Raw genomic sequence first — 46,396 nt, 5'->3', positions numbered from 1 at the left:
CCTTCAGCCGTCATCGCATGGTCGCTTTGGCGACGGGCACACCAAGCCGCAGCAAGGCAAGCGCATCTCAGGTCAAAAATGCAACTGTAATGCTAGCCAGTAATCGCCGAGCAACCCGCCGAGAACCGGCCCGACGATGAACCCCATGCCGAACATGGCGCTAAGCAGACCGAAGCGGCGGGCGCGCTCGTTCTCGGACGAAATGTCGGTGATGTAGGCGGTTGCCACGGATGCGTTGGCGCTGGTCAGGCCGGCAATGGCGCGGCCGAGCAGCAGCATCCAAAGCTGCGGTGCGAAGGCCATGATGAGGTAATTGACCGCTGCCCCCGCGAGCGAGATCAGCAACACAGGGCGCCTGCCGAGACTGTCGCTCAGCGCGCCGAGCACCGGCGCAAAGACGAACTGCATGGCGGCGTAAAGCGCAGTCATGATCCCGATGTAGGACGCGATGTCCTGGGAGTGGGTCACGTCCTCGAGAAGCCGCGGGAGAATGGGGAAGATGAGGCTTATTCCGACCGCGTCGAGGCAGATCGCGGCGAAGATAACGACAAGTGGCTTGTTCATAATGGCTTCAATCCATGGAAATTGCGGGCTTGCCCATGACGCGGCACTGGGCGGTGACTTCCTGCGCCTTCGCTGTTTGTTCGAGTGAAAAGGTCTGCATTTCTTTAGTGTCAGGGCCTCGATATTCGCTGAACCGAGCTGCTTTCACGATTTTCTCCTTCGGTTCGCCACCGGTGCGAAAACACTCGTTTATTCGTATCAAGTACAAAAGTGTATTAAGTACATATTTTAATTACGGACCGAGAAGGCATGCGTCAACGACAAATATGTACTCAGTATAAAATTCCTGCTATCGATGGCGTCATGACAACGCCACCCGACCGCCGAACCCGCAAACGCCTCGCCACGCGGCAAAACATTTCCAACATCGCCACGCAGCTCTTCTTCGAACGCGGTTTCGACCATGTGACCGTGGACGAGATCGCGGCCGCCGCCGACGTTGGGCGAATGACGGTTTTCAACCACTTCCCGCGCAAGGAGGACATGTTTTTCGACCGTGACGAGGAGGCTAGGGAGATGCTGCGCGACGCTTTGCGGCAACGCGGCGCCGGCATCGCTCCGATCGAGGCATATCGTCTGCTCGCGCATCGGCTCGTTGCGGAACAGCACCCCGCCGTCGATTTTTCAGCTCGCAGCGAAGGCTTCATAGAGACGATCGAGGGCAGCGAAACGTTGAAGGCGAGGGTGAGGGCGATACGCGACGAGATCGCGCAACTCGTCGCGGTGGCGCTATCCGAATGCGTAGAGCGGGAGCCTACCGATCCCGATGCCAGACTGGCGGCGGGTCTCCTTCTGGCAACATGGACAATCGCCTTCATCCAGGCACATCAAACCTTTCGGCAAGAGCGGGACACGAAGCAAGCGAGAGACGCGTTTCTCGCGATCATCGACAAAGGGGCTATCGGCCAGAAAGCCGCACTGAGCGGCACGCCTTACGCCTGATCAGGCAACGCACGCGCAATGCGTGCCCGCATGAAGCATTATTGACAAAAAATAAGCTCGACTTATTGTTAGCGTGCTTCAGTCAGCTTTGACCCCTGACCTGGCAAATGTGGCCTGGCCGTCTCCAGCGGTTGGGCCACTCCATTTTTAGGCCTCGAACCCGCATCAGCCGTCACAGGCGAATCATCGGGGCGACCAAACGCTAGTCCCGACGTTGCAGATGACCGATCAGGGCTCGCAGCTTGGGAGCCATGTGGCGACGGCTCGGGTAGTAGAGGTAGAAGCCAGCAAAACGCGGGCAGAACCTTTCAAGAATGGCGACAAGCTCGCCCCGCTCGATGTAAGGGCGAAAACTCTCCTCCATGCCGAAGGTGATTCCGGCGCCGGCTACGGCAAGCTTGGTCATCAAGGCCATGTCGTTCGTGGTGATCTCCGGCGCGACGGCGACGCTGAACTCCTTGCCATCTTCAGCGAATTCCCAGCGATAGGGTGCAACCTTGGGCGCCGGGCGCCAGCCGATGCAGCGGTGGGTGGCGAGTTCGCTCGGATGGGACGGCGCGCCGAAGCGTTGCAGATATCGCGGCGAACAGACAGCGAGCTGCCTTTCATCGCCAGCCACAGGCACCGCAATCATGTCCTGTTCGATCACCTCGCCAAGCCGGACGCCCGCATCATATCCCTCGGCAACGATATCGAATTCTTCGTCCGTCACTGTGATATCGATCTGAACCTCCGGATTGGCCTCAGCGAAGCTTGCCAGGAGAGGCCCGGACAGAAATCGCTCGGCGATCGATGAGACGGCTAGCCGCAATTGTCCGCGCGGCGGCCCGCGCAAGTTTCCGGCGGCTTCTGTTGCGGCGCGCATATCGGCAATCGCGGGGGTGACTTGGCCATAAAGTCTCTCACCCGCCTCGGTGAGGCTTACGCTGCGGGTCGTGCGCAGTACCAGCGCGATGCCGAGTGTCTCCTCCAACCGCCTGATCGTCTGGCTGACCGCTGATCTTGTAATGCCCATGCGATCTGCAGCCGCGCGAAAACTTCTTTCTTCGGCGACCAAAGCAAAGACGGCGAGCGCATTGAGATCCGGCTCCATTGGTTAGTACTACTTTCCATTGTGGCAAGAAATAGTCGTCTTATCACAACAATGAGACGGATCTACCTTTCTGGCAACTGCCACAGGGCAGTTCGAAGAACAATCAGGAAGGAAATGAACATGTCCCTCAACAAAGTCGTCCTCATAACAGGGGCTTCGAGCGGCATCGGCGCCGGGATTGCCCGAGAACTCGGTATGGCCGGAGCAAAGCTCATGCTCGGCGCGCGGCGCACAGATCGCCTCGAGGCGCTGGCGAACGAAATCAGGGAAAACGGCGGAGAGGCAGCCACACTGCGTCTTGATGTGACCGACCGCTCGGATGTTGCCGCCTTTGCCGAGACGGCGCGACGGAACTTCGGCCGCATCGACGTGATCGTCAACAATGCCGGCGTCATGCCTCTGTCGCTGATGGCCTCATTGAAAGTCGATGAGTGGGATCGGATGGTCGATGTCAACATCAAGGGGGTGCTCTATGGCATCGCCGCTGTATTGCCCGAGATGACGGCCCGTGGTTCCGGCCATATCATCAACATCGCCTCCATAGGCGCGCTGTCCGTGTCGCCCACGGCCGCCGTCTACTGCGCCACCAAATATGCGGTGCGGGCGATTTCCGACGGCCTGCGACAGGAAAATGAAAAGATCCGAGTCACCTGCATTCATCCCGGCGTCGTGGAAAGCGAGCTTGCCCACACGATCACCGATCCTGTAGCCGTGGAGGCGATGGAGACCTATCGCGCCACGGCTCTGCAGCCGGATGCGATCGGACGAGCGGTACGCTACGCGATCGAGCAACCAGACGATGTCGACGTCAACGAGATCGTTATCCGGCCGACGCGCAACCAGTGAGGTGGCGGCAGCCAACCTTGTTTCGCTTTTTTGTCGCTGCCGGGATTCTTGCAGGCGCGGCTATCTTACCCACGCAGAAAGGTCTCGCGGAGATGAATGTCGAACGAAATTCGGTTACGCAAACGCCGGAAAACCATCCCTATGTCGGAATGTGGGTCACGGCCGATGGCCAGATCCGCCACAATCTGCTTGCGAACAGTCGCTACGACGAGGCGCGCGGAAAGCGAGAGAGCGCATATCAGGGGCGTTACGCAGTCCGAGGCGATCACATCGATTATTGGGACGACACCGGCTTTACCGCCGACGGAACATTCATTGACGGCGTGCTGCATCACGCCGGCATGATCCTCTATCGGCAAGAATAACGGCGAGGCAGCCAACTGGCAAAGCTAGCATCATAACCAAGTCGGCTGCCGCCCCGATGTCGAAAAGAGAAAAGTGGGCAGGGCATGTCACAGATGGACTTCCTGCCTTGTCTTATCCTTCGCAATGCCATTTTCGAAGGAGGTGACATGAAAGAGGCGGCCTCCACGGATAGAACGGATCACTGAGATGCAGATGATGATCGAGGGACAGTCACACCTCCAGCCTTTCGGCTTACCTTATTGGGGTTTTGAAGATCTCAACAAGGGAGTTGGAAGCATGACTGCCTCTTATGATTACCATATCGGTGTCGACTACCACAAATCCTACAGCCATCTGGTGGTGCAGGACAGTGGCGGCAAGACGTTGCGCTCTGGCCGGGTAATGAACGATCGCCAGTCGCTCGGCGGGTTTCTCGAACGCTACCGCGAGAACAGCCACGCGGTTGTCGAGGCCACGCGCAACTGGATGGTGATGTATGACTGGCTCGACGACATTTGTGACGATGTCGTTCTCGCCCATCCTTTGAAGGTGAAGGCGATTGCCGACGCCAAGATCAAGACCGACAAGATCGATGCGACGGTGCTGGCGCATCTGCTGCGAGCCGACCTGGTGCCGGAGGCCTGGGCACCCAGCGACAAGGCCCGCGAGCTGCGTGTCGCGCTGCGCGAGCGGATGTTTTACGTGCGGCTGCGCACGATGACGAAAAACCGGATCGTCACGGTGTTTGATCGCTATCCGGAGCAGACGGCACAGTTGAAGAAGCTCAGTGATCTGTTCGGAAAGGCCGGCCGCGTCCAATTGGCTCAGGTGAAGGTCTCAGAGATCGACCGTGGCCTCGACTTCATCGCCGACATCGACGTGCGCATCAAGCAGTCGGAAGCAACGATCCGGGCGATGACTAAAACCAATGGCAATGTGAAGCTGTTGAAGACGATCCCCGGCATCGGCGAGTTCTTCGCCCGGCTGATCGACGCGGAAATCGATGACATATCGCGGTTTCGCAATGCCAAGAAGCTCGCCGCCTATACCGGGCTTGTGCCCTCGACCTATTCGAGTGGCGGTAAGACCTATCACGGCAAGATCATCAAGCAGGGCAACAAGTGGCTGCGCTGGGCCTTCGTGGAAGCGGTCGCCCCGGCTATCGCCAGCGATGCGCAGCTGCGCACCCAATACGAACACCTGAAGATCAGAGGAGTAAACAAGGCGCGCGTGGCCATTGCACGCAAACTTTTGACGATCGCCTTCCAGATCCTGCGTGACCAGCGCGCCTATGAGCCGCGCGACACCAGCACCATGGAAGGCGCGTCGACGATATCCCGGCTGTCCTGACTGTCGTCTAGCGAGCCCGGCAGGACTGGGCTGCGCTCCTCAAGGAGAATGGGAAGCCGGGAGCCGAACGTCACTCTGTGACCGAAGCTAACGCATTAGGTCACGTATTGGAGATTGGTTCGAGAACCGCAGGACGGCAACACGCTGTCCAGCGGAAGGAAGAGAGTTAGCCGATCGGCGCCAATGCCGATCAAACCATAACCGAACCCAAGGAAAAGCCGCCACTTGAAGGTGTTTTACCCCTTGTGTTCTTTCATTGGAGACAACAATGATCCGCCAACGCATCGCAATCGTCTATCATACGGGTTATGGACACACCGGTCGCCAGGCCGAAGCCGTCAGGGCAGGGGTCGAGCAGGTCGAGAGCGTCGAGGCCATGCTGCTATCCATCGATAAAGTCGAGCGGCATTGGGACGATCTTCATGCAGCCGAGGCGATCATCTTTGGCTCGCCGACCTATATGGGCGCGGTCTCAGCGTCCTTCAAAGCATTCCAGGAGATGACGTCGAGCGCCGTCCTCGCCAAGGGCTTTCTCTGGAAGGACAAGATCGCCGCCGGCTTCACCACGTCGGGGTCTCGATCCGGTGACAAGCTTTCTACCCTTATCCAACTGGCGATCTTCGCTGCACAGCACGGAATGCACTGGGTCGGCCTCGATCTGCCGCCGGCGAACTGCTCGTCAACGGGCTCGGAAGAAGATATGAACCGGCTTGGCTTCTGGCTTGGCGCCGGCGCCCAGGCGAATACCGATGAAGGCCCGGAGACCGCGCCGCCCGAATCCGATCTTGCCACGGCGCGTTATCTGGGGCGACGCGTCGCGCTGACGACGCTACAATTCGTTCGCGGCCGCGAAGCCATCGCCGCTCCTTCTCAATTTGCTCTTGCAACCCCATGACCGAAGAAACTGCCGATCCGATCTTCTCAGACATGCGCCCGCGTCTTGTCCGGCTTGCCTACCGGATGCTCGGATCGGTGGCGGATGCGGAAGATATCGTGCAGGAGGCATGGCTGCGTTGGCTTGCGACCGATTATACGTCGGTTCGCGAACCAGCCGCGTTCCTGCGAACCATCGTCACGAGGCTTTGCCTGAACGAGCTGAAATCGGCACGACGCCGGCGCGAAACCTATGTAGGCCCCTGGCTGCCCGAGCCGATTTTCGATCCGCAAGACGATGACGCTGTCGACGACGTAACGCTGCCGCTGATGATGGCGCTGGAGCGCCTGTCGCCGCTGGAGCGCGCGGCTTTCCTGCTGCACGACGTCTTCGGCATGGATTTCGAGGACGTAGCGCTGGCGATCGATCGCGAGGCAGCTGCCTGCCGCAAGCTGGCGAGCCGGGCGAGAGCGCATATCGCCGATGCCCGCCCTCGCTTTGCGATCGGACGGGAGCAGGGGCTCAAATTCGCCGCCGCCTTCTTCACCGCCTCAAGGACCGGCGATATGGCCGCGCTGCGCGCCATGCTCTCGGAAGAGGTCGTCGCCTATGCCGATGGCGGCGGCAAGGTACCGGCTTCGCGGAGGCCGCTTATCGGGCTTGAAGCCGTCATGCGACGTCATGAGCAGATGGCGCGCGATTTCCAGGTGCAGCCCTCGCAACTGATCCGCTATGCCCTCATCGATGGTTTGCCGGGTTTTCTCACGATGGAGGGCGGCAATGTCGTGCAGACCACCGCGCTGCATATCGAGCAGGAAAAGGTGGTTGCCATCTATTGCACGCGCAACCCGGACAAACTCCGGCACGTAGCAAGTGCCCTGGCTCACTGATCGTCGACCAGGCAAAGCGCTGGGATGTCTATCAGATGAAATACTGATGCGCCTTGAAACAAGGGGCTGACCGCTTGTTCGATTCCCGTCCGTCCGCATACCGGCAACGACAAGAGTTCGTTCTTATCTGTCCCGACATGAGACCCGTGATGACGATCGAAAGATGGCAGCTAGTGCTATTCTAGGCAACGCGGGAGATGGTTGGCACATTACTATTCATTAACCACGATCTTCAGAATTTCTGCTGTGCGCTCAATTTGCATCGCAAAATCGCCAAACTACAATCATGATTAAAGTACCGTTAGGTGGTTGAGGCGTAGCAGGATACCGGAAAGAGGGATGTACCGGTTACAGCAGACCTCCGTCAGAGTAGTGAGTAGCGGCGTGGGACAGATGAAATTCGAAAATCGTGCGATGACATACGCAACGGGTATGCGTTGGTTTGCTCTCTCGCTGATGTGCGCAACCATCACGGCCTGCGGAACAACTCAGAAAGCGCCCACCAAGCGTCAGCACGGCAAGGAATATTTCTCCGAAAAAGAATATGGCGTGAAGGCCAGCCCGCGCGTCGTTGCCAACGGCCCGGTGCCGAAGGGCGGCGGTCGCTTCATGGTGGGCAATCCCTACCAGGTGAAGGGCAAGTGGTATTATCCCAAGGAAGATTTCGGCTATAGCAAGGTCGGTATCGCTTCCTGGTACGGATCCGCCTTTCACGGCCGTTTGACCGCCAATGGTGAAGTGTACGATCAGCAGTCGCTGACTGCCGCGCATCCGACGTTCCCGCTCCCGAGCTATGCTCGCGTCACGAATGTCGAAACCGGCTCCTCCATCATCGTGCGCGTCAACGATCGCGGCCCATACCATCCCGGCCGCATCATCGACCTTTCCAACAAGACGGCGCAGATGCTCGATCTGCAGCACAGCGGCACGGGTGACGTGCGCGTGCAATATGTCGGCCGCGCCCGCATGGACGGCCATGACGATCCTTATCTGATGGCCTCCTACATTCCGAAGGGCTCGCGCCTGCCCAGCATCAATCCGGGCGGCCAGATCGCTAGCGGCGTGATGGTTGCTTCGGCTGGCCGCATCACTGCGGATCAATTGCCCGACTCCAGCACGCCCTTACGGGCAAGCCGTCAGCAGCGCAGCTTCGAAGCCACGCCCGCGATTGCGCCCATTCCGCGCCAGTCTCCCTATTCTGCCACGGCTTTCTCCGGTTCGACGCCGGATGCCGGCTATAGCCGCGGCAAAAGCAACAACCCGCCTCCGATGATGTGGAATGGCGGCGCTATGCCGGCTGTCGAGTCGGCTGCGCCTGGAATGATTGTTCTGCCGCAGATCGGACCGATCCCCTATGAGCGGCCGGATTTCACGCATCGCCTGGCAAGCCATGGCGATCAATCGCTAGGCTCTGCCGCCGCCGCCTATCAGAATACTCCGGTCAAGACCGTCTATGTCGATCTGGCTTTCGATGCCGTCATGGTTCGTAACGATGGCCTGACGCAGGAGTCGATCCTCTCGGCATATCGTCGCCAACACCAGGGCATGACGCAGACTGACTGATCAGCGTCATTGCCTGAATCTTAACCCGTCACTAAAATAATCGTGCCGGTGTTCGGATTGAGAGGACGATATGCCAAAGCGCTTGATTCTTTTGCTCCTCTTTCTCCTCGGGATCGGCAACGTGGCCGCCGAAGCGCAGCCGGCCACGCCGGGCACTTTCGAGACGAAAGCCGCGCAGGCATTCATGATCGAGGCCTCCACAGGAACCATCCTCCTGGCGAAAAGCGAGGATCAACCGATCTCGCCCGCTTCGCTTGCCAAGCTCATGACGCTGGACGTCGTCTTCAATGCCGTTGGGCGAGGGGAGATTTCGCTCGATACGGAATATCCCGTCTCTGAAAACGCATGGCGCACCGGCGGCGCACCATCGCGCGCGTCGACGATGTTTGCCGCGCTGAAGTCGCGCGTGCGAGTCGGCGATCTGATCCAAGGGGTCGCCGTGCAGCAGGCCAATGACGGCTGCATTGTGCTGGCTGAGGGCATGTCGGTCAGCGAGCGTGAATTTGCCCGACGCATGACGGCGCGAGCGCGCGAGATCGGTATGGCGCGGGCTACTTTTACCAATTCCACGGGCCTGCCTGATGCCGAGAATCCCACCGGCGGCGGGAAGGTTTCGATGCGGGAGCTGGTGACCCTGGCGCAAGACCTGCAGCAGAAGCATCAGGATCTTTACAAATATTTCGGCCAGGCGGATTTCACCTGGAACAAGATTTATCAGCGCAACAAGAACCCCTTGCTCCTCCTCAATATCGGCATTGATGGCCTTGGGCTGGGCTTTGCCGACGGCGAGGGGTTTTCGATCGTCGCTTCCGTGGAGCGCGACGGACGCCGGCTGTTTCTGGCACTCGGCGGCCTGAAGAGCGACAAGGACCGGACCGAGGAAACGCGGCGCGTGCTTGAATGGGGTCTCAGCAACTTCAAGAGCCAGCGAATTTTCGCTGCAGGCGAGGTGATCGGCGATGCCAGCGTCTATGGCGGCGCGCGATCCACGGTGGGATTGCTGGCCAAGACCCCGGTCGATGTCTATGTTCCCGCCGATACTCCCGACCGACTGTCGGCACGAATCGTCTATCGCTGGCCGCTGACGGCGCCCGTGGCCGAAGGTTATGCGGCCGGCACGCTTCGCGTATTCCTGGGTGCTCGTCTGGTTCGCGAGCTGCCACTTTATACAAAGGAATCGGTCGCTCAAGGCACGCTCGGCCGTCGCGCCCTCGACGCCTTCATGGAATTGACCGAATCCCTCTTGTTCTCCTGGCTCTGGGACAAACCCTTGCCGAGCTGAGAGAACGCGCGGCTCGCGAAATCCCTGTTTACACCCCATATAGAATATGATGCGCCGATATATGCACGGTTCCACGCCGGCATATCTTGGGTTAAACAGGATAGGTATCGCTTGCCAAACCGCAGGCAGGCGACAAGTGCAGGACATGATCATTGGCTGATGCAAACGGATTATTCGTAAGCTTCGAAGGCGGGGAAGGGGCCGGCAAATCCACGCAGATCCGCCGGCTGGCTGAACGCTTGCGGGCGCGCGGCCATGACGTGCTGGTGACACGCGAGCCGGGCGGATCCCCTGGTGCCGAAGCTGTCCGCCACGTACTGCTTTCTGGAGCTGCGGAGGTATTCGGCACGCGGATGGAGGCCATTCTATTCGCCGCTGCGCGCAATGACCATGTCGAGGAAGTCATTCGTCCGGCGCTGGCGCGCGGCATCATCGTCCTTTGCGATCGTTTCATGGATTCGTCGCGTGTCTACCAGGGCGTGACCGGCAACCTCGAGCCCGACTACATCGAGGCTCTGCAAAGGGTTGCCGTCAACGGCGTCATCCCCGATTGCACACTCATTCTAGACATTCCCGCCGAGGTCGGGCTTGAACGGGCGCGCAAGCGCGCCTCTGCCGTCGCCGTACCGGATCGTTTCGAGAAAGAAGAGATGCAGACCCACGAGAAGCGCCGGGAGGCCTTTCTCGATATCGCCGCGCGCGAACCGGGACGCTGTCACGTCATCGACGCGCAACGCTCGGAAGATGAGATTGCCGGCGAAATCGCTGGGATCGTCGACCAGCGGCTCGGGCCTTCAGCAAATATTGCTACCGAGACACCGGAAGCGGCGCAATGAGCGAGGAACGACCCGGCGTTCTCGACGGCGCAATTCCGCCGCAGGATAATCCCAGGCTCTTCGGCCATGAGGAGGCGGAAGCCTTCCTCGCCCAGTCCTATCGCTCCGGCAAGGGCCATCATGCTGTTCTGATCGAAGGGCCGGAAGGAATCGGCAAGGCGACGCTCGCCTTTCGTTTCGCCAATTACGTCCTTTCGCACCCGGATCCATCGTCTGCGCCCAAGATCATGCCGGATCCAGACCTGGCATCCGCCACCAGTCGGCAGATTTCCAGCGGGGCATCCCACAATCTGCTGCATCTGTCCCGTCCCGTCGACGACAAGACCGGCAAGGTGAAGTCTGCGATTACCGTCGACGAAGTGCGTCGTGCCGGAAAGTTCTTTTCGCAGACCTCGGGGACCGGCAATTGGCGCATCGTCATCATCGATCCGGCTGACGATCTCAACCGCAACGCCGCCAATGCCATCCTGAAAATTCTCGAGGAACCGCCGAAACGTGCTCTGTTCCTCGTCCTGTCGCATGCACCGGGCCGACTGTTGCCGACGATCCGCTCGCGGTGCCTGCCTTTGAAGCTCGCGCCGCTCGGAGACGAGGCCTTGCACATGGCGCTCGAAAATCTAGGCGTGCCTGCCGGGCAGGGGAGCGAACTGCTTCCGGCAGCAAAGGGCAGCGTCAGCGAGGCGCTCAAACTTCTGAACTATGGCGGCGGTGAAATCATCGACGCCTATCGGCAGGTGCTTTCGGCGGATGGGCCTGCCGCACGCAAGGCGATGCACCGCTTAGCCGACGCGCTTTCCAGCAAGGACAGCGATACCATCTTCGGTTTCTTTCTGTCGCATATCGGCGACGATATCATCGAGCGTGCAAGGGCGGCAGCGCTTGGCGGATCCATTGCCACGGCCGAAAGGCTGGCCCGTCTCCACTCGGAGACCACCGAGCGCCTCAATATATCGCAAGCCTACAATCTCGATCGCAAGCAGACGCTCATCACCATTCTCGGCGAACTCAAGCAACAGCTTTCAGCATAGATCGACTACGCAGGTCCGAGCAGTAGCCACAATGCCAATTTCCTAGGGTTGGATCAGGGAAGAATCAGCTTCCAGGCGACGACAGTGAGCGTAACGGCAAGGATGAGGCGCACGGACCGCTCATGCAGGCGCGGCGCCAGCAGGCTGCCGGCGACGATGCCGGGAATGGATCCCACAAGCAGAGCAAACAACATCGACCATTTGATCTCGCCGATGAACCAGTAGCCCATGCCGCCGATCAGGGTCAGCGGCACAGCGTGGACTATATCCGAGCCGACGATCTCGCGGACATCCGTTTGCGGATAAAGAACCAGCAGCACCGTGACGCCGAGCGCACCGGCTCCGACCGAGGTCATGGTCACGAGAGTGCCGAGCACAAGTCCAAGAATAACAGTCATCACGGCGATAGTGCGCGGTGCCAGCTTGCCGCGTTCACCCCGCCATTTCCGTATGGCCTCGAGGATCTGCCCGCGGAAGATCAGCATGAGCGCCGTCAGCAGCAGAAGACAGCCAAGGGAGAAGGTGATGGTATGGGCGACCGCCGGGCTTTCGCGATTGACGCCCGCCATGATCCAGAGCATCACCAATGCCGCCGGCACGCTGCCGGAGGCCAGCAGCCCGACCACTCTCCAGTTGACGCGTCCGTGCATGCCATGGACGGCAGTTCCCGCTGTCTTGGTGATCGCGGCATAGAGCAGGTCGGTGCCGACCGCGGTCGCCGGATGCACGCCGAACAGCAGCACCAGCAAAGGCGTCATCAGCGAGCCGCCGCCAACGCCGGTAATGCCGACCAGCATGCCGACAAAGAAGCCGGAAAAGGAATAAAGCGGCTGATAGGAACCGAACAAACTCAAAGTAACGGCCCCTCGAAGCCGTCGGACAGGCTTATAAAAAATTCTTTCAAATTCACGGCCATCCCTGTCCCGCATTCCGATCTTTCGAAGGGGTAAAGGTGAGGCGAGAGTGAGTCAAGCAACGCCCGCTTCCCGACATCGGAATGTTGCACCCGCCAAACTTGGTGTTTCGCTCCCGGCAAACATGCGCTAAAGCGAGCGGAGCACGCATCACAAAGACGCAACCGTAAAAAACGGACCCTTGCCCGATATGACCGAAAAGACCCCGTTCTACATCACCACCGCAATCGCCTATCCCAACGGCAAGCCGCATATCGGCCATGCCTACGAGCTGATTGCCACCGATGCCATGGCGCGATTCCAGCGTCTGGATGGGCTCGATGTCTTCTTCCTGACGGGTACGGACGAACATGGCCAGAAGATGCAGCAGACAGCGCGCGCCGAGGGAATGACCCCACAAGAGCTCGCCAACCGCAACTCCGACGAATTTCAAGCTATGGGCAAGCTGCTGAACGCGTCCAACGACGACTTCATCCGCACGACCCAGCCGCGTCATCACGAAACCTCGCAGAACATATGGAACCTGATGGCCGATGCCGGCGACATCTACAAGGATTCCTATGCCGGCTGGTATTCCGTGCGCGACGAAGCCTATTACCAGGAAAACGAAACCGAGCTGCGCGCCGACGGCGTGCGCTATGGACCTCAGGGCACGCCGGTCGAATGGGTGCAGGAGGAAAGCTATTTCTTCAAGCTCTCGGAATACCAGGACCGCTTGCTGAAGCACTACGAGGAGAACCCGGATTTCATCGGCCCGGCCGAACGCCGCAACGAAGTGATCTCCTTCGTCAAGTCGGGTCTGAAGGATCTGTCGATCTCGCGTACGACGTTCGACTGGGGCATCAAGGTGCCGAACGATCCGGCTCACGTCATGTATGTCTGGGTCGACGCGTTGACGAACTACATCACGGCGACCGGCTATATCGAGGACCGCAACAATCCGCTTGCGAAATACTGGCCGGCCGACGTGCACATCATCGGTAAGGACATCATCCGCTTCCACGCCGTCTATTGGCCGGCCTTCCTGATGTCGGCGAAGCTGCCGCTGCCGAAGCGCGTCTATGCCCACGGCTTCCTGCTCAACAAGGGCGAGAAGATGTCGAAGTCGCTCGGCAACGTCGTCGATCCGGTCAATCTCGTGAACCACTTTGGTCTCGACCAGGTGCGCTACTTCTTCCTGCGCGAAGTCTCTTTCGGCCAGGACGGAAGCTACAGCGAAGAAGCGATCGGCACGCGCATCAACTCCGACCTCGCCAACGGCATCGGCAATCTCGCCAGCCGCTCGCTGTCGATGATCGTCAAGAATTGCGACGGCCAGATCCCCGAATGCGGTCCGCTGACCGACGAGGACAAGGCGCTTCTGGCGCAAGCCGATGCGCTGCTAGCCTCGACCCGTGAAGATATGGGCAAGCAGCTCATTCATCGCGCCTTGGCCTCGATCATCGCCGTCGTTTCCGAGACCGACCGCTATTTCGCAAGCCAGGAGCCCTGGGCGCTGAAGAAGACCGACCCGGCTCGCATGGCGACCGTGCTCTATGTGACGGCCGATGTCGTGCGCCAGATTGGCATTCTGCTGCAGCCTTTCATGCCGGAATCCTCGGCGAAGCTACTGGATCTCATCGCCATCCCCGCCGACAAGCGCGATTTCGCGGCGCTCGGCGAAGCAGGTCGCCTCGTTGCCGGAACGCCGCTGGAAGCACCGAAGCCGGTCTTCCCACGCTATGTCGCACCGACTGCCGAATAAGGTTTTCCATGCTGATCGACACGCATTGCCATCTGGATTTTGCCGATTTTGAAGAGGAGCGCGACGCGATCGTCGCGCGCGCCCACGAAGTTGGCGTCAAGCAGATGGTCACCATCTCGACCAAGGTCAGGAATCTCGATGGATTGCTTGCGCTTACCGAGCGCTATCCGTCGGTTTTCTGCTCGGTCGGCACGCATCCGAACAGCGCTGATCAGGAGCTGGACATCCAGACCGAGGATCTCGTGCGGCTGGCAAATCAGCACGAGAAAATCGTCGCGATCGGCGAGGCGGGTCTCGATTACTTCTACGATACAGTCAATCCCGTGGACCAGAAGACCGGCTTCCTGCGCCATATCGCAGCCGCGCGCGAAACGAGGCTGCCGCTGGTCATCCATAGCCGCAGCGCCGACGAGGACATGGCCGCGATCCTCACGGAAGAAACAGGGAAGGGGGCTTTCCCCTTCATCCTCCATTGCTTTTCCGCCGGCCCTGCCCTTGCCCGTACGGGCGTGGAACTGGGCGGCTATATCTCCTTTTCCGGCATCCTGACCTTCCCGAAGTCGGAGGAACTGCGCGACATCGCCAAAACGATCCCGCATGATCGGCTGCTGGTCGAGACGGATGCGCCATATCTGGCGCCGAAGCGCTGGCGCGGCAAGCGCAATGAACCGTCCTACGTCGTCAATACCGCGGAGGTGCTGGCCGATACGATCGGTGTCACCATGGCGGAGATCGCGGAGATCACCACAGCCAATGCCTTCCGCTGCTTCTCCAAGATGACAAGGGTCTGACGGCGTGACACATCGGCGGCGCTTCACCATATTGGGCTGTTCCTCGTCGCCAGGCGTGCCGCGCATCACCGGCGATTGGGGTGCCTGCGATCCCAGGAATGCGAAGAACCACCGCACGCGCGCGGCTTTCCTAATCGAGCAGATCGCGCCGAACGGCGGCATCACCACCGTCGTGGTCGATACGGGGCCGGATTTTCGCGAACAAATGATCCATGCCGGCGTCAGCTCGATCGACGCCGTACTCTATACCCATGCGCATGCCGACCATATTCACGGCATCGACGACCTGCGCGGTTATTTCCACATATCGAATGAGCGCATCCCGATCTATGCCGACCCGCAGACCATGGAGCGCATCCGCGAAGGCTTCCGCTACTGCCTGGAAACGCCGCCGGGAAGCAGCTATCCGCCGATCGTCCGGCCGGTGCTGATAGAAAGCATGCAAGAAAGTTTCACCGTCGACGGGGCAGGCGGGCCGATCCGCTTCTGGCCGCACAAGCAGGTCCATGGCGATATCCATTCGCTCGGCTTCCGCATCGGCAAACTCGCTTATTGCAGCGATATCAGCGACTTCCCGCCGGAATCGATTGAAAGAGTTGAAAATCTTGACGTCCTGATCATCGACGCTTTGCAATATCGGCCGCATCCCAGCCACCTGTCTCTGGAGCAATCGCTCGGCTGGATCGAACGGTTGAAGCCGAAGCATGCCATCTTGACCCATATGCACACGCCGCTCGATTATGAAACCGTGCTGGCGGAGACGCCCGATCATGTCGAGCCGGCCTATGATCAGATGCAGATCGAGCTCGACGTGGAGGATGACGATCTATGAGCGAAGACAGCAGGAAGCTTTCGAGCCTGGAACGCGTCGAACTTGCGGCGCGCAATATGGGTCTCGACATCTCGATCAAGCGCATGGAGCAATCGACGCGGACGGCGGAAGAGGCCGCCAAAGCGGCCGGATGCGTCGTCGGCCAGATCGTCAAGTCGCTGGTCTTCGTCAATGCCGATACTTACCAACTAACGCTGCTTCTCGTCTCCGGCGCGCACAATGCCGATACGGCCTATATTGCGGCGACCTATGGAATCCGCCTGAAACGCGCAGATATCGACCGCGTGCGCGATGAAACCGGCTTTGCGATTGGCGGCGTCGGCCCGATCGGCCATCTCGTCGAGCTGCCGGTCTTTATCGATGAAAGCCTTCTGGCTTACGATAAGGTCTGGTGCGCCGCCGGACGGCCGGACAGCATTTTTGCCTGCAATCCGACGCTGCTGGCGGAAAAGATCGCGGCAAAGGTGATCCGCATCAAGGCAAGCTGAAGACGGCAATCGGCGCCGGCTGCATCCTTTGGATTGTCGTGGGACGCTACAAAGGAGGATGCGATGAGCAGAACTTCTGGGTCGAGACGGACCGATACGGCGTCCAGAGTGATCCGCGCAAAGCCGCAGGCAATCTTCGTAGCCTTCGTCGATCCGGAGGCATTGATTTCCTGGCTTCCGCCCAAGGGCATGACGGGCCCGTATCCTTGCCTTTGAGCCACGCCAAGGCGGCAGCTATCGACTGGCGCTGACCTACAACGCACCGGACCATTCAACACCCGGAAAATCGTCCGAGCATACGGATATCGTTTCCGGCCGGTTCCTGGAAATCGTTCCCGACGAACGTATCGTTCAAGCGGTGGATTTCGAATCCGACGACGCAGCTTTCGGCGGAACGATGGTCATGACATGGTCGCTGACGGAAGTGCCATCAGGCACAAAGGTCACCATAATTTGCGAGGACGTGCCGTACGGCATCAGCAAGGAAGATCATGACGAGGGTCTGACGTCGACGCTGGACAACCTCGCCAACTATCTGGAATGACAGCGGAAAGTCATGGGGGTTGTTGGGGTGCTGGTGCTTGGGAAAGTTCCATAATCTATCTTATCTGATGTTTATTTCACAATAGAATGCCCTTTTATGGTCGAAGCCAAACGTCGGAAATGAGCCTCGTGCTTCCGCTGCAGACCTAACGATCAATTCGCCAAGGTCTGCTTGGGAACACCGGTCGATACCGTGGCGGTCTTTGCTGCCGGAGCCAGATAGGTATCCAGGAGGCTCGCCATCTTGTCGTCACGAATCTGGGCGGTCTTTTCGCCCATGACAACGCCGACGACGCGGCGGCCGTTCTTTGAGGCCGATGTCACGAGATTGTAGCCGGAAGCATCGGTATAGCCGGTCTTGATGCCATCGGCGCCAGCATAGCGATACATCAGATTATTATGACCGCGCAGTTTCATGCCGCGGAACTTCATGCCGCGCAGCGAGAAGAGCTTGAACTCCTCCGGAAAGTCCCGCATCAGCGCGACGCCGAGCGTCGCCATGTCATGGGCAGTCGTGACCTGCTCCGGATCCGGCAGGCCGGAGGCATTCTTGAAAACCGTCCTGCTCATGCCGAGCTGATGCGCCTTTGCGGTCATCGTCTTGCCGAAGTTCTCCTCGGAGCCGCCGAGCTGCTCACCGACGGCAACAGCCGCATCATTGGCCGACAGGACGACGATGCCTTCGACGGCTTCGCGCACCGTCACCTTGCGGCCGGCACCGATCGCGAATTTGAAGGGTTCCTTGCTCTCTGCATTCTCCGACATAGTCAGTTTCTGATCCCATTTGAGGCGTCCCTCGTGCAAAGCTTCGAAGGCGAGATAGAGCGTCATCATCTTCGTGAGCGACGCCGGATAGTTCAGCTCGTCCTGGTTCGATGCCTCAAGCACCTGGCCGCTATGCGCATCCACCAGATAGCTAGCCTGCCCTGCTGATGCCGTCGAAACGATGCCAAAAAAGGATATGGTCGAAATGGCCGAGGCAAGAAGCAAGGATGTTGTCTTGAGCATGAATTTTCGCGGTCTCTTTGATTGAAATTCTGGAGGGAGCGGCGGCCGGACGATGCCAAGCGGCAGCCGGTTTTCGAGGGAGATGGATTAGTCAAATCTATGGCGGAAAGAAGAACGATGCCATTAAAAAGAGGTGGGGTGGAAAGAACCCACTGCTCTTTTTGACATCGGCTCGCCGGGGCTAGGCGGCCTCGCCGATATTTACCGGGAGTCCCTATCCCGCCACGCAGCTATCCAAGGCACCCGGCCATCAGCTCCAGAACCACGACTTGCTGACTTCCGCGTGCGCTTCCCGGCGTGTCACGCCAATGTCCCGAAGCTGGTCGTCGGTCAGATCGAGCAGATCGCGCCGAGTATTCCGTTTTTCGTAGTAAAACCAAAGGATCGCGAATGCGAGACGTAGAAATCCCGATCTGTGCCTGCCCCGACCAGCACCAGGCACCGCCACCGTCAATCTTTCCGTATCAATTGCCATTTGCGTACTCCTGGAGCGGTTTAGCTCTTCACGGAATCTGGGAACCGCTCTAACTTATTGTTTTTACTCAATTCCGGACGGAAAACCGCTGCGCCCTTTCCTGGAATTGCTCTAAGCCCGCCACAGCGGACATGGCTCAAGGATGCGCTAGCGCTCACTACGAAGGAAGCTTATGATCTTAATACGTTCTATAAGGAATTCTTCTGATGCTCAGTCTGGATCAGCTGGCCGCTTTCGTCAGCGTCGTCGATCTCGGTAGTTTCACCGCGGCAGCCGACAAGATCGGCCTGACGCAACCTGCCATCAGCCTGCAGGTAAAACTTCTGGAGCGGCGTCTCGGCGTGCGACTGATCGAGCGCGTGGGGCGGCGGGCGCAACCGTCGCCTGCCGGAATCGAGTTGCTCCCGCATGCTCGCCGGATACTCGATGACTGCGCGATGGCGGAAGAGGCGATGACGCCCTATCGCGAGGGATCGGCCGGACGCGTGCGGATCGGCACTGGCGGTACCGCATCGATCCATCTGCTGCCTCGTGCGATTGCCGCGGCAAAGAAACGAATGCCGGAACTCGAGATCATCGTGCGCACCGGAAATACCGACGACATGCTGCGCGATATCGAAGCGAACAGGTTGGATCTGGCCGTTGTCACCCTGCCCGCCTCCGGCCGCTCGCTGGAGATCGAACCGTTCTATGACGACGAGATTCTCGCCGTGGCGCCGAAGGACAGCTCAATACCATCAGGCGGTCCGGATGCGGAGTTTATGAGAGACAAGACGCTGATGCTTTACGAAGGCGGCAATACGCGACGCATGACCAATGAATGGTTCATCAATGCAGGGATCCGGCCGGAACCATCCATGGAATTCGGCAGCGTCGAAGCCATCAAGGAACTCGTCGCCGCCGGCCTTGGCTGGTCGCTGTTGCCGGCCATGGCCTTGAAGAGCGGAAATCTGGATGATTTGGCGACATCGCCTGTCAGGCCGCGACTTGCGCGCCAGCTCGGCATGGTGCTACGCCGCGACAAGCATCTGACGAAGGGGCTCCGCGAAGTCATAAAATGCCTCCGCGAATTCGGCGCCAATCGCGAGCACGAAGCCTAGTCTCGAGCGGAGACGCCTCTTCGAACTCTCCCCCGCGGCTATTGCAGCCGATTGCGCCGCTCGATCTCCTCATTGGACGGGTCAGGCAAAGCGAAGGACCCCGTCTTGACCGGGCCATCCGGCTGATAGGTCGCCATGATGACACCGATTGGAGAGGTCTGAACGCGCAGGAGCTTCATCGCGGCAGGCACCGCTCCATCGCCGAAGAGCTTCTTGCCGGTGCCCAACACGAGCGGAAAGGTCAGCAGGTTGAATTCGTCGATCAGCCCATTGCGAAGCAGGGTCTGGATAAGATTGCTGCTGCCCTGGATGAGGAGATCCGGCCCCTCGCCCGCCTTCAACTCCTTGATCGCGGCAACGACATCGCTTCCGAGCGAACGGCTGTTGTTCCAATCGAGCTTGCCGTTGCCGCGCGTGGCGACGTACTTGGCGATGCTGTTGAACTGCTTGGCGATCGGATCGTCGTCACGGGCATAGGGCCAATGGGCCGCGAATATGTCGTATGTCTTCCGCCCCAGCAGCAAGTCGAACGGCTTTTCGAAGACCTCGAAGAGCGCTTTGCCCGTCGCTTCATCAAAATAGTGGAATGTCCACCCACCATGCTCGAAACCGCCTGTCGGATCCTCCTGCGGGCCGCCTGGTGCTTGCATGACGCCGTCGAGGCTGACGAATGTGGCTGCTATGACCTTGCGCATGATGTCCTCCTTGTTTTCGTTGGTGCCCGAAGGACGTCGAGCCGGTTTCGATGCCGACATCTCCTCGATAATTTTTCGAACACACAATCTAACATTCGCGTGGGACTTGTGACCGATTGACTCTTGAACGTCGCCACGGAATCGGCAAAATTCATAGTATCAATACTTCTCCTGAGATACGAACCCGACACCGGGCCCGCCTCGTTTGAAATTACCTGGATAAGAGCGTGAGCAGCGATTCATCAAGAAGCGCGGCGAAGTCTTTGGCTTCGCGCGCGCATGTCAATGCGGCCGGTTGGGGACAAGGTCTCTCGACGATCGTGCGGATCACCCATATGACGCTGCGCCATCCCTGGCAGACAAGCTTCGCCATTGGGGCAACTTTTGTGGCTGCAACGTTGCAGCTGATGATCCCGCGCATGCTTGGGCGCGCGGTCGACCAGACGCAGACGGCGGTCGCCGGCGGCGCGGCGGGCCAGATCGCCGAGAGTGCTTTGTTGACGACGGCCCTGCTGCTGCTTGTCATCAGCATCCTGCGCGGCCTGTTCACGATGGTGCAGAACTATTGCAGCGAGTCCGTCGGCCATCACATGGGCTACGAACTCAGGCTCGCCTGTTACGAAAAGATCCAGCAGCTCTCTTTCAGCTTCCACGACAAAGTGCATTCCGGCGATCTCATCACCGTCGGCCTGCTCGATCTGGAAGGCGTGCGCATGTATTTCTCCACCGCACTGGTGCGCATGTTGCTGCTCACCATGCTGATCGGCGTGGGCGCCTACATGCTTTTGTCGACGGATGTGGTGCTTGGCCTCCTCGCCCTGAGCTTCGTGCCGTTCGTGGCATGGCGTTCTTCCGTGACGCAGTTGCGACTCCGCGCGACCTGGCTCGACCTGCAGGAGCGCCTTTCGGTGCTGACGCGCGTGATGGAGGAAAATCTCGGCGGCATTCGCGTCGTCCGTGCCTTTGCTGCGCAGATGCACGAGATCATGAAGTTCGACAGAGCGTCGCAGAATGCCTTGCACCTCGCTCACCAGCGCGTGGGCATCCGCGTCATCAATACCAGCGCGATGAACCTTTCCTTTTTCATCGCCATGGGTCTCGTGCTCTGGATGGGCGGCCTCAAGGTGATCGCGGGTGAGATCAGCGTCGGCACCCTCGCCTCTTTCCTGACCTTCATGACCATCCTGCAGATGCCGGTGCGTCAGCTCGGGCTGATGGTCAATGCCTTCGCACGCGCCTCGACCTGCGGCTCGCGCCTGTTCGCGCTGCTAGATCTCGATATCCCCATCAAGGATGCTCCAGACGCCAAGCCGCTTGTGGTGACCGAAGGTAGGTTGCGCTTCGAGAATGTCGGCTTCAGCTATCCCGGACCGGAAAAGCGGCCGGTGCTGACCAATATCTCTTTCGAGGCAAGACGCGGCGAAACGATCGGCATCGTCGGACCACCCGGCAGCGGCAAGTCCACCATCGCTCATCTCATCCCGCGCTTCTATGACGTCACGGGCGGCCGCGTGACCATCGATGGCCAGGATATCCGCAAGGCGACGCTGCAATCGCTGCGGCAGAATGTTGCCGTCGTGCAGCAGGATTCCTTCCTGTTCACGACGAGCATCGAGAACAACATCGCCTATGGTGACCCCTGGGCGAAAGAAACCCGCATCGAACGCGCCGCCGAGTCGGCGCAGCTGCACAATTACATTCTTGGCCTGCCGGCTGGCTACACAACGGTCGTCGGTGAGCGCGGCGTGTCGCTGTCCGGCGGCCAGCGCCAGCGCCTGACGATTGCGCGGACGCTGATGCTGAAGCCGGCTGTCATGGTATTCGACGATTCCACCGCCGCCATCGACGCGGCGACAGAGCAGCGCATCCGCAGCGCCATGAAGCGCTTTGCCCGCGACCGGGTGACGCTGATCGTCGCCCACCGGCTGAGTTCGCTGATGCATGCCGACCAGATCCTGTTCATCGAGGATGGCGAGATCGTCGAGCGTGGAACCCATGAGCAGCTTTTGGCCGCTGGAGGGCGGTACAAGGCGCTTTACGATCTGCAGGTTCGCCCGGAGGACGATGTCGTCAAGACATCCGGCGGCAGGCTCGAAAGAGCGAAAAGGGAGGTCTGACGATGTCGGAAGTTACCGAAACCGAGCGCAACGATGTGCGCGAGGATGGGCGTCGCCCTCCCCGCGCTGTGGTCGGTTCGCATCGCGTCGAAGAGGAAATCTTCGGCAAGGTCTTCGACAGCAAGATCATTCGCCGCATCTGGGCCTTCGTCAGCCCCTATCGCCGCCAGGTCTATATTTCCGTGGTTGCGGTGCTGCTGTTCACGGCGTCGCAGATCGTCATTCCGCTGGTCATCCGTCACGCGATCGACAATGCCATGGCGCCTGGCGCCATCGATTATTCGGCACTCTGGGTTTCATTGGCAATCTTCGCGGCGGCGATCCTCGTCAATTACGGCGCAAGCTACGTGCAGGAGACCTATGTCGGCCAGGTCGCCGAAGAAGTGTTGTTCGACATGCGTCGGGCGATGTTCGCGCATCTGCAGCGCGTCTCGCTCTCCTTCATGGACAAGACGGAAGTCGGCCGGTTGATGTCTCGCCTGCAAGGCGACGTCAACTCCATGCAGGAATTCCTTGAAACGTCCGTGCTTTCCGTCGGCGACATTGCCCTGCTCTTCGGCATCGTCGTCGTCATGTTGTCGCTCGATTTCCGGCTCGGTCTACTGACGCTTTCCGTCATGCCGATCCTCTTCATCGTCCGGCTGTTCTGGCTGCCGAAGGCGCGCGTCGCCTTCATGAACGCGCATGAGACAAATTCCGTCACCAATGGCGCGCTGGCGGAAGCGATCCACGGCGTGCGCGCAGTCCAGGGCATGCATCGGCAAGACGTCAATTTCGCTCTTTTCGACGACAAGGCGCATGCCAATCTGCAATCGCATCTGACCGCGGCACGCTATGCCCAGGTCATGGTCCCAATCGTCGATACCCTGACCGGCATGGCGATGGCGATCGTCATCATCGTCGGCGGCTCGATGGTTCTGAACCACAAGCTCGATGTCGGCATCATGGTCGCCTTCCTGTTCTACATTCAGCGCTTCTTCGATCCGATCCGTTCCTTGACCATGCAGTATTCGGTCATGCAGCGCGCCATGGCTTCGGGCCAGCGCTTGACGGAGGTGCTGGATGTTCCGATCGACATCAAGGATGCGCCCGACGCCAAGGAGCTTTCGCGCGCTATGGATGGCTCCGTCGAGTTCCGCGATGTCGTCTTCGGCTACAATCCAAAGCATCCGGTGCTGAAGAATGTCAGCTTCAAGGTCAATCCCGGGGAGACCGTGGCGCTGATCGGCCCGACCGGTTCGGGCAAGTCCAGCTCCATGGCGCTCATCCATCGCTTCTACGACGTGCAGGAAGGTCAGGTACTGGTCGGCGGCCATGATGTGCGGTCCCTCACCCAGGATTCGCTTGGCCGACAGATCGCAATGGTGCTGCAGGAACCATTCCTCTTCACTGGCTCGGTGCTGGAAAACATTCGCTACAACAAGGAAGAGGCGACGCGCGAGGAAGTCATCGAGGCCGCCAAGGCGGTTGGCGCGCATGAGTTCATCATGAAGCTGCCCGATGGCTACGCCACCGTTCTCGGCGAGCGCGGCGGCGGCCTTTCACTCGGGCAGCGCCAGCTCGTCAGCTTCGCCCGCGCCCTTGTCGCCGATGCCAAGATCCTCGTGCTCGACGAAGCGACCGCGAATATCGACAGCTACACCGAAATGCTGATCCAGAAGGCGCTGGTGAAGCTGCTGGAAGGCCGCACGGGCCTTGTCATTGCACACCGTCTGGCCACCATCCGCGAAGCCGATCGCATCATCGTGTTGCAAAACGGCCAGCTTCTCGAAAGCGGCAACCACAACCAGCTGATGGCGAACGGCAAGCTCTATTCGAAGCTTTACAACCTCAATTACGCATCCTTCGACGATATTCCGGAGGAAGAGGTGACGATCTCCGTACCGGCGGAATCGCAGACCTAGGCTGCTCTCAGCCACAAACCAATCCACTGCGGGGCTCGCCTTTCCAGGGGAAGGCGAGCTTTTTTGTCATCGGGGGTTACTTGATCCAAGCTTCCATATAGTAACTTGCATCATGATAGTTACTCATGCTATCTGCCCTACCCATGCAAAGAACGAGCTTCAGCACCTTCAAATGCCCCGCTGCCCGTGCGCTCGAAAGCGTCGGTGACTGGTGGAGTATTCTGATCCTGCGCGATGCGCTTCAGGGATTGAGCCGGTTCGATGAATTCCAGAAAAGTCTCGGCGTCGCGCCGAACATATTGACGCGTCGGCTCAAGCATCTGACGGACGAAGGTCTGTTCGAACGGCGTCTCTATCATGAGCGGCCGCCGCGCTACGAATATGTGCTGACCGACAAGGGCCGCGACTTCTTCCCCGTTCTGATGGCGCTTTTCACCTGGGGCAATCGGCATCTGCCGCCCGAAGAGATCGCCGTGCGGCTCGCCGACGCCAATACCGGCGAAGACCGCGACCCGCTTCTCATCGACCGCGTCACCGGCCGCCCCTTTCAGCCCGAGGACACGATCCTCGTGCCGGGGCCTGCGGCCGACGACGCGGTTCATGAGCGCATCGACCAGATGAAAGCATGGTTTCTGGGCTTCGACGCCTGACCGAATAGGAGCAAGATATGGATCGTATCGTCGTCACCGGCATGGGACTGGTTTCGCCCTTGGGCGTGGGTGTCAACGCAAGCTGGAAACGGCTGATTGAGGGGCGCTCCGGCCTCAGGCTTCTGCCTGGGGAGATGGTCGGCGATCTCGCCGCCAAGGTCGGCGGCGTTGTCCTCGATATAGCGGAGGACGCCGAAGCCGGCTTCGATGTCGATCGTTACGTGCCGGTCAAGGACCAGAAGAAGATGGATCGCTTCATCCTCTTCGCCATGGCGGCTGCCGAGGAAGCCATCCTCCAGGCCGGGTGGCAGCCGACTGATGTTGGCGAACTCGAGCGGACCGCAACGGTGATCGCATCGGGTGTCGGCGGCTTTCCGGCCATCGCCGATGCGGTGCGCACGGCTGAAACACGCGGTGTCAGACGGCTGTCGCCCTTCACCGTTCCCTCCTTCCTCGTCAATCTCGCCGCCGGCCAGGTCAGCATCCGCTATGGATATAAGGGGCCGCTCGGTGCGCCGGTTACGGCCTGTGCTGCCAGTGTCCAGGCCATCGGTGACGCTGCGAGGCTGATCCGCGCCGGCGAGGCCGATGTTGCCATTTGCGGAGGAGCGGAAGCCTGCATCGACAAGGTGAGCCTCGGAGGCTTTGCCGCCGCGCGTGCACTTTCCACCGGCTTCAGTAATCGGCCGGAGGAAGCTTCCCGCCCGTTCGACAGCGCTCGCGATGGCTTCGTCATGGGCGAAGGCGCCGGCATGCTCGTCATCGAGACATTGGAACACGCGCTTGCCCGTGGCGCGACGCCGCTTGCCGAACTTGTGGGGTACGGCACAGCGGCGGACGCCTATCACATGACAGCCGGTCCCGAAGATGGCGACGGCGCTCGGCGGGCCATGCTTGCGGCCCTGTCTCAGGCCCGGATTCTCCCCGCCGAGGTCAAGCATCTGAATGCGCATGCTACGTCGACACCGGTCGGCGACCGCGGCGAGATGGAGGCCGTCAAGACCGTCTTCGGCCGAGATGGCGCGATCGCCGTCAGCGGCACAAAGGCGGCGACCGGCCACCTCCTAGGTGCTGCCGGCGGCATGGAAGCGATCTTCACCATCATGGCGCTGCGCGACCAAATTGTCCCGCCAACCCGCAATTTGCAGGATCCGGATGCAGCGGCCGAGGGCATCGATATCGTCGGCGCAACAGCCCGGCCGATGACCATGGACTATGCGATCTCCAACGGCTTCGGTTTCGGCGGCGTCAATGCCAGCGCCCTCTTCCGCCGCTGGCAGTAACCACTGTCGCGGTGACAGGAAGCGCGCTATTCTGACCTCCACATAGCTGGAGGTCACCCATGCGTGCATTTCCCTTAGCTGCTATTCTATGCCTCGCCCTTGCTTCGACAGCGCATGCCGAGGATCCTGTGCAAACAGCCCAGACCTTGATTCAGGCACAGATAGGCGCCTTCTTGCATGATGATGCCGCTACCGCCTATTCCTTCGCGGCACCCGGCATCAAGGCGCTCTTCCCCGACAAGGACAGCTTCTTTGCCATGGTGAAGAAGGCCTATCAGCCGGTCTATCATCCCGGTAACTACGCCTTCGGCAAGAGCCGCGCGATCGACAACGGCGCCGTCGTCTATCAGGAGGTGATGATCACCGGCACAGACGGGAAAGATTGGACAGCGATCTATCAGATAACCCGCCAACCGGATGGCGGCTACAAGATCAACGGCGTGCAGATTCTCCGCAACACAGCGAGCCAAGGCATCTGAACAGCTTGAAGTGCTGGGAAGCCGCGCGCTCGTCGCTGAAGACGATACGCGCTGGCTACTGGTTTGCGACCGCTTTGCTAGAGCGGTTCAGTTTTCCATGGAATCTGAGTACCGCTCTAACTTATTGTTTTTACGCAATCCAGGACGGAAAACCGCTGCGCACTTTTCCTGGAATTGCCCTAGCCGCGAATTCTAGGCGAAGTAGTCGAAAAATTGGCGCCAGTGCCCTGGAATTCCGGGCGCGGCTGCGGAATGACGACTGTCGAGACCGGCATCGGTGTCGCAGTCGGAGCCACGAAGGCATTCGCATCCGTGATCGGCCCCGAAATCGACATCGACGTGGGCGCCGGCGTCGGGATAGGAACCGCTGCCGGAATGGTCGCCGGCGCGGCCGATATGCTCACGGTCGGGTTCGAGACCGGCGTAAAGGTCGCGACGGACGGGGCCTGCTGCTGCAGCGGCTGCATTTCCGGCAGAACGAACGGAGACTGTGAGCCGCCTTGATTGGATACGTAATTCATCGCGACTTCGTAGGCAGGAAGCGGTGCCGGCGTCTGCAATTCACCATCCCGACCGCGCTTCTCATAGAAGGCGTTTCCGCCGGCTATCGCGACATAGTGCATGTTATCGTAGGGGAACCGCAGACCCTGGGTGTGGAAGAACATCGCGTCCTTCACCTGGGGGTGCCGCTCACCGCGCAGGATCGCCGAAGCGGCGACGTCCAGATCCGGCTTTGCCTGATCCTTGACTTCCTTGGTCATCAAGCCTGGAGCAAACTGCCTTTCCTGAGAAACGACACCGCAGATCGTGGGCGGATAGGCACCGGAAGTCAGTCGGTTCATCACGACCGTTCCGACGGCCATGTAACCGCCCGGGTCGGAATGTTGCGATTCGAAATACATCACGCGTTCAAGACAATCCTTGTCTTTAGCGGTGTAGTTATACGTTACTTTCGCTGCACGAATGGGCTTCGTGGTATTGCGAGGGGTGGGTGTTGTCTTCTGTGTCGTCGTGCAGCTGGTGGCGGCCAGACCGACAACCAATAGCCCCGAAAGACATGTCCCGAATTTGCGTTGCGCCCTCAACGGCAAGTGCCTCCTATTTTCGGTAGTACAGCCCTTATCGATCAAGAAAATGCGTTTTAGCTGGATTTTTTTGAAATTCCAAGCGGCAACGCAATCAAATCAGCCAATGATATTTCTCAAAGGCGGATGGACCATTTATTCCGATTCGCTATTTTTCCCAATGCTTTATTGTAACCAATGCCATTTCGAGACATGGCTGAAGACAGAGAATGCCTGAGGCAAGCCCGTTCCAGCCGACTCAAAAGGATGTGCGTTAAAGATAGCGATCAATCGATAATAAAGGATTTACCAAACGCCTTAAGAGGTTTGGCGCCATCCGATTTCGATGAGGATTCGCCCGGGCGCGAAGCAGTAGAACAGCCATCCGCCACGCACGGCGGCAGGCGGCTGCCAGACCTCGCCACCCGCCAGCCTGACCCTCTCATACTGCGCATCCACCGCCTCGCGGGACGGTAAGATGAAGCCGATGTGATAGGTATTGCGCCCGACCGCCACCGTATCAGCGCCGCCGAATTTCTCGATGGGATGGCTGATGACCAGTTCAAGTCCGGCATCATCGCGCAGGATGGCGAGACCATTTGCACCGCGCGTCTCGACCTCGGTCAGGCCGAAGGCAGCAACAAGAAAATCCCGGGTCGCGGCGACATCGGGAACATGCAAATCCAAGTGGTTCAATCTCATGACAGCTCCAAGGGGTTTCCCGCGGAGACATGTCGGTCAAAAGCCTACGTCAACGCGGGACACTCGGCCAGAATGGCCAAGTTCCGCGTCGTGGGTTCTCACGCCAATGGCGTGGAGCAGAGCTTCCGAATGGAAGGGGTCGGGCTTACCGAAACCGACCCTGCCTTTTCCGACGGTTCGTCGATAGCGCGAAATCGCCTGACAGACAAGCGAACGCAAACTGTCAACTCGCCAGTGTCGGCGATTAGACTGGCTCGAGATCGCCTCTCGCCCAGTTCTCCTGCGTTTCGGCCATGAAATCAGCGAAGCGGCCTTCGGCGATCGCCTGGCGGATGCCCTGCATCAGTTCCTGGTAATAGGCGAGATTGTGCCAGGAGAGCAGCATGCCGCCGAGCGCTTCGTTTGCACGGACGAGATGATGCAGATAAGCGCGCGAATAATCACGCGAAGCCGGGCAATTCGACTGTTCGTCCAGCGGGCGCATGTCTTCGGCATGGCGAGCATTGCGGATATTCACCTTGCCGCGCCGGGTGAAGGCCAATCCATGACGGCCCGAGCGGGTCGGCATCACGCAATCGAACATGTCGATGCCGCGTGCGACGGACTTCAGGATGTCGTCCGGCGTGCCGACGCCCATCAGGTAACGCGGCTTCTCCGTCGGCAGCTCAGGAAGAGTGATCTCGAGCATGCGCAGCATGACTTCCTGCGGCTCGCCAACGGCAAGGCCGCCGACCGCATAGCCCTTCAAGTCCATGCTGCTCAGCGCCTGCGCGGACCGGACACGAAGCTCCGGAACATCGCCGCCCTGCACGATGCCGAACATCGCCTTGCCGGGCTGGTTGCCGAAAGCCACCTTGCAGCGCTCCGCCCAGCGCAGCGACATTTCCATGGCGCGCTCGATGTCCTTCGGCGTCGCCGGCAAGGCGACGCACTCATCGAGCTGCATCTGGATGTCGGAATCGAGCAGTCCTTGGATCTCGATCGACCGCTCCGGCGACATGTGATGCAGGCTGCCATCGACATGCGATTTGAAGGTGACGCCCTGCTCGTCCAGCTTGCGCAGACCTGAGAGCGACATCACCTGAAAACCGCCGGAATCGGTGAGGATCGGATGCGGCCAGCGGATCAGCTGGTGCAGGCCGCCCAAGCGGGCGACACGCTCGGCGGTCGGGCGCAGCATCAGATGATAGGTATTACCGAGTATGATATCGGCACCCGTCTCGCGCACCTGATCGAGGTACATGGCCTTGACGGTGCCGACCGTGCCGACAGGCATGAAGGCCGGCGTGCGGATCGTCCCGCGCGGCATTGAGACTTCGCCGAGGCGCGCGCCGCCATCGGTTTTCTTCAATTGAAACTGAAAGCTCTCGCTCATTTCGTCCTAGTCTTTCCGGTAGAGCAGGCTGCCATCGCCATAGGAATAGAAGCGATAGCCCGTCTCGATAGCGTGGGTATAGGCCGCGCGCATCGTATCGAGGCCGGCAAAGGCCGATACGAGCATGAACAGGGTCGAACGCGGCAGGTGGAAATTGGTCATCAGCATGTCGACGGCCTTGAAGCGGTAGCCGGGCGTGATGAAAATGCCCGTGGCACCCTGCCAGGGCTTGATCGTGCCATCATCGGCGGCGGCACTTTCGATCAATCTCAGCGACGTGGTTCCGACGCAGACGATGCGCCCGCCCCTCGCCTTGACGGCATTCAACTTTGCAGCGGTAGCGGCATCGACATAACCGATCTCGAAATGCATCTTGTGGTCGTCGGTATCGTCGGACTTGACCGGCAGGAAGGTACCGGCGCCGACATGTAGCGTCACAAAATGCCGCTCGATACCCATGGCATCGAGCGCGGCAAACAGCGGCGGCGTGAAATGCAGGCCTGCTGTAGGTGCCGCGACGGCGCCCTCTTCACGCGCATAGATCGTCTGATAATCGGCGCGATCACGCTCGTCTTCCGAGCGCTTCGCCGCGATATAGGGCGGCAGCGGAATATGCCCTACGGTGGCGATCGCCTCATCGAGAGCAGGACCGGATAGATCGAACCGCAGAGTGATCTCGCCGCCCTCGCCCTTATCCTCGACCGTTGCGTCGAGCGTGCCGAGTGCGCAGACATTCTCGCCGTGGCCGAACTGGATGCGATCGCCGATCTTGATGCGCTTGCCGGGCTTGGCGAAAGCCTTCCAGCGATCAGGTGCAACGCGCATATGCAAGGTTGCCGAAACCTGCTGGCCGGGAGCACCCTCGCGGTAGCGAATGCCTTCCAGTTGCGCCGGGATGACCCTGGTATCGTTGAAGACCATGGCATCGCCAGGACGCAGGAAGGACGGCAGATCCCGCACCTGATGGTCGCTCAGCGTGTTTGCTTCGTTGTTCGGATCGACGACGAGCAGGCGCGCGCTGTCACGCGGCTCGGCAGGCCTGAGCGCAATACGCTCGTCCGGCAAATCGAAATCGAAAAGGTCAACACGCATTCAACTCATCCAGGCAAAGCGAAACCCGCCCCTCACGCCCGAGGCGCAAGAGGCGGGTTTCAGGAATAATCACGATCAGACGTCGGCGGCAACCCGCGCGGATACGATCGAATCCGGATCCTTCACCGGCTCGCCGCGCTTGATCTTGTCGACATTGTCCATACCGGAGATCACCTGCCCCCAAACGGAGTACTGCTTATTCAGCCAAGGTGCGTCGGCAAAGCAGATGAAGAACTGCGAGTTTGCCGAGTTCGGGTTCTGCGAACGCGCCATCGAGCAGGTGCCACGAATATGCGAGGTCGCGGAGAATTCCGCCTTCAGGTCCGGCTTGGACGAGCCGCCCGTGCCGGCGCGAGCGGTGTTGCCGCCGACCTTGCCATGTTCGACATCGCCGGTCTGGGCCATGAAGCCATCGATGACGCGATGGAACACGACATTGTCGTAAGCCTTTTCGCGTGCCAGTTCCTTGATGCGGGCAACATGCTCGGGAGCGACCTGCGGCAGAAGCTGAATGACAACCTGGCCCTTGGTGGTTTCCAGGATGAGGGTGTTTTCTGGATCCTTGATCTCAGCCATGTTCGTTTCCTCTTCTCTCTTCTTGATTGCGCATGCCCCGAGCGCCGCGCGGCACTTTTGGGGTCATGTCGCCTGATTCAGCATGACCTTGCCCAAAGCCACAGAGGCATTCTGGGGATCATGCCTGTGAAATTACTTCTTGGTGACAGTGACCTTGATCATCTTGTCCGGGTTGCTCACTTCGCCGTTCTGGCCTTCGCCGCGCTTGATCTTGTCGACAAGTTCCATGCCGGAGACGACCTTGCCGACGACCGTATACTGGCCGTTCAGGAAATCGCCATTGGCAAACATGATGAAGAACTGCGAGTTGGCGGAATTCGGATCCTGAGCGCGCGCCATGCCGACAGTGCCGCGCGTGAAGGGTGTCTTGGAGAATTCGGCCGGAAGGTTCGGCAAATCGGAACCGCCGGTGCCGGCCTTGCCCGCATTATAACCCTTCGTCGTATTGCCGTACTGGACATCGCCGGTCTGGGCCATAAAGCCATCGATAACGCGGTGGAATACGACGTTATCATACGCCCCCTTCTTGGCCAGCGCCTCGATCTGCGCGACATGCTTCGGAGCAACCTCTGGCATCAGCTGGATGACGACCGGGCCGTCCTTGAGCTGGATCGTCAGAAGGTCCGCAGCAGCAGCCGAGATTGTGCTACCTGCGAAGGCGGCAAGGCTCAAAGCGCCTGCCATTGCGATATGAAAGAGTTTCATGGGTGCTCCGTTCGGAAATGGATTTCGGCTCAGCTTTTGGCGCTGGTCTTGTCTTTGAGTTTGGCGGTCAGGGCTTCCAGAACCGCCGGCGGCACGAAGGTGCTGACGTCACCGCCCATGGATGCGATCTGCCGCACCAATGTGGCGGTTATGGGCCGCGAAGCCGTACCGGCCGGCAGAAACAACGTCTGGATATCGGGCGCCATCTGCCGGTTCATGCCAGCCATCTGCATCTCATAGTCGAGGTCTGTACCATCGCGCAGGCCGCGCACCAGCAAGGTAGCGCCATGGGCGCGGGCGGCGTCGACCACCAGATTTTCGAAGGCGACGACAGAGATGTCACCCGCTTTATGCGGCAAAGCATCCGTAAGCGATCTGCGGATCAGTTCCGCTCTCTCCTCGAAAGAGAAAAGCGGCTTCTTACCGGGATGAACGCCGATCGCCACGATGACTCTGGAGGCGACATTCAGCGCCTGCACGAGGACATCCAGATGTCCGTTGGTCATCGGGTCGAAGGATCCGGGATAAAAGGCTGTCGTCATACCAGGCCGGCTCGTTGTTTCGACGCCTTTTGTCACGGATGGGGCAACATCGCAAGTCATTTGCAACCCGCAGGCTGCCTCTGAACCGCAGATGAATGCGGCATTCAAGCCTGTTTCAGATCGACAATGCATTACTGACGCCAACATCAAGGCGGGCCGGTTTCAACGGCTCGCCGACCTCGGCTCTGGGAATGTCACGCCATGTTGGTCTTCATTATTACGGTCGCCATCGTCTGTTCATTTTTCGTCGAATACCTCGTTCATCTTTTCTGCGAAAAATACGAGATCGAATGGGCTGCTACGCCAGAAGCCGCGGAAAACGTGGATTCTGCCCAAGAAATCGTCATTGCCATGCGCAAAACGCATCGCGAATCTGAACGCCAGATGAACAAGGCATTCAAAGTCGCTTCAGGCACGCATTGCTAGATACCTCTCAACATCGGCGGAACCATTTGCAAACCGCTGCGTTTAAACTTCGAAACTCAGACTGCACATTGCGGCAAGAAGGAAGATGAGTATGTCCCACAAGATCACCCTTATTAACGCTGTTTGGATGACCATGATTACGGGAATGCTCGCGGCCACCATCGCACTTTACGATCAAAAGCCCGACCAGTCGAAGATCTATGGTCCCTTTGCTTCGGCTCGTAACTTCATTGCCGTAAGCCAGTATTAAGGGATCTGAACGCTAGTCCCACCAAAGGAGGGAGCGATCATGTTCACGATTTTGACGATGCTTACACTGTTCATCAGCATCATGTTTGTCGTCTCCGTTGCATCTACTATTTCGGCGCTCCATCGCGAGAGCGAAGAGAGCAAGAGGCTGCATAAGCGTCACAAGACGCTCTGATCTCCTTATATCATTCACATCTCCCAAGTGTGCTTGACTGAACAAAAACCGGGCGCCTCCAGCGTCCGGTTTTTTCATTCCAGCGACCGCTGCCAGCGCGAACCCAGGAGCATCTGCCATCGCACGAAGCTCGAGGCGGAGCGGATCCTGCAAGCGATGGCTTGTTCGGATTTTGAGGTGCGCGTTTTGCGCATGGCTCCCAGCTTTCCTGAGCCCGGCAATGGATGGCGGCCTATCGCTTGCATCGCGGGGTCGACATCCGTGACGTCGCCGATGCCCATACGGCGGCTTTGACGAATAGCGGCGATCCGTTTCAACGGCACATTATCTCGGCCACCACGCCCTTCGAGCCGGAGGACTGCGCATCCCTCGCAACCGATGCGGCATCCGTCACTAGATTGCGCGCTCCAGCGCTTGCAGCGGAATTCGACCGCCGCAAATGGCCCCTGTCGCAAAAGATCGATCGCATCTATGCCTCGATTTTGGCAGATACCCCCCAGTTGGCGCTCTCGTTTCGGCTATGAGGAGGTATTGGCGCAATTAGACCGGGCTAGCCTCGAAGTATTGCCGGCCTTTTCCGCCGACAAAAGGCGACCCGAATAAAGGGTACCGGACATCTTTGAAATTTCAGGCGCCTGATATTCGGCACTGATCCAAAAGAAATCGCCTAAGATTGCTTTTCACGGCAGACTTAGGCGATCGTAACGACTTTATTCTTTCATCACGGCGAACCGATTGCCGCCGGTCGCCATTCGACGCTGCGATCCCTATTCCCCGCTTGCGCCCTCGACGTCACCGCCGGCCTCACCGTTGGTCGCTTCATCGTCGGCGCCCGCATCGTCTTCGCCTTCCGGCTCGCTGATGCGCTCGACGGATACCACCTTCTCATCCTTGGCGGTCGAGAAGATGGTAACGCCCTTGGTGGCACGGCTGGCGACGCGTATGCCGCCAACGGGAACACGGATCAACTGACCGCCATCCGAGACGAGCATGATCTGATCGCCGTCTTCGACCGGGAAGGCGGCAACGAGCTCGCCGATCTCGCCAGTCTTCGACGTGTCGGTGGCGCGAATACCCTTGCCGCCGCGACCGGAGATACGGAAGTCGTAGGAGGAGGAGCGCTTGCCGAAACCCTTTTCCGAAACCGTCAGAACGAATTGCTCCAGCGCCTTCAGCTCCTCGTAGCGCTCATCGTTCAGCTGTCCCTCTTCGGTGACTTCTTCGCCGACCAGCGCGATTTCCTCGTCCTCGCCGGTTGCGGAGCGGCGCTCGCCGACGGAGCGCTTGAGATAGGCGGCGCGCTCCCAAGGTTCTGCATCCACATGGCGGACGATCGTCATGGAGATAATGCGGTCGCCAGCTGCCAGGTTGATGCCGCGAACGCCGATCGAATTGCGGCCGGCAAAGACACGCACGTCCGAAACCGAGAAGCGGATGCACTGGCCAAGCGCCGTCGTCATCAGCACGTCGTCTTGCTCGGTGCAGGTCTCGACAGAGAGGATTTCGTCGCCCTCTTCCTCGAGCTTCATGGCGATCTTGCCGTTGCGGTTCACCTGCACGAAGTCCGACAGCTTATTACGGCGCACCGTTCCGCGCGTCGTGGTGAACATGACGTCGAGATTATCCCAGCTATCCTCATCCTCGGGCAGCGGCATGATTGTCGTGATACGTTCGCCGGGCTCCAGCGGCAGCATGTTGATCAACGCCTTGCCGCGCGAGGTCGGCGTGCCGATCGGCAGGCGCCAGACTTTCTCCTTGTAGACGATACCATGAGACGAGAAGAACAGGACCGGCGTATGCGTATTGAGAACGAATAGCCGGGTAACGAAATCTTCGTCACGGGTCGTCATGCCCGAGCGGCCCTTGCCGCCGCGGCGCTGCGCACGATAGGTCGTCAGCGGCACACGCTTGATGTAGCCAAGGTGCGAAACGGTGACGACCATGTCTTCGCGAGCGATCAGATCCTCGTCGTCCATTTCGAGACCGCCATCGACGATCTCGGTGCGCCGCGGCGTTCCAAACTCGTCGCGAACGGCCGCAAGCTCTTCTTTTACAATGGTTTGGATGCGCAGGCGCGAAGACAGAATATCAAGGTAATCCTTGATCTCGGCGCCGATCTGATTGAGTTCCTCGTCGATTTCGTCGCGACCGAGGGCGGTCAGGCGAGCCAGTCGCAGTTCGAGAATGGCGCGTGCCTGCTCTTCCGAGAGGTTGTAGGTGCCATCCTCGTTGATGCGGTGACGCGGATCGTCGATTAGCCGGATAAGCGATTCGACATCGGCGGCGTTCCAGCGGCGCGTCATCAGCTCTTCGCGGGCCGATTGCGGATCCGGCGCCTGGCGAATAACGCGGATGACTTCGTCGATATTGGCGACCGCAATCGCCAGACCGACCAAAACGTGGGCGCGGTCACGCGCCTTGCGCAGCAGATATTTGGTGCGGCGGCTGATGACTTCCTCACGGAAAGCCACGAAAGCGCGCAGCATGTCCATAAGGTTCATTAGTTCGGGCTTGCCACCGTTCAGCGCCACCATGTTGCAGCCGAACGAGGTCTGTAGCGGCGTATAACGATAGAGCTGGTTCAGAATGACATCGGCGTTGGCATCTCGCTTCAACTCGACGACGACGCGATAGCCCTGACGGTCGGATTCGTCGCGAAGGTCCGAGATACCCTCGATGCGCTTTTCGCGCACGAGCTCGGCCATCTTCTCGATCATCGACGCCTTGTTCACCTGGAAAGGGACTTCTGTGATGATGATCTGCTCGCGATCGCCGCGCATCGGCTCGATCGTCGCGACGCCACGCATGACGACGGAGCCGCGGCCCGTCTCATAGGCGGAACGGATACCGGCACGGCCGAGGATCTTCGCGCCGGTCGGAAAATCCGGACCGGGGATGATCTGCATCATCTCGGGCAGCTCGATCGCCGGATTGTCGATCAGCGCAATACAGCCATCGACCACTTCCGACAGATTGTGCGGCGGAATATTCGTCGCCATGCCGACGGCGATGCCGCCGGAGCCGTTGACGAGCAGATTGGGGAAGCGTGCCGGCAGAACCTTCGGCTCTTCCGAAGTCGCATCGTAGTTTTCCTGGAAATCGACCGTTTCCTTGTCGATATCCTCGATCAGCTCATGGGCGACCTTGGTCAGGCGCGATTCCGTGTAGCGCATCGCCGCCGGCGGGTCGCCGTCGATCGAACCGAAATTGCCCTGCCCGTCGATGAGCGGCACACGCATCGACCAGTTCTGCGCCATGCGGACCAAGGCATCGTAGATCGAAGCGTCGCCGTGGGGGTGGTATTTACCCATGACGTCGGCGACGGGACGAGCTGACTTCACATATTTGCGGTTCCAGTGATAGCCGCTTTCATGGGCGGCATAGAGGATGCGCCGATGAACTGGCTTGAGACCATCGCGGACATCGGGAAGCGCGCGGCTGACGATTACGCTCATGGCGTAATCGAGATACGACCGCTGCATTTCCTCCATGATGGAAATCGGCTCGATGCCTGGCGGGAGCTTCCCGCCGCCGGGTGGTGTTTGCTCAGTCAAAACAGATCACGATCTCTTTTAGAATCACTGCGAAATTTATAGCCGAAAGGCCCGGCGAGCGCCAATTTGGGCCGACGTTTGTGAACAGGCTTTTGCCTCTTTAAGCCATGAAATCGAACATTTCCGTGGCGCAACCCGCCTATAGCGATGCATTACGCTTTGCGAAAGCACATTCCTCGCATAACAATGGCTGATAACAACGATAGAACAGTCTCCGGGGAACATATGGCAAGTGCGGATACGCTGATCAATGCCTTCACGACTCTCCTTGTCACAGTCGATCCGCCGGGGCTAGCGCCGTTGTTCATCGGCCTCACGGCTGGCATGAACCGCTCCGAGCGCAAGCAGGTGGCCTTGCGCGGCTCGCTGATCGCCTTCTTCATTCTGGCGGCTTTTGCCCTGTTCGGCGCGAGCGTCCTCGGCGTTCTCGGCATCTCCATCGGCGCCTTCCGTATCGCAGGCGGCCTGCTGCTTTTCTGGATCGCTTTCGAGATGGTATTCGAGCGGCGGCAGGACCGGAAGGAAAAGACGACCGAGGTGGCGATCACGCAGGATCATATCCGCAATATCGCAGTCTTTCCGCTCGCCCTGCCCCTGATCGCCGGTCCGGGCGCAATCTCGGCCACGATCCTGCTGGCAGGCTCGCTGCAGACGACGCTCGACCGCGCGCAACTGATCGGCGTCATCGCCGTCAATCTTGCCCTCGTCTTTGCCGCACTTGCCATTTCCGACAGGCTCGACCGCATGCTCGGAGCGACCGGCCGCGCCATCCTGACCCGCCTGCTCGGGGTCATTCTCGCCGCGCTTGCCGCGCAATTCGTCGTGGACGGTGCAAGGGCGGCGCTGACTCTTCCCTGAAATTTGGCCTCGTCACGCAAAAAGCCCGCCGATAAGGCGGGCTTCGAGAAAATCCTTCGGCTGTGCCGTCAGGCTCAGAACGGGATATCGTCGTCCAGATCGCGCGAAAAGTTGCCGCCACTACCGCCTGCCGGGCTACCACCGCCGCGGTTACCGCCTCCGCCACCGCGCGAAGCGCCCTGCGAGGACGGCTGGCCGTAATCGTCGCCACCATAATCACCGCCATAGCCGCCACCAAAGTCACCGCCGCCGCGACCGCCACGACTGCCGCCTTCCGAGCCGCCGCCTTCTCCGCGGCCATCCAGCATGGTGAGGGTCGAATTGAAGCCCTGCAGCACGATTTCCGTCGAGTACTTATCCTGGCCGTTCTGGTCCTGCCATTTGCGCGTCTGAAGCGCGCCTTCGATATAAACCTTGGCGCCCTTCTTCAAATATTGCTCGGCGACCTTGCAGAGGCCTTCATTGAAGATGACAACGCGATGCCATTCCGTCTTTTCCTTGCGCTCGCCGGAATTACGGTCGCGCCAAGTTTCCGAGGTGGCGATGTTGAGATTGGCGATCGGCCGGCCGTCCTGCGTGCGGCGGATTTCCGGGTCCGCTCCGAGATTTCCAATCAGAATTACCTTGTTCACACTACCGGCCATGACATCACCCTATTTGCCGCCCATCGACGGCCCCTAAATTTTATTGACACACCTTAGACCATTGCCATCATCAGGTGTTGTTCCAGCACTGCCAGAGGCATCTTCATCCACAAAGAAATATCCAAAGGCAATTTTGTTCTTTCTTTGTTCTAATTTGTCTTTATGATCGTGTCAACGGAATCGAAAACCCGGCTCCAACCTTTCATTTCAGCCTCGACTCGCGAGCTGACATCACTAAATAAAGGCAGACTCCAAGGGACCTGCATACGACGATGAGCGAACTGAAGACTATTTCCATACGTGGTGCGCGCGAGCACAATCTCAAGGGCATCGACCTCGACCTGCCGCGCAACAAGCTGATTGTCATGACCGGCCTTTCCGGCTCCGGCAAGTCGTCGCTTGCCTTCGACACCATCTACGCCGAGGGACAGCGACGCTATGTCGAAAGCCTTTCGGCCTATGCGCGCCAGTTCCTCGAAATGATGCAGAAGCCGGATGTCGACCAGATCGACGGTCTGTCGCCCGCCATTTCGATCGAGCAGAAGACGACCTCGCGCAATCCGCGCTCGACGGTCGGCACGGTCACCGAAATCTACGACTATATGCGCCTGCTGTTCGCGCGCGTCGGCGTGCCCTATTCGCCGGTTACCGGCCTGCCGATCGAGAGCCAGACGGTCAGCCAGATGGTGGATCGGGTGCTCGCCTACGAGGAAGGCACCAGGCTCTATATTCTGGCGCCGCTCGTGCGCGGGCGTAAGGGCGAATACAAGAAGGAACTGGCGGAGCTCATGAAAAAGGGCTTCCAGCGCGTCAAGGTCGACGGGCAGTTCTACGAGATCGCCGATGTGCCGGCGCTCGACAAGAAGTACAAGCACGACATCGACGTGGTGGTCGACCGTATCGTCGTGCGGCCCGACATGGCGGCTCGCCTGGCCGACAGCTTCGAAACGTCGCTGCGTCTTGCCGATGGCCTTGCCGTTGCTGAATTCGCCGACAAGCCATTGCCGCCCGAAGAAACCGCCGCCGGCGGCTCGGCCAACAAGTCGCTGAACGAGACGCATGAGCGCGTTTTGTTCTCGGAGAAGTTTGCCTGCCCGGTTTCCGGCTTCACCATTCCGGAAATCGAACCACGCCTGTTCTCGTTCAACAATCCCTTCGGCGCCTGCCCTTCCTGCGACGGCCTCGGCTCGCAGCAGAAGATCGATCGGGATCTGATCGTGCCGGAGCCGGAGCGGACGCTGCGTGACGGCGCAATTGCTCCCTGGGCCAAGACCAGCTCGCCCTATTACAACCAGACGCTCGAAGCGCTCGGCAAGCATTACGGCTTCAAGCTCGGCAGCCGTTGGAACGAACTATCCGAAAAGGCTCAGGACGTCATTCTGAACGGCACGGAAGACAAGATCGAGTTCCATTATGCCGATGGGGCCCGTTCCTACACGACGCACAAGAATTTCGAAGGCATCGTGCCGAACCTTGAGCGCCGCTGGAAGGAAACGGATTCCGCCTGGGCGCGCGAAGAGATCGAGCGTTACATGTCGGCGGCGCCCTGCCCGGCCTGCAACGGCTATCGCCTGAAGCCGGAAGCCTTGGCGGTCAAGATCAACAAGCTGCACATCAGTCAGGTAGCGGAAATGTCGATCCGCATCGCCCGCGACTGGTTCAACGAGCTGCCGGAGACCTTCACCGACAAGCAGAACGAAATCGCGGTGCGTATTTTGAAGGAGATCCGCGATCGCCTGCGCTTCCTCAACGATGTCGGCCTCGAATATCTGAGCCTGTCGCGCAATTCCGGCACGCTTTCGGGCGGCGAAAGCCAGCGCATCCGGCTGGCATCGCAGATCGGTTCGGGGCTGACGGGCGTGCTCTATGTGCTCGACGAACCGTCGATCGGCCTGCATCAGCGCGACAATGCCCGCCTTCTGGAAACGTTGAAGCACCTGCGCGATATCGGCAACACGGTTATTGTCGTCGAGCATGACGAGGATGCGATCCTGACGGCCGACGACGTTGTCGATATCGGTCCGGCGGCCGGCGTGCATGGCGGCCAGGTCATTGCGCATGGGACGCCGCAGGACATCATGGCGAACCCGAAGTCGCTGACGGGAAAATATCTCTCCGGCGAACTTGGCGTGCCCGTTCCCGAAGAGCGTCGGAAGCCCAAGAAGGGCAAGGAAATCAAGGTCGTCGGCGCAAGAGGCAACAACCTCAAGGATGTCACGGCCTCCATTCCGCTCGGCGTCTTCACGGCGGTCACCGGCGTGTCCGGCGGCGGCAAGTCCACCTTCCTGATCGAGACGCTTTACAAGTCGGCTGCGCGGCGCGTCATGGGCGCGCGTGAAATCCCGGCCGATCATGATCGAATCGATGGCTTCGAACATATCGACAAGGTGATCGACATCGACCAATCGCCGATCGGCCGCACGCCGCGGTCGAACCCGGCGACCTATACCGGCGCCTTCACGCCGATCCGCGACTGGTTTGCCGGACTGCCTGAGGCCAAGGCGCGCGGCTATCAGCCGGGCCGCTTCTCCTTCAACGTCAAAGGTGGCCGCTGCGAGGCCTGCCAGGGCGACGGCGTTATCAAGATCGAGATGCACTTCTTGCCCGACGTCTACGTGACTTGCGACGTCTGCCACGGCAAGCGCTACAACAGGGAGACGCTGAACGTCACCTTCAAGACCAAGTCGATCGCCGATGTGCTCGACATGACGGTCGAAGAAGGGGTCGATTTCTTTGCCGCCGTCCCTGCCGTGCGCGACAAGTTGCAGAGCCTGAAGGATGTCGGTCTCGGCTATATCAAGGTGGGACAGCAGGCCAATACGCTTTCGGGTGGCGAGGCGCAGCGCGTCAAGCTAGCCAAGGAGCTGTCGAAGCGATCGACGGGCCGCACGCTCTATATTCTCGACGAACCGACCACCGGGCTCCATTTCCACGACGTCGCCAAGCTTCTGGAAATGCTGCATGAGTTGGTCAATCAGGGCAATTCGGTCGTGGTCATCGAGCACAATCTCGAAGTCATCAAGACAGCAGACTGGATTCTTGATTTCGGTCCCGAAGGTGGCGATGGCGGCGGCGAGATCGTGGCGGTGGGCACGCCGGAGACCATCGTCAAGGAGAAGCGCTCCTATACGGGCCAGTTCCTTAGAGAATTGCTGGAGCGGCGGCCGATGAAGAAAGTTGCAGCGGCGGAGTGAAGTTTCACCCGATGAACGTCCATGGAGGAGAGAATGACCAAAGCGGGCGAAATCCGCACAGGCATCGGCGGCTGGACTTTTGAGCCTTGGCGCGGGACCTTCTATCCCGATACGCTGAAGCAGAAGGACGAACTCAATTACGCCAGCCGTCAGCTGAAGGTGATCGAGGTCAACGGCACCTATTACAGCACGCAGAAGCCCGAGGTCTTCGCTAAATGGGCTGCCGATGTGCCGGATGGGTTCATCTTCTCCCTGAAGGCCACGCGCTTCGTCACCAATCGCCGGGTTCTGTCCGAAGCCGGTGAATCGATGCAGAAGTTTCTGGAGTCCGGCATCAGCGAGCTTGGGGATCATCTCGGTCCGCTGCTTTGGCAGTTTGCCCCGACGAAGAAATTCGACCCGGATGATTTCGAGGCGTTCCTGAAGCTGCTGCCGACCAAGCAGGATGGTCTTGCCCTGAAGCACGTTGTCGAAGTCCGGCACGATTCCTTCAAGGTGCCGGAGTTCATTGTACTGCTCGAGAAATACAATGTCGCACCGGTCTGCGCAGAACATTTCGAATATCCGATGATCGCGGATGTGACCGCCGATTTCGTCTATGCCCGCCTTCAGAAAGGCTCGGACGAGATCAAGACCTGCTATCCGCCGAAGGATCTGAAGGCCTGGGCCGATCGCCTGAAAACCTGGGCAGACGGCAAAGTGCCGGACGATCTGCCGCTGATCGATGCGGGCCGCAAGGTCAAGGTCGAACCTCGCGATGTCTTTGCCTTCATGATCCACGAGGGCAAGGTAAACGCCCCTCCGGGTGCGATTGCCTTGCAGCAAGAGGTCGCAAAGTAACGACTCAAAGCGGCCTGACGTTGGCGACGAGATCTTCGGCCGTCAGCCCCTTGCCGGCATGCTGGCCAGCGAGGCCATGCAGCCAGACCCCGGCGGCGGCGGCCTCAAAAGCCGGCGCGCCTTGTGCCATAAGCCCGCCGACGATACCGGCCAGCACATCGCCGGAGCCGGCTGTGGCGAGCCACGGCGGCGCGTTGGCGTTGATCAGCGCCCTTCCGTCCGGCGCGGCAATGACGCTATCGGCACCCTTGTAGATGATGGCGGCATGGGCTCTCGCAGCTGCCGCTCTCGCCTTGTCGACTTTACTCAAGACCGTATCGGCGGCGATATCAGGGAAGAGCCGTGCGAACTCGCCTTCGTGCGGCGTCAGCACCAATCGTGTCGGCCCCTCGGTAAAGGCGTCAAAAAGCCTTTTCGGGTCGTCGCGAAACGAGGTGATGCCATCGGCATCCAGCACCAGATGGCGATCGGCGAGCGCGAGGCAGAATTGTCGAGCCTTCTCGCCGGTGCCAAAACCAGGTCCGAGAATGAAGGTCGAAAGGCGTTGATCGGCAAGCCATTCCCGCAACGACGCTTCATCCTCGACAGCATGCAGCATGATTGCCGTGAGCAGGCCCGCATTGACGCTCATTGCCTCTGCCGGCGAAGCAATGGTGACAAGCCCCGCTCCAGCCTTCAGCCCGGCCATAGCGGACATGCGCGCCGCGCCCGTCGCATTAGGCCCACCGGAAAAAACGACCAGATGACCACGCTTGTACTTGTAAGTATCGGCACCTGCCGACGGTATCTTTGCCTGCCATTGTGCCGGGGTATTTTCGCCGATCAAGCTATCGGCATGGGCGCGGACAATCCGGTCGGGAATGCCGATGTCGAAGACTTCCAGTCGGCCGCAAAGATCGCGGCCGGGCAGCAGGAGATGACCCGGCTTGCGCGTCATGAAGGTCACGGTGTGCGTCGCGCGAAAGGCTGCGCCAAGGATCTGACCGCTCGACCCGTCAAGACCGGAGGGCAAATCAACGGCGATAACGGGAACGTCCACCTCGGCAACGCGCGCAATGACAGCCTCGACTTCATCCGGAACCGGACGAGACAAGCCCGCACCAAAGATCGCGTCGATGACGACATCGCCGGGGCGCGGCGCATAGCTTGCAATCGCCTCTCCCTCAACCGGGCAGCCGGCAAAGGCGCGTGCCGCATCGCCTTTCAGCCGCCCCGGGTCACCCAAATGGAAAAGCAGCACCATGGCTCCCGTCTGCTGCAGCGCGCGAGCCGCCACATAGCCATCGCCGCCATTGTTGCCCGGTCCGCAAAGCACGACGAAACGCAGCGCCTCGGGAAAGTGCCGAAGCGCGCTTGCGGTGACGGCTTGCCCCGCTTTTTCCATTAGCCCGTAGGAATCGATGCCGGAAGCCGCAGCGTCCCTATCGACTGCGGCCATATCGTCGGGAGAGAGGAGCAGATCGGCGAGCGGTAACATCATGAGGCAACATTATAGACGCGAAATCTGCCTGAAAAACAACCGCAATTCCAGCATCCATTTTGAACAAAGAATATGCATTTGCACATCGATTAAACAAGTTCATTCAAGGTCTTGTGAGAGCGGGAATATGACGTGCATGGCACTTTTTTGCGAAATTTTACTTATCCGACCCATTTCGGCGCGAAATCTCTTCCATTTTTCTGAAAAATCCTCATCAATTCATCGTCTCGGTGCGAATTCGCCGGGATTTTTTACAGAGGCCGTTTCCCATTTGGCACGATACGTGCATACGTTGGTCGAGCGGGGAGTAGTCCTGCTGTAACAGGAGAAGCGGAGAGACATTTTCTCATGAAAAAGATCGAAGCGATCATCAAGCCCTTCAAGCTCGACGAAGTGAAGGAAGCCCTTCAGGAAGTCGGCCTGCAGGGTATCACCGTCACGGAAGCGAAGGGCTTCGGTCGTCAAAAGGGCCACACGGAGCTTTACCGCGGCGCCGAATACGTCGTCGACTTCCTGCCGAAGGTGAAGGTCGAAGTCGTATTGGCAGACGAAAATGCGGAGGCGGTGATCGACGCCATCCGCAAGGCCGCCCAAACCGGCCGTATCGGCGACGGAAAGATTTTCGTCTCCAATGTGGAGGAAGTCATCCGAATCCGCACCGGTGAAACGGGCATCGACGCCATCTAACCCGCCCGGCCCTCACAGCCGAGGCTCGTAATCGTCATCTAAGTCAAGGGAAGCAGTTTAATGACGACCGCAAGCGATATTCTGAAGCAAATCAAGGACAACGACGTCAAGTTCGTTGACTTGCGTTTCACCGACCCGAAGGGCAAGCTTCAGCACGTTACCATGGACGTGATCTGCGTCGACGAAGACATGTTCGCCGACGGCGTCATGTTCGACGGCTCCTCGATTGGGGGCTGGAAGGCCATCAACGAATCCGACATGGTGCTGATGCCCGATCCGGACACGGTCCACATGGATCCGTTCTTCGCACAATCCACCATGGTCATTCTCTGCGATATTCTCGATCCGGTTTCGGGCGAAGCCTACAATCGCGATCCGCGCGGCACCGCCAAGAAGGCCGAAGCCTACCTGAAGGCCTCCGGCATCGGCGACACCGCCTTCTTCGGCCCGGAAGCCGAATTCTTCGTCTTCGACGACGTCAAGTACAAGGCCGACCCCTACAATACCGGCTTCAAGCTCGATTCCAGCGAACTGCCGTCCAACGACGATACGGATTATGAGACCGGCAACCTCGGTCACCGTCCCCGCGTCAAGGGTGGCTACTTCCCGGTTCCGCCGATCGACAGCTGCCAGGACATGCGTTCCGAGATGCTGACGGTTCTCACCGAGATGGGTGTCGTCGTCGAAAAGCATCACCACGAAGTCGCTGCCGCCCAGCACGAACTCGGCATCAAGTTCGACACGCTGGTTCGCAGCGCCGACGGCATGCAGATCTACAAATACGTCGTGCATCAGGTCGCCAATGCCTACGGCAAGACGGCAACCTTCATGCCGAAGCCGATTTTCGGCGACAACGGCTCGGGCATGCACGTTCACCAGTCGATCTGGAAGGGCGGCAAGCCGACCTTCGCTGGTGACGAATATGCAGGCCTCTCCGAGAGCTGCCTCTACTACATCGGCGGCATCATCAAGCATGCCAAGGCGATCAACGCTTTCACCAACCCGTCGACGAACTCCTACAAGCGTCTCGTCCCGGGCTACGAAGCTCCGGTTCTGCTCGCCTACTCGGCTCGCAACCGCTCCGCCTCCTGCCGTATCCCGTTCGGCTCGAACCCGAAGGCAAAGCGCGTCGAAGTCCGCTTCCCTGACCCGACCGCCAACCCATATCTGGGCTTCGCAGCCATGCTGATGGCCGGCCTCGACGGCATCAAGAACAAGATCCATCCCGGCAAGGCCATGGACAAGGATCTCTACGATCTGCCGCCGAAGGAACTGAAGAAGATCCCGACAGTCTGCGGCTCGCTGCGCGAAGCACTGGAAAGCCTCGACAAGGATCGCAAGTTCCTGACCGCAGGCGGCGTCTTCGACGACGACCAGATCGATTCCTTCATCGAACTGAAGATGCAGGAAGTCATGCGCTACGAAATGACCCCGCATCCGGTCGAATACGACATGTACTATTCGGTCTGATATAAGATACGAAAGCCCCGGCCTGCCGGGGCTCAGATTGCTGACAAACCCCTGGCCTTGGCTGGGGGTTTATGATTCACTGGGACATGTTGAAGAAACCCGCTCCCGAACAGACGGCTCTCGAGAT

The 46,396-nt window shown here is 59.5% G+C and carries 47 protein-coding genes and 1 pseudogene; 31 read left to right on the top strand and 17 right to left on the bottom strand.

The window, feature by feature from the left end; all coding sequences use genetic code 11:
• Positions 1-99: 99 nt before the first annotated feature.
• Both GA0061102_RS27960 and GA0061102_RS33050 read right to left on the bottom strand, forming a co-directional pair.
• Positions 100-576, bottom strand: a pseudogene (locus GA0061102_RS27960) (MFS transporter); the annotation flags it as partial.
• Complete coding sequence (locus tag GA0061102_RS33050; protein ID WP_159432219.1) at positions 572-712, bottom strand: hypothetical protein; 141 nt, start codon at positions 710-712, stop codon at positions 572-574. The pseudogene GA0061102_RS27960 and the gene GA0061102_RS33050, both read right to left, overlap by 5 nt.
• Positions 713-867: 155 nt before the next feature.
• On the opposite strand from GA0061102_RS33050, the gene GA0061102_RS27955 reads away from it, so the two are divergent.
• Positions 868-1,506 (top strand): TetR/AcrR family transcriptional regulator, encoded by a 639-nt coding sequence (locus GA0061102_RS27955; protein WP_092855301.1) that lies wholly within the window; start codon positions 868-870, stop codon positions 1,504-1,506.
• Between the two features lie 202 nt (positions 1,507-1,708).
• Here GA0061102_RS27955 and GA0061102_RS27950 read toward each other — a convergent pair whose 3' ends face one another.
• Positions 1,709-2,599 carry a LysR family transcriptional regulator gene (locus GA0061102_RS27950; RefSeq protein WP_092855299.1) on the bottom strand — a complete coding sequence of 297 codons (891 nt, stop codon included), beginning with the start codon at positions 2,597-2,599 and terminating at the stop codon, positions 1,709-1,711.
• A 120-nt stretch (positions 2,600-2,719) separates the two neighbouring features.
• Between GA0061102_RS27950 and GA0061102_RS27945 the strand changes: the two genes are divergently transcribed.
• From GA0061102_RS27945 to GA0061102_RS27905, 9 genes are all read left to right on the top strand, one after another.
• Complete coding sequence (locus tag GA0061102_RS27945; RefSeq protein ID WP_092855297.1) at positions 2,720-3,445, top strand: SDR family oxidoreductase; 726 nt, start codon at positions 2,720-2,722, stop codon at positions 3,443-3,445.
• 92 nt (positions 3,446-3,537) lie between these two features.
• On the top strand, positions 3,538-3,810 hold the full coding sequence (locus GA0061102_RS27940) for an Atu4866 domain-containing protein (RefSeq protein WP_092855307.1): 273 nt from the start codon (positions 3,538-3,540) through the stop codon (positions 3,808-3,810).
• A 277-nt stretch (positions 3,811-4,087) separates the two neighbouring features.
• Positions 4,088-5,140, top strand: coding sequence for an IS110 family RNA-guided transposase (locus GA0061102_RS27935; RefSeq protein WP_092855305.1), 1,053 nt, complete (start codon positions 4,088-4,090; stop codon positions 5,138-5,140).
• A gap of 268 nt (positions 5,141-5,408) precedes the next feature.
• Entirely contained in the window at positions 5,409-6,035 is a 627-nt protein-coding gene (locus GA0061102_RS27930) for a flavodoxin family protein (protein ID WP_092855295.1), read from the top strand.
• Entirely contained in the window at positions 6,032-6,904 is an 873-nt protein-coding gene (locus GA0061102_RS27925) for a sigma-70 family RNA polymerase sigma factor (protein WP_092855293.1), read from the top strand. Before GA0061102_RS27930 ends, GA0061102_RS27925 begins: the two co-directional genes overlap by 4 nt.
• Positions 6,905-7,297: 393 nt before the next feature.
• On the top strand, positions 7,298-8,467 hold the full coding sequence (locus tag GA0061102_RS27920; RefSeq protein WP_092855291.1) for a septal ring lytic transglycosylase RlpA family protein: 1,170 nt from the start codon (positions 7,298-7,300) through the stop codon (positions 8,465-8,467).
• A gap of 70 nt (positions 8,468-8,537) precedes the next feature.
• Positions 8,538-9,749 carry a D-alanyl-D-alanine carboxypeptidase family protein gene (locus GA0061102_RS27915; RefSeq protein ID WP_092855289.1) on the top strand — a complete coding sequence of 404 codons (1,212 nt, stop codon included), beginning with the start codon at positions 8,538-8,540 and terminating at the stop codon, positions 9,747-9,749.
• Positions 9,750-9,901: 152 nt separating this feature from the next.
• The gene (tmk, locus tag GA0061102_RS27910) at positions 9,902-10,585 is read left to right on the top strand and encodes a dTMP kinase (protein ID WP_092855287.1); all 684 of its coding nucleotides are present in this window, start codon (positions 9,902-9,904) and stop codon (positions 10,583-10,585) included.
• Positions 10,582-11,613 (top strand): DNA polymerase III subunit delta', encoded by a 1,032-nt coding sequence (locus tag GA0061102_RS27905; protein ID WP_092855285.1) that lies wholly within the window; start codon positions 10,582-10,584, stop codon positions 11,611-11,613. The genes tmk and GA0061102_RS27905 overlap by 4 nt, the downstream gene beginning before the upstream one ends.
• 53 nt (positions 11,614-11,666) lie before the next feature.
• Here the strand turns inward: GA0061102_RS27905 and GA0061102_RS27900 are convergent, their stop codons facing one another.
• On the bottom strand, positions 11,667-12,467 hold the full coding sequence (locus GA0061102_RS27900; RefSeq protein ID WP_092855283.1) for a sulfite exporter TauE/SafE family protein: 801 nt from the start codon (positions 12,465-12,467) through the stop codon (positions 11,667-11,669).
• Between the two features lie 250 nt (positions 12,468-12,717).
• Between GA0061102_RS27900 and metG the strand changes: the two genes are divergently transcribed.
• The 6 genes from metG to GA0061102_RS33920 all read left to right on the top strand — a co-directional run bounded on the left by metG (position 12,718) and on the right by GA0061102_RS33920 (position 16,926).
• The gene (gene metG / locus GA0061102_RS27895) at positions 12,718-14,271 is read left to right on the top strand and encodes a methionine--tRNA ligase (RefSeq protein WP_092855281.1); all 1,554 of its coding nucleotides are present in this window, start codon (positions 12,718-12,720) and stop codon (positions 14,269-14,271) included.
• Positions 14,272-14,279: 8 nt separating this feature from the next.
• The gene (locus tag GA0061102_RS27890) at positions 14,280-15,062 is read left to right on the top strand and encodes a TatD family hydrolase (RefSeq protein ID WP_092855280.1); all 783 of its coding nucleotides are present in this window, start codon (positions 14,280-14,282) and stop codon (positions 15,060-15,062) included.
• A 4-nt stretch (positions 15,063-15,066) separates the two neighbouring features.
• On the top strand, positions 15,067-15,894 hold the full coding sequence (locus GA0061102_RS27885; protein ID WP_092855278.1) for an MBL fold metallo-hydrolase: 828 nt from the start codon (positions 15,067-15,069) through the stop codon (positions 15,892-15,894).
• Positions 15,891-16,382 carry a YbaK/EbsC family protein gene (locus GA0061102_RS27880; RefSeq protein WP_092855277.1) on the top strand — a complete coding sequence of 164 codons (492 nt, stop codon included), beginning with the start codon at positions 15,891-15,893 and terminating at the stop codon, positions 16,380-16,382. The genes GA0061102_RS27885 and GA0061102_RS27880 overlap by 4 nt, the downstream gene beginning before the upstream one ends.
• Before the next feature lie 63 nt (positions 16,383-16,445).
• Positions 16,446-16,598 (top strand): SRPBCC family protein, encoded by a 153-nt coding sequence (locus GA0061102_RS34000; RefSeq protein ID WP_245298160.1) that lies wholly within the window; start codon positions 16,446-16,448, stop codon positions 16,596-16,598.
• Positions 16,585-16,926, top strand: coding sequence for an SRPBCC domain-containing protein (locus tag GA0061102_RS33920; protein WP_342588047.1), 342 nt, complete (start codon positions 16,585-16,587; stop codon positions 16,924-16,926). Before GA0061102_RS34000 ends, GA0061102_RS33920 begins: the two co-directional genes overlap by 14 nt.
• A gap of 152 nt (positions 16,927-17,078) precedes the next feature.
• On the opposite strand, the gene GA0061102_RS27870 is transcribed toward GA0061102_RS33920, so the two are convergent.
• Together GA0061102_RS27870 and GA0061102_RS27865 are read right to left on the bottom strand one after the other, a co-directional pair.
• The gene (locus GA0061102_RS27870; protein ID WP_092855275.1) at positions 17,079-17,933 is read right to left on the bottom strand and encodes a D-alanyl-D-alanine carboxypeptidase family protein; all 855 of its coding nucleotides are present in this window, start codon (positions 17,931-17,933) and stop codon (positions 17,079-17,081) included.
• Positions 17,934-18,183: 250 nt separating this feature from the next.
• Positions 18,184-18,408: a YjiS-like domain-containing protein gene (locus GA0061102_RS27865; protein ID WP_092855273.1), complete on the bottom strand. Its 225-nt coding sequence runs from the start codon at positions 18,406-18,408 to the stop codon at positions 18,184-18,186.
• 206 nt (positions 18,409-18,614) lie between these two features.
• Here GA0061102_RS27865 and GA0061102_RS27860 point away from each other — a divergent pair, with 206 nt between their 5' ends.
• Positions 18,615-19,508 (top strand): LysR family transcriptional regulator, encoded by an 894-nt coding sequence (locus GA0061102_RS27860; RefSeq protein ID WP_208858712.1) that lies wholly within the window; start codon positions 18,615-18,617, stop codon positions 19,506-19,508.
• Between the two features lie 38 nt (positions 19,509-19,546).
• Here GA0061102_RS27860 and GA0061102_RS27855 read toward each other — a convergent pair whose 3' ends face one another.
• Positions 19,547-20,203, bottom strand: a complete 657-nt coding sequence (locus GA0061102_RS27855) for a dihydrofolate reductase family protein (protein WP_092855303.1) — start codon at positions 20,201-20,203, stop codon at positions 19,547-19,549.
• Positions 20,204-20,430: 227 nt separating this feature from the next.
• On the opposite strand from GA0061102_RS27855, the gene GA0061102_RS27850 reads away from it, so the two are divergent.
• From GA0061102_RS27850 to GA0061102_RS27830, 5 genes are all read left to right on the top strand, one after another.
• Positions 20,431-22,320: an ABC transporter ATP-binding protein gene (locus tag GA0061102_RS27850; protein WP_092855269.1), complete on the top strand. Its 1,890-nt coding sequence runs from the start codon at positions 20,431-20,433 to the stop codon at positions 22,318-22,320.
• 2 nt (positions 22,321-22,322) lie between these two features.
• Complete coding sequence (locus tag GA0061102_RS27845) at positions 22,323-24,224, top strand: ABC transporter ATP-binding protein (protein ID WP_092855268.1); 1,902 nt, start codon at positions 22,323-22,325, stop codon at positions 24,222-24,224.
• A 143-nt stretch (positions 24,225-24,367) separates the two neighbouring features.
• The gene (locus GA0061102_RS27840) at positions 24,368-24,874 is read left to right on the top strand and encodes a winged helix-turn-helix transcriptional regulator (RefSeq protein ID WP_092855266.1); all 507 of its coding nucleotides are present in this window, start codon (positions 24,368-24,370) and stop codon (positions 24,872-24,874) included.
• Positions 24,875-24,891: 17 nt separating this feature from the next.
• On the top strand, positions 24,892-26,157 hold the full coding sequence (fabF, locus tag GA0061102_RS27835; protein ID WP_092855264.1) for a beta-ketoacyl-ACP synthase II: 1,266 nt from the start codon (positions 24,892-24,894) through the stop codon (positions 26,155-26,157).
• A 59-nt stretch (positions 26,158-26,216) separates the two neighbouring features.
• Positions 26,217-26,636 (top strand): DUF4864 domain-containing protein, encoded by a 420-nt coding sequence (locus GA0061102_RS27830; protein ID WP_092855262.1) that lies wholly within the window; start codon positions 26,217-26,219, stop codon positions 26,634-26,636.
• 179 nt (positions 26,637-26,815) lie between these two features.
• Here the strand turns inward: GA0061102_RS27830 and GA0061102_RS27825 are convergent, their stop codons facing one another.
• The 7 genes from GA0061102_RS27825 to coaD all read right to left on the bottom strand — a co-directional run bounded on the left by GA0061102_RS27825 (position 26,816) and on the right by coaD (position 32,692).
• On the bottom strand, positions 26,816-27,721 hold the full coding sequence (locus tag GA0061102_RS27825; RefSeq protein ID WP_092855260.1) for a cell wall hydrolase: 906 nt from the start codon (positions 27,719-27,721) through the stop codon (positions 26,816-26,818).
• 297 nt (positions 27,722-28,018) lie between these two features.
• The gene (locus GA0061102_RS27820) at positions 28,019-28,402 is read right to left on the bottom strand and encodes a VOC family protein (RefSeq protein ID WP_092855259.1); all 384 of its coding nucleotides are present in this window, start codon (positions 28,400-28,402) and stop codon (positions 28,019-28,021) included.
• Between the two features lie 244 nt (positions 28,403-28,646).
• A complete protein-coding gene (tgt, locus tag GA0061102_RS27815) occupies positions 28,647-29,777 on the bottom strand; it encodes a tRNA guanosine(34) transglycosylase Tgt (RefSeq protein WP_092855257.1) in 1,131 nt (376 codons plus the stop codon).
• A gap of 6 nt (positions 29,778-29,783) precedes the next feature.
• Positions 29,784-30,869 carry a tRNA preQ1(34) S-adenosylmethionine ribosyltransferase-isomerase QueA gene (gene queA, locus GA0061102_RS27810; RefSeq protein WP_092855255.1) on the bottom strand — a complete coding sequence of 362 codons (1,086 nt, stop codon included), beginning with the start codon at positions 30,867-30,869 and terminating at the stop codon, positions 29,784-29,786.
• A gap of 75 nt (positions 30,870-30,944) precedes the next feature.
• A complete protein-coding gene (locus tag GA0061102_RS27805) occupies positions 30,945-31,445 on the bottom strand; it encodes a peptidylprolyl isomerase (RefSeq protein WP_092855253.1) in 501 nt (166 codons plus the stop codon).
• Between the two features lie 132 nt (positions 31,446-31,577).
• On the bottom strand, positions 31,578-32,150 hold the full coding sequence (locus tag GA0061102_RS27800) for a peptidylprolyl isomerase (protein ID WP_092855252.1): 573 nt from the start codon (positions 32,148-32,150) through the stop codon (positions 31,578-31,580).
• A gap of 29 nt (positions 32,151-32,179) precedes the next feature.
• On the bottom strand, positions 32,180-32,692 hold the full coding sequence (gene coaD, locus GA0061102_RS27795; RefSeq protein WP_092855250.1) for a pantetheine-phosphate adenylyltransferase: 513 nt from the start codon (positions 32,690-32,692) through the stop codon (positions 32,180-32,182).
• 201 nt (positions 32,693-32,893) lie between these two features.
• On the opposite strand from coaD, the gene GA0061102_RS27790 reads away from it, so the two are divergent.
• The 4 genes from GA0061102_RS27790 to GA0061102_RS27785 all read left to right on the top strand — a co-directional run bounded on the left by GA0061102_RS27790 (position 32,894) and on the right by GA0061102_RS27785 (position 34,066).
• Complete coding sequence (locus GA0061102_RS27790) at positions 32,894-33,118, top strand: hypothetical protein (RefSeq protein ID WP_092855248.1); 225 nt, start codon at positions 32,894-32,896, stop codon at positions 33,116-33,118.
• Positions 33,119-33,203: 85 nt separating this feature from the next.
• A complete protein-coding gene (locus GA0061102_RS33045; protein WP_159432218.1) occupies positions 33,204-33,368 on the top strand; it encodes a hypothetical protein in 165 nt (54 codons plus the stop codon).
• Positions 33,369-33,407: 39 nt separating this feature from the next.
• Positions 33,408-33,542 (top strand): hypothetical protein, encoded by a 135-nt coding sequence (locus GA0061102_RS33915; RefSeq protein ID WP_276307824.1) that lies wholly within the window; start codon positions 33,408-33,410, stop codon positions 33,540-33,542.
• Positions 33,543-33,766: 224 nt separating this feature from the next.
• Positions 33,767-34,066 carry a hypothetical protein gene (locus GA0061102_RS27785; RefSeq protein ID WP_208858711.1) on the top strand — a complete coding sequence of 100 codons (300 nt, stop codon included), beginning with the start codon at positions 33,767-33,769 and terminating at the stop codon, positions 34,064-34,066.
• A 243-nt stretch (positions 34,067-34,309) separates the two neighbouring features.
• On the opposite strand, the gene gyrA is transcribed toward GA0061102_RS27785, so the two are convergent.
• Positions 34,310-37,096, bottom strand: a complete 2,787-nt coding sequence (gene gyrA, locus GA0061102_RS27780; protein WP_092855247.1) for a DNA gyrase subunit A — start codon at positions 37,094-37,096, stop codon at positions 34,310-34,312.
• 225 nt (positions 37,097-37,321) lie between these two features.
• Here gyrA and GA0061102_RS27775 point away from each other — a divergent pair, with 225 nt between their 5' ends.
• Complete coding sequence (locus GA0061102_RS27775) at positions 37,322-37,954, top strand: MarC family protein (RefSeq protein WP_092855245.1); 633 nt, start codon at positions 37,322-37,324, stop codon at positions 37,952-37,954.
• Positions 37,955-38,028: 74 nt separating this feature from the next.
• Here GA0061102_RS27775 and GA0061102_RS27770 read toward each other — a convergent pair whose 3' ends face one another.
• Positions 38,029-38,598, bottom strand: coding sequence for a single-stranded DNA-binding protein (locus GA0061102_RS27770; protein ID WP_092855243.1), 570 nt, complete (start codon positions 38,596-38,598; stop codon positions 38,029-38,031).
• Between the two features lie 272 nt (positions 38,599-38,870).
• Here GA0061102_RS27770 and uvrA point away from each other — a divergent pair, with 272 nt between their 5' ends.
• Complete coding sequence (uvrA, locus tag GA0061102_RS27765) at positions 38,871-41,792, top strand: excinuclease ABC subunit UvrA (protein WP_092855241.1); 2,922 nt, start codon at positions 38,871-38,873, stop codon at positions 41,790-41,792.
• A gap of 33 nt (positions 41,793-41,825) precedes the next feature.
• Entirely contained in the window at positions 41,826-42,632 is an 807-nt protein-coding gene (locus GA0061102_RS27760; protein ID WP_092855239.1) for a DUF72 domain-containing protein, read from the top strand.
• A 4-nt stretch (positions 42,633-42,636) separates the two neighbouring features.
• Here the strand turns inward: GA0061102_RS27760 and GA0061102_RS27755 are convergent, their stop codons facing one another.
• Entirely contained in the window at positions 42,637-44,112 is a 1,476-nt protein-coding gene (locus GA0061102_RS27755; protein WP_092855237.1) for an NAD(P)H-hydrate dehydratase, read from the bottom strand.
• A 348-nt stretch (positions 44,113-44,460) separates the two neighbouring features.
• Here GA0061102_RS27755 and GA0061102_RS27750 point away from each other — a divergent pair, with 348 nt between their 5' ends.
• Complete coding sequence (locus GA0061102_RS27750) at positions 44,461-44,799, top strand: P-II family nitrogen regulator (RefSeq protein ID WP_003539626.1); 339 nt, start codon at positions 44,461-44,463, stop codon at positions 44,797-44,799.
• Between the two features lie 60 nt (positions 44,800-44,859).
• Positions 44,860-46,269, top strand: coding sequence for a type I glutamate--ammonia ligase (gene glnA, locus GA0061102_RS27745; protein WP_092855235.1), 1,410 nt, complete (start codon positions 44,860-44,862; stop codon positions 46,267-46,269).
• The last annotated feature ends 127 nt before the right edge of the window (positions 46,270-46,396 follow it).

Source organism: Martinezella miluonensis (assembly GCF_900094545.1).
GTDB classification, from domain to species: Bacteria; Pseudomonadota; Alphaproteobacteria; order Rhizobiales; family Rhizobiaceae; genus Rhizobium; species Rhizobium miluonense.
The sequence above is the reverse complement of the archived record's forward strand: the minus strand, read 5'-3'. Positions and strand labels throughout refer to the sequence as shown.

Coding starts and splice junctions, on each gene's coding strand:
- GA0061102_RS27955 (WP_092855301.1), top strand. CDS start 868: ATGACAACGCCACCCGACCGCCGAACCCGCAAACGCCTCGCCACGCGG.
- GA0061102_RS27950 (WP_092855299.1), bottom strand. CDS start 2,599: ATGGAGCCGGATCTCAATGCGCTCGCCGTCTTTGCTTTGGTCGCCGAA.
- GA0061102_RS27945 (WP_092855297.1), top strand. CDS start 2,720: ATGTCCCTCAACAAAGTCGTCCTCATAACAGGGGCTTCGAGCGGCATC.
- GA0061102_RS27940 (WP_092855307.1), top strand. CDS start 3,538: ATGAATGTCGAACGAAATTCGGTTACGCAAACGCCGGAAAACCATCCC.
- GA0061102_RS27935 (WP_092855305.1), top strand. CDS start 4,088: ATGACTGCCTCTTATGATTACCATATCGGTGTCGACTACCACAAATCC.
- GA0061102_RS27930 (WP_092855295.1), top strand. CDS start 5,409: ATGATCCGCCAACGCATCGCAATCGTCTATCATACGGGTTATGGACAC.
- GA0061102_RS27925 (WP_092855293.1), top strand. CDS start 6,032: ATGACCGAAGAAACTGCCGATCCGATCTTCTCAGACATGCGCCCGCGT.
- GA0061102_RS27920 (WP_092855291.1), top strand. CDS start 7,298: ATGAAATTCGAAAATCGTGCGATGACATACGCAACGGGTATGCGTTGG.
- GA0061102_RS27915 (WP_092855289.1), top strand. CDS start 8,538: ATGCCAAAGCGCTTGATTCTTTTGCTCCTCTTTCTCCTCGGGATCGGC.
- GA0061102_RS27905 (WP_092855285.1), top strand. CDS start 10,582: ATGAGCGAGGAACGACCCGGCGTTCTCGACGGCGCAATTCCGCCGCAG.
- metG (WP_092855281.1), top strand. CDS start 12,718: ATGACCGAAAAGACCCCGTTCTACATCACCACCGCAATCGCCTATCCC.
- GA0061102_RS27890 (WP_092855280.1), top strand. CDS start 14,280: ATGCTGATCGACACGCATTGCCATCTGGATTTTGCCGATTTTGAAGAG.
- GA0061102_RS27880 (WP_092855277.1), top strand. CDS start 15,891: ATGAGCGAAGACAGCAGGAAGCTTTCGAGCCTGGAACGCGTCGAACTT.
- GA0061102_RS34000 (WP_245298160.1), top strand. CDS start 16,446: ATGAGCAGAACTTCTGGGTCGAGACGGACCGATACGGCGTCCAGAGTG.
- GA0061102_RS27870 (WP_092855275.1), bottom strand. CDS start 17,933: ATGCTCAAGACAACATCCTTGCTTCTTGCCTCGGCCATTTCGACCATA.
- GA0061102_RS27865 (WP_092855273.1), bottom strand. CDS start 18,408: ATGGCAATTGATACGGAAAGATTGACGGTGGCGGTGCCTGGTGCTGGT.
- GA0061102_RS27860 (WP_208858712.1), top strand. CDS start 18,615: ATGCTCAGTCTGGATCAGCTGGCCGCTTTCGTCAGCGTCGTCGATCTC.
- GA0061102_RS27855 (WP_092855303.1), bottom strand. CDS start 20,203: ATGCGCAAGGTCATAGCAGCCACATTCGTCAGCCTCGACGGCGTCATG.
- GA0061102_RS27845 (WP_092855268.1), top strand. CDS start 22,323: ATGTCGGAAGTTACCGAAACCGAGCGCAACGATGTGCGCGAGGATGGG.
- GA0061102_RS27840 (WP_092855266.1), top strand. CDS start 24,368: ATGCAAAGAACGAGCTTCAGCACCTTCAAATGCCCCGCTGCCCGTGCG.
- fabF (WP_092855264.1), top strand. CDS start 24,892: ATGGATCGTATCGTCGTCACCGGCATGGGACTGGTTTCGCCCTTGGGC.
- GA0061102_RS27830 (WP_092855262.1), top strand. CDS start 26,217: ATGCGTGCATTTCCCTTAGCTGCTATTCTATGCCTCGCCCTTGCTTCG.
- GA0061102_RS27820 (WP_092855259.1), bottom strand. CDS start 28,402: ATGAGATTGAACCACTTGGATTTGCATGTTCCCGATGTCGCCGCGACC.
- tgt (WP_092855257.1), bottom strand. CDS start 29,777: ATGAGCGAGAGCTTTCAGTTTCAATTGAAGAAAACCGATGGCGGCGCG.
- queA (WP_092855255.1), bottom strand. CDS start 30,869: ATGCGTGTTGACCTTTTCGATTTCGATTTGCCGGACGAGCGTATTGCG.
- GA0061102_RS27805 (WP_092855253.1), bottom strand. CDS start 31,445: ATGGCTGAGATCAAGGATCCAGAAAACACCCTCATCCTGGAAACCACC.
- GA0061102_RS27800 (WP_092855252.1), bottom strand. CDS start 32,150: ATGAAACTCTTTCATATCGCAATGGCAGGCGCTTTGAGCCTTGCCGCC.
- coaD (WP_092855250.1), bottom strand. CDS start 32,692: ATGACGACAGCCTTTTATCCCGGATCCTTCGACCCGATGACCAACGGA.
- GA0061102_RS27790 (WP_092855248.1), top strand. CDS start 32,894: ATGTTGGTCTTCATTATTACGGTCGCCATCGTCTGTTCATTTTTCGTC.
- GA0061102_RS33045 (WP_159432218.1), top strand. CDS start 33,204: ATGAGTATGTCCCACAAGATCACCCTTATTAACGCTGTTTGGATGACC.
- GA0061102_RS33915 (WP_276307824.1), top strand. CDS start 33,408: ATGTTCACGATTTTGACGATGCTTACACTGTTCATCAGCATCATGTTT.
- GA0061102_RS27785 (WP_208858711.1), top strand. CDS start 33,767: ATGGCGGCCTATCGCTTGCATCGCGGGGTCGACATCCGTGACGTCGCC.
- GA0061102_RS27775 (WP_092855245.1), top strand. CDS start 37,322: ATGGCAAGTGCGGATACGCTGATCAATGCCTTCACGACTCTCCTTGTC.
- GA0061102_RS27770 (WP_092855243.1), bottom strand. CDS start 38,598: ATGGCCGGTAGTGTGAACAAGGTAATTCTGATTGGAAATCTCGGAGCG.
- uvrA (WP_092855241.1), top strand. CDS start 38,871: ATGAGCGAACTGAAGACTATTTCCATACGTGGTGCGCGCGAGCACAAT.
- GA0061102_RS27760 (WP_092855239.1), top strand. CDS start 41,826: ATGACCAAAGCGGGCGAAATCCGCACAGGCATCGGCGGCTGGACTTTT.
- GA0061102_RS27755 (WP_092855237.1), bottom strand. CDS start 44,112: ATGATGTTACCGCTCGCCGATCTGCTCCTCTCTCCCGACGATATGGCC.
- GA0061102_RS27750 (WP_003539626.1), top strand. CDS start 44,461: ATGAAAAAGATCGAAGCGATCATCAAGCCCTTCAAGCTCGACGAAGTG.
- glnA (WP_092855235.1), top strand. CDS start 44,860: ATGACGACCGCAAGCGATATTCTGAAGCAAATCAAGGACAACGACGTC.